The following is a 57,671-nucleotide window of genomic DNA, read 5'->3' as shown; positions in this document are numbered from 1 at the left end:
CGGGACGCCGCGATGCTGAACGTAGAGCCGGTCGCCGTCGCGCAGGAACTTTGCGCTGTCGGTCACACCGTTGTGGCGGAAGCGAATGGCGTCGGCATCAAGCTGGTCGATTTCGAACCTGTCCTGCCGGCCGTCGATAGCGACGGTGTAGCCGCCGTCGCGCTCGCGGGTGACTTCGAGTTCGTGCGTCTGGCCGGCGATCTCGATTTTTGCCGGCAGCGGGAACGTTGCCGACAGGCTCCGGCCGGGGCGCCATGCTGGCGCACGCGGGTTCGTGACGTAGAGCAACAGACCTGCCAACACCGTATCGAATGCGGCGTCCGCCCGCGGCGCCAGCATCTCGTCGCGGTGCGCGCCGATGAAGGCTGTCGTCGCGTCGCCTCGGGCAAAACCGGGATGACGCAGGCAAGACATCAGGAACGCCTGATTGGTCGTCACGCCAAAAGCAGTGATCTGCTCCAGGCCGACGATCAACCGCCCTCTCGCCTCCTCGCGTGTCGCACCGTGACTGATGACCTTGGCGATCATGGAATCGTAGAATGGCGGGATCTCCGCACCCGATTGCAGCGCGTGCTCGACGCGGATGCTATCAGGCACCTGCCAGCACGCCATGCGGCCGGATTGCGGCATGAAATCCTGCGCGGCATCCTCCGAGCACAGCCGGACCTCGATGGCGTGGCCCGAGAAGCGTATGTCCTGCTGCTTCATCGGCAACGGCTCGCCGCGCGCGATGCGCAATTGCAGCTCGACGAGATCGAGCCCGGTGATCGCCTCGGTCACGGGATGCTCGACCTGGAGTCGCGTGTTCATCTCCATAAAATAGAACTCGCTGCTCTCATCGAGGAGGAATTCCAGCGTGCCGGCACCCTCGTAACGCAACGCCTTGACGGCGGCGACCGCGACCTCGCCCATTTTCGCGCGCAGATGCGGCGTCACCGCGGGCGATGGCGCCTCCTCGATCAGCTTCTGGTGCCGCCGCTGCACCGAGCAATCGCGCTCGCCGAGATGGATGGCGTTGCCGTGGCTGTCGCCGAACACCTGGATCTCGATGTGCCGGGGATTCTGGACGGCGCGCTCAAGAATGACGGTGGGATCGCCAAAAGCCGCCTTCGCCTCCGACCGCGCGCTGCGCAGCGCATCCGGAAACGACGCTGCATTCGTCACGAGCCGCATGCCACGGCCACCGCCGCCAGCGACCGCCTTGATCATCACGGGAAAGCCGATCTTCGTGGCTTCCCCGAGCATCACCTCGTCGCTCTGGTCAGCACCCTGATAGCCAGGCACGACAGGGATGCCGGCCTTCTTCATGATCGCCTTGGCGCCGGCCTTGTTGCCCATCGCCTCGATCGCCTGTGGCGACGGTCCGATGAAGACCAGACCCGAGTCTTTGCAGGCTTGCGCGAAATCCTCGTTCTCGGCGAGGAAGCCATAGCCGGGATGGACGGCATCCGCGCCGCTGGCCTTTGCCGCGGCGATGATCACGGGGATGTTGAGATAGGATTGCGCCGGCAAGGCTTCGCCGATGCGCACGGCCTGGTCGGCCTGTCTCACATGCAGCGCATCGCGATCGGCATCCGAATAGACCGCAACGACGCCGAGGCCGAGATTGCGCGCACTCCGCATCACACGCAGCACGATCTCGCCGCGATTGGCAATCAGGACCTTGAAGAACGGCCGGTGCTGCACTGATCCGTTCCTCATGGGCGGGCCACCGAGAATTGCATGCACTGGGGCGTGCGCGCGTCGCCCTCGCGGCAGATCGCGAGCACCTCGGATAGCACCGCACGGGTATCGCGCGGATCGATCACGCCGTCGTCGAGCACGCGCGCGCTGGTCGAGAACACGTCCATCTGGCCGTCGAACACGCCGACGATCTGCGCCTTCATGGCCTCCAGCTTGTCCTTCTCGATCGGCTTCCCGCGACGCGCCGCGGCAGCTTCGGTCACGATTGCCATGGTTTCAGCGGCCTGCTCGCCGCCCATCACAGCGGTCTTGGCGTTGGGCCAGGAGAAACAGAAGCGCGGATGGAAGCCGCGGCCGCACATGCCGTAATTGCCCGCGCCGAAGGAGGCGCCGCAATAGATCGTGATCTGCGGCACCGTCGCCGACGTCACCGCCTGGATCATCTTGGAGCCGTGCTTGATCATGCCGGCCTCTTCGTAGGATTTGCCGACCATGTAGCCGGTGGTGTTGTTCAGATACAGCAGCGGCGTGCGGGTCTGGCAGCAGGCCTGGATGAAATGCGTCGCCTTGTTGGCACCCGCAGGATCGAGAGGTCCGTTGTTGGTGACGATGCCGATGGCGTGGCCTTCGATGCGGGCATGGCCGCAGACGGTGGCGGGGCCGTAATTCGGCGCCATCTCGGTGAAGTCGGAATCGTCGACGATGCGCGCGATCACCTGCTTCATGTCGACGGTGCGCTTGTGGTCCATCGGCATGATGCCCAGGAGCTCGTCCTGGTCGTAGCGCGGCAGCTTGAATTGCGCCGCCGCTCGGCCCGGCCGCTCCCACTCCAGCGCCGCCATGATCTCGCGTGCGATGCGGAGCGCGTCGCGATCGTCCTCGGCGAGGTAGTCGCCGAGGCCGGAGACCTGCGTGTGCATCTCGGCGCCGCCGAGCTCTTCCTCGGTCGCGATCTCGCCGGTCGCAGCCTTCAGCAGCGGCGGCCCTGCAAGGAACGCGCGCGTGCGGCCGCGCACCATGACGATATAGTCGGACAGGCCGGTCTGGTAGGCGCCGCCCGCGGTGGACGAGCCGTGGGTCACTGTGACGACGGGCAGCCCTGCCGCCGAGAGCCGCGCGAGATTGCGAAAGATGTTGCCACCGCGGACAAAGTCCTCGACGCGGTAGCGCAGCAGATTGGCCCCGGCGCTTTCGACGAGCTGGACGTAGGGCAGCTTGTTCTCCAGCGCGAGCTCCTGCACCCGCAACGTCTTGTCCAGGCCATAGGGCTGCAGCGCACCGGCATCGATGCCGGCATCATTGGCGCTGACCATGCAGCGGATGCCGGAGACAAAGCCGATGCCGGCGATGACGCCGCCACCGGGCACGCTCTTGCTCGGATCCGGCACGTCGAACATGTAGCCCGCGAGCGTCGACAGCTCGATGAAGGGCGCACCGGGATCGAGCACCAGCGCGACTCGCTCGCGCGGCAGCAATTGCCCGCGCTTGTGAAAGCGGTCTTTTGCCGCCGCCGAGGCCGCACGCGTGCGCTCTTCCAGCGCGCGCATGCGGTCGATCAGCGCGAGCATGCCGTCGCGGTTGGCGTGGTAGGCCGCGCTGCCGGGGGAAATGGTGTTTTCGAGAATGGACATTAATTCTCCTGCCCGTCATTCCGGAGCGTGCGCAGCACGAGCCCGGAATCTATACTCGATCGTGGTTATAGATTCCGGGCCTGGCCCTTCGGGCCATCCCGGAATGACGGAGTGTGACTACCGATTGGTCCCAAAGATCTTCCGCGCTTCCGCCGGAGACGCGATCGCGCGGCCCGCGCGACGGGCGCAGGCGGCGATGGCTTCGATCAACTGACCGTTCGACGTCACCTTCTTGCCATCGGCTAGATAGAAGGCGTCCTCGAGACCGGTTCGGAGATGACCGCCGAGCTCGGCGCAGCGCTGGTGCAGCGGCCAGATTTCTTCGCGGCCGATCGCCGTGACCTGAAAATGCGCCTCGGGGCGCTTCAGCTTGATCAGGATCGGCAGCAGCTCGGGATCGGACGGCATGCCGGAGGCAACGCCCATCACGAAGTTATATTCGAGCGGGCCCTTGTACATGCCGACCTGGTTGTACATGCCGACACAGCGGACGATGCCAACGTCGAAACATTCGAACTCGGGGATGGTGCCGACCGCGTTCATGACGTCGAGATAGTCCTTCACTTTCTCGACCGCGTTGTCGAACATCATCGGCGGCCAGGCCCAGCTGTTGTCGGCCTTCACCTTCAGATAATTCAGCGAGCCAGCGTTGCAGGCCGCGATCTCCGGTTTTGTTTCGCGGATGCAGTCGAGCGCGCCGCTGTAGTTCGGCCCTGATACCCCCGAGGTGTGGTTGATGATGACGCCAGAGCAGGCCTCGCGGATCGCCTGCTGGATCTCCTTGCTGACGCTCACGTCCCAGGACGGCAGATGCCCCTTGTTCGGCGCCTGCTGGCGCAGATGGATGTGCATGATGCTGGCGCCGGCATCGAACGCAGCCTTGGCCTCGCGCGCCATCTGCTCGGGCGTCACAGGCACGTTGTGCTGCTTCGGATCGGTGAGCACGCCATTCAGCGCGCAGGTGATGACGGCCTTGTCGCTCATGCCTTGTCGCCCATAACCTGGATGTCTCGCACGTTGAGAATTCAACGCTTGCGATCATGTGACGCGCGGCATGTGGCTTCTTGCGCGGAGAAGCTGGAAAAACGCGAGAAATCGTAGGGTGGGCAAAGGCGCTCTTGCGCCGTGCCCACCAGCTCTCCAAGCTTGGCGGAAATGGTGGGCACGCTTCGCTTTGCCCACCCTACGAACGACGATCTCAGCTCGCCTCCGCGAGCCTCACCGTCTCGGTGCTGCGGTAGATCGCAAGGTCGCGCGAGCCGACGAAGATCGCGCGCGGCTTCAATCCGTAGAAGCGGCGGATCGAATGGCTGAAATGGGTGCTGTCGGGATAGCCGATGTCCTGCGCGAGATGGGCGAGGTTGAGGTCCTGGTTGGCGAAGTGCAGCAGATGCCGCGCACGCTTCCAGGCGCGGAAGGAGCGGAAGGAGATGCCGGTCTCTTCCTTGAACAGATGCAGGAAACGCGAGGCCGAGAGCCCCGCTTCGGCCGCGCAAGTATCTGCCGTCACGGGCTCGCCGGAGAAACGCCCGATGCGGGCGACCGCGCGCATGACTCGCAGGTCGAGCACGCGGCGCGGCAGCGCTTCACCAAAACACATCTCGTCGAATTCGGCAGTGGTGATGTCGCCATAGCGGCGCTGCCGCAGCAGAGCGTAGGCCGCGAGGATCTTGCGGGCATAAACGGCCCGGTCGGGTCCAATCAGCCGCTCGGCCAGGGCCTCGATCGCGCCGTCGGGCATGCTTTCCGGCTCAAGCGTCACGCTGATTGCAGTGCGGTAGTCGCTGGCGATGGAATGCCGCTGGTTCGGCAGGGTGACGAACAGCTCGCCGGTGGCGAGGGCGTCGTCGATCGTCAGATGCAAATTGCCCTTCACTGCGACATAGATGTGGCAGCAGCCGGGGGTCCGCTTGCGCGGACGGCCGAGCAGGCCGGCATAGAAGACCCGTTCCGGCGTGATCAGCATCAGATGGTCGGATTCGCGACCCTTATCTTCCATTGGGATCCTCCTCGCGCGGCTCTCTGGCCGCTGCGGACGGAGGTCACCTTAGCGGAAATTTGGGCGCTGTCACGGCGGGATAGCGCTGTCATTGGCCACAGGCTCGTCATTCCGGGGCGCCTGAAGGGCGAACCCGGAACGACGCAAAACAACTTACGCCCTCGCCCTCGGCACGACGTTCTGCTCGATGCCGGCCTTCTGCTCCGCAGCAACCGCGCGCCTGAATCCATCGCGTTGCTGCAAGCGGGCCCAATAGGCCGCGACATTTGGTCCAAAGTCCTTGGCAAGCCCGATATTGTCGGCGAGCCGGAGCGCGTAGCCGATCACGATGTCGGCCGCGGTGAAGCGGCCGGCGCACAAGGTTTCGGCATTCGCGGTCGCTGCCTCGACCGCGCGCAGCCGGCCCAGGAACCATTTTGCGTAATCGCCAGCCACTTGAGGATTACGTCGCTCCTCCGGCTCGAGCTGGGTGTATCGGAGCACCAGCGTTTGCGGGAAGGTTAACGTGGCGTCGCTGAAATACATCCAGTTCAAGAACGCGCCATAGGCGGGATCCTCGAGACCGACCATCAGCGGCGTCGGCCCGTGTTTGACGCCGAGATAGTGGCAGATGCCGGAGGACTCGGTCATCCGCGTCTCCCCGTCGATCAGGAAGGGGATCGTGCCGAGCGGATTGATGCCGAGATAGTCCTTGGCAAACACCCGCGGCGGAAACTGCAGCATCTTCAATTCGTAACGAAGCCCCATCTCCTCCAACATCCAGAGCGGGCGGAAGGAGCGCGCGGCGTCGCAGTGATAGAGCGTGATCATCAGGCGTCTCCTTTACTGCCGGGCAGCGTGCCCATCATCTTGCACAGGACCATCAGCATGACCTCATCAGCGCCGCCACCGATCGAGGTCAGGCGACTGTCGCGATAGGCGCGGCTGACTGGCGTCTCGTTGGTAAAGCCCATTCCGCCCCAATATTGCAAGCAGGCGTCGGTGAGCTCGCGGCCGAGCCGGCCTGCCTTCAGCTTGGCCATGGTGGCAAGTTTCGTCACGTCCTCGCCCGCCACCAGCGCCTCGGCGGCGCGATAGATCAGCGCGCGCAGCAGCTCGATCTCCGTCTGCATCTCCGCGAGCTTGAAGTGCACGATTTGGTTGTCGAGGATCGACTTCCCGAACGCCTTGCGGTTGCGGGTGTATTCGATGGTCTCGTTGATGATGTATTCATTTGCCTTCAGACAAGCAGCCGCGCCCCACAGCCGCTCCTCCTGGAACTGGATCATCTGGTAGGTGAAGCCCTTGCCCTCCTCGCCGATCCGGTTGCGTTTGGACACGCGGACATTGTCGAAGAAGATTTGCGCGGTGTCGGACGAGCGCATGCCCATTTTGTCGAGTTTTCGTGCGACAGTGACACCCTTGGCCTTCATGGGCACGCAGATCAGCGTCTTGTTGCGGTGAACGGGCCCGTCGCCGGTGTTGGCGAGCAGGCAGATCCAGTCGGCCTGGGTGCCATTGGTGATCCACATCTTGCCGCCATCGATGACGTAGTCGTCGCCGTCCGAGCGCGCGGCGGTCTTGATCGAGGCGACGTCCGACCCCGCGCCCGGCTCGGAGACGCCGATACAGGCGACATAGTCGCCCGAGATCGAGGGCGCCAGAAATTCGCGCCGCACCTCGTCCGAGCCGAACCGCGCCAGCGCCGGCGTCGCCATGTCGGTCTGGACCCCGATCGCCATCGGCACGCCGCCGCAACTAATGGCGCCGAGCTCCTCCGCCATCATCAGCGCGTACAAATAGTCGAGGCCCGAGCCGCCGAATTGGACCGGCTTGTTGAGCCCGAGGAAGCCGAGATTTCCCATCTTCTTGAACAGCTCATGCGCCGGGAAGATGTCGGCCTTCTCCCATTCATCGACATGCGGATTGATCTCGTTGGCGATGAATTTTTGCAAGCTCCGGCGGATATCGTCGTGGTCGGCGGTAAACAGCATGCTCTCTCTAGAACTCCATCCTCTCGTCATTCCGGGGCATCGCGAAGCGATGAGCCCGGAATCCATTTCTCCACGGCATATGCGGTCTAATGGATTCCGGGCTCGCTCCGCTTCGCTTCGCGCCCCGGAATGACAGAAAATCACAACCCCATCTGCCTCGACGCAAGATCCTTCATGATCTCCTCGGTGCCGCCGCCGATGGCGTTGACCTTGACCTCGCGGTAGATGCGCTCGGCCTTGATGCCGCGCATGAAGCCGGCGCCGCCGAAAATCTGCACGGCTTCCGAGGCGCAGAACGCCATGGTCTGCGTCGCCTGGTTCTTCATCATGCAAATTTCGGCAACCGGACTCTCGCCCTGTTCGAGACGCCAGGCCAGCATCTCCAGCATCGCCTGGGACGCCGCGACCTTCTGCGCCATGTCGACGATCTTGTGTCGGATCACCTGATGCTGGGCGAGCGGCTTGCCAAAAGTCTTGCGCTCCTTGGCATAGACAACCGCCTCGTCGAGGCAGACCCGCGCGAATGCGATACAGCCCGCCGCCATGCCCATGCGCTCGCTGTTGAAGTTCTGCATGATGATCTTGAAGCCTTGGCCTTCTTCGCCGATCAGATTTCCGGCCGGCACGCGGCACTCGTCGAAGTGCAGCGTGGCGGTGTCGGAGGCCCACCAGCCCATCTTCTTCAGTTTTGTCCGCGAAAGGCCGGGCGTATCGCCCTCGATCAGGAGCAGGCTGACGCCGCCAGCACCCTCGCCGCCCGTGCGCACCGCAACGGTCAGATAATCGGCGCGCATGCCGGAGGTGATGAAGGTCTTTTCGCCGCTCACGACGTAGTGATCGCCGTCGCGCCGCGCCCTTGTGCGCAGGTTCGCGACATCGGAGCCGCCGCCCGGCTCGGTGATCGCGAGCGCTGAGATCTTTTCGCCGGCGAGCACCTGCGGCAGCACCCGCGCTTTGACCTGAGGACGTGCCGCCCGCGCGATCGGCGGCGAGCCGATGGTGTGGCTCATCAGGCTGGCGCTGACACCGCCGGCGCCGGCCCGCGCCAACTCCTGGCTGGCGACGATCTTCATGAACTGGTCGGCGGCGATCCCGCCATATTCCTCGGGGAATCCGAGCCCCAACAGCCCAATCTCGGCCGCCTTGCGATAGAGCACGCGGGGAAATTCGCCAGCCTCGTCCCATTCATGGGCAAAAGGCGTGATCTCCTTCTCGACGAAGCGGCGCATCACCTCGCGGAAGGTGTCATGCTCGGCGCTATAGAACGGGCTCTTCATCGCGCTCTCGCCTCACGGACGGATTCGTCCCGTCAACCATGGCCGGAACCTTGGCGGCTCACTTGCGCGGAGTGGCTGCCCGGGGAAGCCACTCCGCACGGGCCGTGACCTAGCAACTCAACGCAAGACGGTTTTCGCTCCTCGCGGGCCAACTCCGGGTTAAAAAAGACGTGGCGCACAAACTCCGGCTGGCCCCAGGGCCATGCCGGGCATGGTGCAGGGACGTAGGCGGCACAAGACCGCCGAGGGAGGGATTTTTGGCCGTTCGTTACTACGACTGGATCGTCCATCATGGCCGCCGCACGCCGAACAAGGTCGCGGTCATCGACCTCGCGAGCGAGCGCCGTTTCACCTATTCGCAGCTCGACGCCCGCGTCTCGCGCCTGGCCGGGTTTCTCCGTGACATTCTCAAGGTTTCGCGTGGCGACCGCGTCGCGGTGCTGGCGCTGAACACGACCGATACGCTGGAGCTGCAATTCGCCTGCGGGCGGCTCGGCGCGATCTTCGTGCCGCTGAACACCCGCCTCACCGCTCCAGAACTCCAGTTCATCACCGGCGATTGCACGCCGAAGGTGATGATCTATGACACCGATCTGGCCGAGACCGCGCTTAGCGTGGCAAAACTCTGCAATGTCGCGACCAGCCTGCGGCTTGGCCCCGACGGGACCTACGAGGCCGGCATCGCCGCTGCCAGGCCGCTCGACCGCGCCGAAGAAGTCACGCTCGATGATGTCTCGACCATCATGTACACGTCGGGCACCACGGGCCATCCAAAGGGCGCGACCATCACCCATGGCATGACCTTCTGGAATTGCGTCAATCTCGGCGGCCCGGCCTGTATCGGGCCGTCTTCGGTGCTGCTGACCGTGCTGCCGCTGTTCCACACCGGCGGACTGAATTGCTACACAAACCCGGTGCTGCATGCCGGCGGCACCGTGATGATCATGCGCGCCTTCGATCCTGGCACCGCGCTCGGCCTGATCAACGATCCCGCGCAGGGCATCAATGTCTTCTTCGGCGTACCCGCGATCTACCAATTCATGGCACAGCATCCGGCCTTCGCGACGACCGATCTCGGCCGGCTGATCGTCGGCGGTGTCGGCGGCGCACCAATGCCGGTGCCGCTGCTGAAAGTATGGGAGGCGCGCGGCGTCGCGCTCCAGCAGGGTTACGGCATGACCGAGACCTCGCCCGCCGTGCTGGTGCTGGATCGCGAGGACGCGGCGCGCAAGGCGGGGTCGGCCGGCAAGCCGGTGCTGCACACGGAAGTCCGCATCGTGCGTCCCGACGGCCGCGACGCCGATGTCGGCGAGCTCGGTGAGCTCTGGGTCAAGGGACCGAACGTCACGCCGGGCTACTGGAACAGGCCGGAAGCAAACAAATCCGCCTTTACCAACGGCTGGCTGCACACCGGAGATGCCACGCGCGTCGACGAAGAAGGCTTCTACTATATCGTCGACCGCTGGAAGGACATGTACATCTCCGGTGGCGAGAACGTCTATCCAGCCGAGGTCGAGAACGTCCTGCACCAAATCGCGGGAATCGCAGAGGCCGCCGTGATCGGCATTCCCGATCCGCAATGGGGCGAGGTGGGCCTCGCCATCGTTGCGGTCAAGCCCGGCCAGCGGCTGACCGAGGCGGATGTCTTTGCACACTGCGCGGCGAATCTCGCGCGCTTCAAATGTCCGCGCCAGGTGCGCTTCGTCGATGGGTTACCGCGCAACGCCACCGGCAAGATCCACAAGCCGACCTTGCGCAAGCAATTCTCGGTGGCTTCGGAAGTCGACAAGAACGTCGCCAGGGCCTGATCAATGCGCCCCTCTCGCGGGCGCTTCTCTTTTTCGACGTGCCTGCTCCAACCCGGAAGAAACCCCAAGGGAATTTAAGGAATTTTCATGAACAAGAAGCTCTCCCTGCTTGCCGCAGCAACGGCGCTGGCGTTGTTCACCGCCCAGGCCGCCCAAGCGCAGAAGGCGTACGACACCGGCGTCACCGACACCGAGATCAAGATCGGCAATGTCGAAGCCTATTCCGGTCCCGCTTCCGCCTACGGCATCATCGGCAAGACCGAGGAAGCCTATTTCAAGATGATCAACGACCAGGGCGGCATCAACGGCCGCAAGATCAACTGGATCTCCTATGATGACGGTTACTCGCCGCCGAAGACCGTGGAGCAGGTCCGCAAGCTGATCGAGAGCGACGAGGTCTTCCTGGTCTTCAACGCGCTGGGCACGCCGACCCAGACCGCAGTTCAGAAGTATCACAATGCCAAGAAGGTGCCGCAGCTCTTCCTCGCCACCGGCGCCAGCAAGTGGAACGACCCGAAGAACTTTCCCTGGACCATGGGCTTCCAGCCCAGTTATCGGGTCGAGGCACAGATCTTCGCCAAGTACATTCTGAAGGAGAAGCCGGACGCGAAGGTCGCGATCTTCTATGCCAACGACGACTTCGGCAAAGACTACCTCGCCGGCATCAAGGACGTATTCGGCGACAAGGCGGCGAAGTTGATTGTGGCCGAAGAGAGCTACGAGACGTCGGAGCCGTCGATCGATGCTCACATCGTCAAGCTCAAGGGCACCGGCGCCGATGTCTTCGTGAACATCGCGACCCCGAAGTTCGCGGCACAGGCGATCAAGAAGATCGCGGAGCTGGAGTGGAAGCCGTTGCACCTCATGACTGATGTCTCGGTCTCCATCGGCGCGGTGATGAAGCCGGCCGGCCTGGAGGCCTCCGAAGGCGTGCTGTCGGCCGGCTATCTGAAGGATGCGTCGGATCCGCAATGGAAGGACGACGAGGGCATGAAGAAGTTCATGGCCTTCATCGACAAGTACATGCCCGGTGCGAACATTTCGGACGCCAATCTGGTTTACGCCTATGCCGCTGCCCAGACCATGGTGCAGGTGCTGAAGCAGGCGGGCGACAATCTGACCCGGGAGAATGTGATGAAGCAGGCCGCGAGCCTCAAAGACTTCGTCCCCGACACGCTGATCCCGGGGATCAAGATCAACACCTCTGCTGCGGACTTCGCGCCGATCGAGCAGCTCAAGATGTGGCGGTTCAAGAAGGGCCAGTGGGAGCTGTTCGGCGATATCATCAGCGCCGAAACGGGCGGCTAGTTCGACCGAAAGTACCAGCCCGAAAATGCGAATGGCGGCCGAAGGGCCGCTATTCTCTTTCGGCGAGCGACGATGCTCTTCCGGCGCTTTCAGCCTCCGGAATGTCCTGTCCGAGGTCGATCGCCACGATGGACAGGCCGAGGCGACGCGAATCGCGGACACCCCTGAGCACCGGGCATGACCACGCAAGAGTGGCAATGCCGGATGGCGGCAGATCGAGGCTCAGCGTGTAGCTGTCGCCACCGGTCACGATCGCTTCCGGACTGACGGGCGCGCCGTCGAGATAGAAATGCGCGCCGATCCTGTCGCAGCCTCCGCCTGCGACAGGCGGCTGTGGCAGATCGGCACGGACCGGCAGGAAAACCCGGCCCAATCCGGATGATTATCGATCGCGAGGATGCAGAGCTCGATCACACCAGGCTCGGGCCTGCAATGCGACTCCGAAGAACAGATGTTGCCGCGGGCCTTGGTCGCGCCGAATGCGCAGAGCCCGATGTCGTGCTCGGAATCGGTGAATTCGAGGCGCGCCCTCTGGGCCATCGCGCCTTGAAGTCGAGCCGCACATCATCGTCATCCGCCAGCAGCAGCGGCTCCGATCGTTCGCACTTTCGCCAAAAGTCTGGTGATGCTAGCCTTGCCGCGAAGCCACACCATTCCGCCACGCGGCATGGAGCCCGCACGATCAGCCCCGCCAGAAGCCGGCGCATGACAGCGCGCTGCAACAAGAACAAAAGATGAGGAAGCACCATGGAAGCCCAAGTGCCAGCAGCGTTCATATCCGCTGCGTCCGTTTCTCCGCGCCCATGGTCTCCATCGCCCGACGCCAGTGACGTCGTCAAAGGCATCCACGCCTTACTGCACCCGCACAACATCGTGCTGGTGGGCGCGACCGACAAGCCCGGCAACTATGCCGAGCGCATCTGGAACAATCTGGTCAAGTACGGCTACGAGGGCGGGCTCTATCCGGTCAACGCCAAGCGCGAGACGATCTGGGGCGTCCCCTGCTACAAGGATTTTGCGAACCTGCCGGAAAAGCCTGATCATGTGCTGGTGCTGGTGCCGGCGCGCTTTGCCGTGCAGGTGATCCGCGACGCCGCCGCAGCCGGCGCGCGGTCGGCCACCATCGTCACCTCCGGCTTCAGCGAGTTGCAGGATGATGAGAGCCAGAAGCTCGCCGCCGAACTGCAAGCGGCCGTGCGCGAGACGGGCCTCGCCGTCACCGGCCCGAACTGCCTCGGCAATTTGAGCGCCGGCGAGAAGCTCTTCACCAACATCGACGACCGCATCGTCACCATGGAACAGGGCGCGGTGGCGATCGCCGGGCAATCCGGCGCCATCGTCATGGCGATCCGCCAGGCGCTGGAGGATCGCGGCGTTGGTGTAGGCTACATGGTGACGACCGGAAACGAGGCCGGGCTCGAGACGCCAGACCTGATGCGCTATTTCGCCGAGGATCCGAGCATCGAGGTGATCGTGGTCTATCTCGAAGGCGTCCGCAACACCAGGGCGTTCCGCGACGCCTGCAAGGCCGCGCGCGCCGCGAGCAAGCCGGTGATCGCGCTCAAGCTCGGATCGTCGGAAGGCGGCCGCGCGGCGGCGATGGCACACACCGGCGCGCTCGCTGGCTCGATCGAGACGTTCGACGCCATCGCAACACGCGAAGGCGTGATCCGGGTGGGCGGCCTCGACGAGCTGATCGAGACCACCGAATGCTTTGTTCACTCTGCCGTACCCAAAGGCGGCCGGCTCGCCGCGGTCACGCTGTCCGGCGGCAAGCGTGGCATGCTGATCGATGCCTTCTATGCCGAAGGCCTGAATTTTGCGCCGCTGAGCCCGCATGTCAGCTCGGAGCTGGCAAAGATGCTCGGGCCGGGCTCGATCGTCGGCAATCCGCTCGACGCCGGCTTTGCCGCAGTGGTCGACCCCTCCGTCTACATGAGTTCGATCAAGCTGATGATCGACGATCCCGATATCGACATCGTCATCATCGATTCCGAACTACCGAAGGCCCCGCACGAACAGCGTGAGCGCAATCTGCGCATCGTCGACGAGATGGCCAGTCGGGCCTCGAAGCCGGTAATCTACATCAGCGCGATGTCGATCGGCTTCACCGAATTCACCAAGAGCTTGCGCAAATCGCTGCCGCATCTCGCGGTCATGCAGGGCATGGACCGTGCGGTGACTGCGATCAAATCCCTGCTCGACTATGCCAAACTGCGCAAGGAAGTGCCCGACATCGTCTCGAGCTCCAAGCCTGCCGCGCGCGCCATGCTGGAGAAGGCGCTGACATCGGCAACCGGCGCCGCGCTCGACGAGGTCGCCTCGAAGAAGCTGCTGAAAGCCTATGGCATCCCGATCTCGAAGGAGGCGATCGCACAGACGGCAGCCGAGGCCGTGAAGATCGCCAAGCAGATCGGCTTTCCGGTCGTGGCAAAAATCGTCAGCGCCGAAATCCTGCACAAATCCGATATTGGCGGCGTGGTGCTGAACCTCAATAGCGCGGCCGAGGTGAAGAAGGCATTCACTGACATCACGGCGCGGGTGAGCAGGTTGAAGGGAAAGCCGAAGCTCGACGGCATCCTGATCGCGCAGCAGGTCAAGGCCGATCTCGAGCTCGTGGTCGGCGCCTCGCTCGATGCCGAGATGGGTCCGGTCGTGCTGTTCGGCACCGGCGGCATCGACATCGAGCTGATGAAGGACGTGGCGCTCGCCGGCGCGCCGCTGGACGAGGCCGAAGCGCGGCTCCTGATCGGCCGCACCAAGGCCGGTATCAAGATGCGCGGCTATCGCGGCAAGCCGGCCTTGCACGAGGCCTCCGCGGTGAAAGCGCTGGTCGGCCTATCCAACCTGATCGCAGATGCCGGCGACCGGATCGCCTCGATCGACGTCAACCCGTTCCTGATCAACACCAAGGCGGGCGTCGCCGTCGACGCCCTGATCGTGTTGAACAATGCTGCAGCAAAGCGCGCGGCCGGGCATTGATATCGCACAGGGCGGATTGGCGGGTTACGCTTCGCTAACCCGCCCTATTTAACATTGCGGTCATAGCCTGATCCGGGCTCCTTCCAACCACCCCGCTTTGGCCGTAAAATCGTCCCGCATGGCACGCGCGAGCAACCTGGTAATCGGAACGGCGACGCTGGCGGTCATCGCCGTGGCGTTCGGCGGCGTGCTCGGCGTGCAGAAATGGCGCACCGCCCAGAGCCGCAGCCAGTTGCGCGTGGTGTTCGAGGGCGGCTCCGCCAGCGGACTGCGCCGCGGCGGGCCGGTCAATTTCGACGGTGTTCCCGCGGGCCAGATCCTGTCGATCAAGCTGGACAATCCGCGCAAGATCGTGGCGCTGGTGATGCTCGACAACACCGCGCCGATCCGCAAGGACACGGTTGCGGGCATCGAGTTCCAGGGCCTCACCGGCGTCGCCGCGATCTCGCTGATCGGGGGCGCGCCCTCCGCCCCGCCGGTGCCGCTGGACTCGGACGGCGTCCCCGTGCTGACCGCGGATCTCAGCGACGCCGAATCCATCGTCGATACCCTGCATAGTGTCGACCGCACGATCGTGAGCAACGCTCCCGCGATCAGGGAGGGCCTGCGCACGTTCGAGGACCACACCGCCGACCTGCGCAGCAAGGGCGGCGAAATCGACTCTATCATGGCCAAGGTCGACAGCGCCTTTGCGGGATTCGACAAGGCAGTCACCAAGATCGAAGGCGTGGTGCCCGGCTTCGCCGATGGCAAGGCGGACGAACTGTTCGAGAAGATCAAGGGACTGCACGATCTTGCCGATACCATGAAGAAGAAGTCGGCGAGCTACGTCGAGGATATCCGTCGCTCACTGCTCGACGTCAGCGAGGCCGCCAACAAGATGAGCGGGGCGCCCGCCGTCCCCGCATCCCCGCGCCCGCCGCGCAAGCCTCCGCAGAAGAAGCAGTAAAGCTTACCACGCGTACCGTACGACGCCCTCGCCCGCGTAGGAACGGGTCACGTTCGAGAACTCGCCCTCGAAGGTCGCCGGCGCAGACCAGCCGTTCATCCAGTTCATCTGCACCGCCGCCGTGGTCAGCGCGGAATCGCGCGCCTGCGCGGCGCCGTTGACGACAAAGGCCGATCCCGGCAGCGTCTGAAACGCCGCGCCGAGGCTGCGGTCCGCATTGTAATCATGCGCCCAGGCGACGCGGCCGCGCAGGGTCATCATCAGGCCGCCGGCCGCGGCAAACGACTTGTCCGCGCGCTCCTATCGCGCGCATGCGGTCAGAACGTCCACCCATGTACGGCCGTTCACATCAAGGGCTGATCATCCAATGCGCACGCCGTGCCCTCCGCCTCTCGACGTGGCGCGGGCAATGGCTCAGTAGTTGCTCGGAGACGCCCCATTCGGGATGCCGTCGATCGGGCACTCGTCGGTGCCCGGCGTCGAGCGGGTCATCGCCTCGACCATGTCTCGCGTGCCTTCCGGATCGGCAATCCAGTTCTTGTAGAAATCATACGGACACGCCGCGACGCCGCGCGGGCTCTCACCGGAATTGATCATGCCGGTGTAGCCGCGGTGGACCAGCTTGTAGAGATGGTTCTGCGACTGGCCATTGCGGCGCGCATCGCGGATCAGATGTTTCGAGAGCTGGGCGTATTGGATGCCGTAGTCCTCCTCGCCGCATTCGCCGAGCGTACGTCCATCGAAGCCGATGATCGCCGAATGACCGAAATAGGAATAGACGCCATCGAAGCCGGCGGCATTGGCGACCGCGACATAGACATTGTTGGCCCACGCCATCGCCTTGGAAATCAGGATCTGCTGTTCCTTGGCCGGATACATGTAGCCCTGGCAACGCACGATCAGCTCGGCGCCCTTCATGGCGCAGTCACGCCAGATCTCCGGAAAATTGCCGTCGTCGCAGATGATCAGGCTGACCTTCATCCCTTTCGGGCCTTCGGAGACATAGGTGCAGTTGCCGGGATACCAGCCTTCGATCGGCACCCACGGCATGATCTTGCGGTACTTCTGGACGATCTCGCCCTTATCGTTCATCAGGATCAGGGTGTTGTAGGGCGCCTTGTGCGGATGCTCCTCGTGGCGCTCCCCGGTCAGCGAGAACACGCCCCAGACTTTCGCCTTGCGGCAGGCCTCGGCAAAAATCGCGGTCTCTTCACCGGGCACCGCCGAGGCGGTCTCGTACATCTCCTTGGGGTCGTACATGATGCCCTGGGTGGAGTATTCCGGGAAGATCACCAGATCCATGCCGGGCAAACCGGTCTTCATGCCCACCAGCATGTCGGCGATCTTGCGGGCGTTGTCGAGCACCTCGGCCTTGGTGTGCAGGCGAGGCATCTTGTAGTTGACCACTGCGACGCCGACGGTGTCGTTGCTGCTGGAAATGTCACCGTGAAGCATTGGAATTGCTCCTCCACTTTGTTTGAGATTGCCGCGTGAATTAGTGACTGATCATCCAGGGCCGCGCCGTCGGAAAGCCCTTGGCGCCGCTCCTGGTCTTGGTCACCAGCCGCGCCGGCTTTTTCTTGTCCGGCGTGTTCTTGCCCGTGGAGCAGCAGCCGCAGCCGGGGCCGTGCGAGGCCTTGTATTGCGCGAGCGTCTGCGGCGCGTGCGAGCTGCGCTCATTGACGGCGTGCGCCTTGCGTTTTTCGGCCGGCGTGCAGAAGAAGTTCGGCGCGGTCAGGATGACGCGCGGCGCCATCGTCTCGCAATGCGGGCAGGCCTGCGGATCGTCGCATTCGGCCATCGGGCGCATATCCTTGAAAGGCCCGCAATCGTCACAGAGATATTCATAGACCGGCATTGCATCATCCCTACGCTGTTGCCTGTATGAGAAGCCATTCCGCGGCGGATGCGGGGCGGCAAATACGCTGCCGTCCCGCATCCCGTCGCGCAGGGATCATTTGTCCGGTGAGATCGGCATCTGGATGTCGCCCTTGATGTGCTTGATCGGTCCCGCCGACGACGGCATCACGTCGAAGTCGAAGATCTCCGTCGGCAGCCATAACGTGGCGCAGGCGTTGGGCACGTCGACCACGCCGGAGATGTGGCCCTGAACCGGTGCGGTGCCAAGGATCGAGTAGGCCTGCGCGCCGGAGTAGCCGAACTTCTTCAGATACTCGATCGCATTCAGGCAGGCCTGGCGGTAGGCGATAGTGACGTCGAGATAGTGCTGCTTGCCGGCTTCGTCGACCGAAATGCCCTCGAAGATCAGATAGTCCTTGTAGTTCGGCGTGATCGGCGACGGCCTGAAGATCGGATTCTTGATGCCGTATTTCGCCATGCCGTCCTTGATCACCTCGACCTTCAGATGCAGCCAGCCGGCCATCTCGATGGCGCCGCAGAAGGTGATCTCGCCATCGCCCTGGCTGAAGTGCAGATCACCCATCGAGAGACCGGCGCCGGGCACGTAGACCGGAAAGTAGATCTTCGATCCGCGCGAAAGATCCTTGATGTCGCAATTGCCGCCATGCTCGCGCGGCGGCACCGTGCGCGCGCCTTCCGCGCCGATCTTGGCCTTGACGTCGCCCTTGGCGCGGCCGCCATGAGCGGTCGGCGCGAATGGCGGGTTGGCAAGGCCGGGCACACGGGTCGGGTTGGTCGCGATCAGCTCGGCCTCGCGCTTGTTCCAGGTGTCCAGCATCTTCGGATCGGGCAGACAGCCGATCAGGCCGGGATGGATCAGGCCCGCGAAGTTGACGCCGGGAATGTGGCGCGACGAGGTGTAGAGGCCCTTGATGTCCCAGATCGATTTCTGCGCCAGCGGGAAATGGTCGGTGAGGAAGCCGCCGCCATTCTGCTTGGAGAAGAAGCCGTTGAAGCCCCAGAGGCTCTCCTTGAGCGGGCCGACGTCGAGCAGATCGACGACGAGGAGATCGCCGGGCTCGGCGCCCTTGACGCCGATCGGGCCCGAGAGGAAGTGCACGATCGACAGATCGATATCCCGCACGTCGTCGGCCGAGTCGTTGTTCTTGATGAAGCCGCCGGTCCAGTCATAGGTCTCGATGATGAAGTCGTCGCCGGGGTTGACCCAGGCCACGATCGGGATGTCGGGGTGCCAGCGGTTATGCACCATGTCATTATCGTAAGCCGACTTGGTGAGATCGACCTTGATCAGTGTCTCTGGCATCGAGATGCTCCCCTTTTATACGGTTGGTTAGACAGACAGATATTTCGAGACCTGCGTGGCATCGACGGCGTCGCGCGGATCGTCGCGCACAATCTCGCCGTTCTCGATCACCAGCACGCGGTCGGCGATGTCGAGCGCGAAGCTCAGGACCTGCTCGGACACGACGATCGACAGCCCCCGCTCATCGCGGATGCGCTTCAGCGTGCGCGCCATGTCCTTGATGATCGACGGCTGGATGCCTTCGGTCGGCTCGTCCAGCAGCAGCACTTTGGGCTTGGTCGCGAGCGCGCGGGCGATCGCGAGCTGTTGCTGCTGGCCGCCGGAGAGATTACCGCCGCGACGGCCCTTCATCTCCAGCAGCACCGGAAACAGTTCGTAGATGTCGCCGGGCACCTCCGACCCGCCGGAGACGACGAGACCTGTTTCGATGTTCTCCTTCACCGTCATGGTCGAGAAGATCATGCGGCCCTGCGGCACATAGGCGAGGCCCTTGGCGACGCGCTCGTAGCTCGGCAGGCTGCCGAGCTCGGCGCCGTCCATGATCACCGAGCCGCTCTTCGCGGGCAGGATGCCCATCAGCGATTTCATCAGCGTGGTCTTGCCCATGCCGTTGCGGCCCATGATCGCCACGATTTCGTTGGGCGCGACGTTGACGTTGAGCCCGTGCAGCACCTCGCTCTGGCCGTAGGCGACGTGAAGATCTGAGATAGCGAGCATGCGAGGCTCCTACGACTTGGTGTTCTTCACCTCTCCCCGTCGGGGAGAGGTCGCGCCGAAGGCGCGGGTGAGGGGGATCGGGTCCCACGAGAGAGCGGAGCCCCTCACCCGAATTGCTTCGCAATTCGATCTCTCCCTATGGGAGAGGTGAACGGAGCCCGTAGCACTCGTTTGACTCACGTTGGCCATTCGTCAGTGACCCAAATAGACTTCGACGACCTTGAGGTCGTTCTTCACCTTCTCCATGGTCCCTTCCGAGAGGATCTGGCCCTGGTGAAGCACGGTGACCTTGTGCGCGATGTCCTCGACGAACTTCATGTCGTGCTCGATCACCAGCACAGAGCGGTTCTTGATGATGCGGTTGAGCAGCTCGGCGGTCTTGGCACGCTCGGACACGCTCATGCCGGCGACGGGCTCGTCCAGCATCAACAAATCCGGATCCTGGATCAGCAGCATGCCTATCTCGAGCCACTGCTTCTGGCCGTGGCTGAGCAGATCGGCGTTCACGTTCAGCCGGTCCTTCAGGAAGATCATTTCGGCGACTTCATGCACCCGGTCGCGCACCGCGGCGTCGCGGGTGAAGGTCAGCGCACCGAACACCGAGCGTCCGCGCGGATACGAGATCTCCAGATTCTCGAACACCGTGAGATCGTCGTAGATCGAGGGGTTCTGGAATTTACGACCGACCCCCGTCTTGACGATCTCGTTTTCTCTCATCCGCGTCAGCTCCTTGCCGCGGAATTGGATCGAGCCGGACGTTGCTTTGGTCTTGCCGCAGATCAGGTCGAGCACGGTGGTCTTGCCGGCGCCGTTAGGACCGATGATGACGCGGATTTCGTTCTCGTCCACGTAGAACGAGAGATCGTTGACCGCCTTGAACCCGTCGAACGACACGGTCAGCGCTTCGACGGCGAGCAGGAATTCCTTGGGCTGGTGACCTACGAGCATGATGATCTCCTCACTCCGCCGGGGCGCCGTCGGTGACCGATTTGTCGGTCCAGCCTTCGGGTTTCGGTTTGCGCGACGAGATCAGGCGATCGATGTGCGGCTGCACATAATCGCCCCAGATCCCGGCAAGGCCGTTCGGGAAGGCGAGAACCACGGCGATGAACAACCCGCCCAATCCGAACAGCCACAATTCGGGAAAGGTCTCCGACAGGCTGGTCTTGGCGAAATTGACCAGCAGCGTGCCGTAGACCGCGCCGAGGATCGACAACCGGCCGCCGACCGCGGTGTAGATCACCATCTCGATCGACGGCACGATGCCGACGAAGGACGGCGACATGAAGCCGACATTGAGCGCGAACATGGCACCGCCGATCGCGGCGAACACGGCAGCGACGCAGAAGGCGAAGATCTTGAAGTTCGCGACGCTGTAGCCGGAGAAGCGGACGCGGTCCTCCTTCTCACGCATCGCAACCAGGATGCGTCCGAGCTTGGAGTGTCGGACGAACTGCGCGATCATGATGCAGACGAACAGGCACCCGACCTCGAAGAAGTACAGCACGACCTTGGCGTGGTCGGGACGGATGTCCCATCCTTTCAGCGTGCGCAAATCGGTCATGCCGTTGATGCCGCCGGTGTAGCCCTGCTGGCCCACGATCAGGATCGTCAGGATGGCCGCGACCGCCTGGGTGATGATGGCGAAATAAGTGCCGCCGACCCGGCGCTTGAACATCGCAGTGCCGATGATGAGGGCAAAGATGCCGGGCACGAGAATGATGGCGGCGATTGTGAAGGTCAGGCTGCTGAAAGGCTTCCAGAACAATGGCAGCGCGGTGATCTGATTCCAGTCCATGAAATCGGGAATGCCGGGTGTCGACTGGATCTTGGTGTTCTCCACGCTCGAGGCCTCGAGCTTGAGGAACATCGCCATGCAGTATCCGCCGAGTCCGAAGAAAACGCCCTGGCCGAGGCTAAGAATGCCGCCATAGCCCCAGCAGACCACCAGCCCCAGCGCGACGAAGGCGTAGGTCAGATATTTTGCGACCAGGTTGAGCCTGAAGACATCGAGCGTGAGCGGCAGGATCACCATCAGGAAAACCGCGAGCACCAGAATTCCGATGAACTCCGATCGATTGAAGAAACGATTGTCGGTCATTGCATCAGCCCCAGTTTCTCACTTGCGGACCTTGAGGGCGAACAGCCCTTGCGGCCGCAGCATCAGGATTCCGACAACGGCGAGCAGCGTCAGCACCTTCGCCATCGAGCCCGACATGAAGAACTCGAGGGTGGATTGCGTCTGCGAGATCGAGAAGGCCGAGGCGATGGTGCCAAGCAGGCTCGCGGCGCCGCCGAACACGACCACCAGGAACGTGTCGACGATGTAGAGCTGCCCGGAAGTTGGCCCGGTGGAGCCGATCATGGTGAAGGCGCTGCCGGCGATGCCGGCGATGCCGCAGCCGAGGCCGTAGGTATAGCGGTCGACCTTTTCGGTGTTGATGCCGACCGCGCCGGCCATGACGCGGTTCTGCACGACCGCACGGACCTGGCGACCCCAGCGCGACTTGTACATGACGTAAGCGACACAGACGGTGATCAGGAGGGTGAGGCACATCACGAAGACGCCGTTGATCGGCACCTCGATGCTGTCGGTCACGTGCAAGGAGCCAAGCATCCATTGCGGCAACTCGACGCCGACCTCGCGCGCGCCGAACACGGAGCGATAGGCCTGCTGCAGCATCAGGCTGAGACCCCAGGTCGCAAGCAGCGTATCGAGCGGGCGCTTGTAGAGATGCCGTATCAGCACCCACTCCACCAACATTCCAAGCGCGCCGGATGCGACGAAGGCCAGGATCATCGCGAGGAAGAAGTAGCCGCTGAACAGGCTCGGCAAATAGGACTGGAAGATATTCGAGGTCATCCAGGTGACGTAGGCGCCGAGGATCATGAACTCGCCATGGGCCATGTTGATGACGCCCATCTGGCCGAAGATGATGGCAAGCCCGAGCGCCATCAGGACATAGACCGAGAACAGGATCAGTCCCGCAAAACCCTGCATGACGAAAATGGAGCCAAGATCACCAAGCGAGTAGTCGCCGAACATCGATGTCCTCCGTCGGGGATAAGGTCCCGCGTCGCGAGCAGGTTCGCGACGCGGGGGTCTTGGGCTGGACTTGCAATCCACGCCAGGGAGCGGTTTTGGCTTGAAGGGAAACGGCGGCGAACGCCGCGTCTTACTGGTAGCCCTTGGGGAACGGATCCGGCTCGACGAGATCGGCAGTCTCGTAGATCAGCTCGAACTGGCCATCGAGCTTGGCGCGTCCCACCCGGGTCTTCGACCAGAGGTGATGGTTTTCGTGGATGCGCACATAGCCTTCCGGCGCGTTCTTGAACTCGACGCCCGGCGAAGCCGCGGCGATCTTGTCGACGTCGAAGGAGCCCGCCTTCTCCACCGTCAACTTCCACAGCCACGGGCCGAGATAGGCAGCCTGGGTAACGTCTCCGATGACAGTCTTCTCGCCCCACATCGTTTTGAACGCCGGAACGAAGGTCTTGTTGTTCGGATTGTCGAGCGACTGGAAGTACTTCATGCAGGCATAGGCGCCCGCGATGTTCTCGCCGCCGATGCCGTCGATCTCGTCTTCGGTCACCGAGATCGTCAGCAGCGCCTGCTTGGAGAGGTCGATGCCGGCGGCCTTGAGCTGCTTGTAGAATGCGACGTTCGAGCCGCCGACGACGTCGGTGAAGATCACGTCGGGCTTGGTCAACTTGATCTTGTTGATCACCGAGTTGAACTGGGTGTTGCCGAGCGGATAGTACTCCTCGCCGACGACCTTGCCCTTCAGCACGTTCTCGACGTGTTTGCGCGCGATCTTGTTCGAGGTGCGCGGCCAGATGTAGTCGGAGCCGATGAAGAAGAACGACTTGGCGCCCTTTTCCTTGGCGATCCAGTTCAGGCCGGCGAGAATCTGCTGGGTCGCCTCCTGGCCGGTGTAAATCACGTTCTTGGACTGCTCGAGGCCTTCGTAGAAGGTCGGGTAATAGAGCATGCCGTTATACTGCTCCATGACCGGCAGCACGGCCTTGCGGGATGCCGACGTCCAGCAGCCCATGATCGCCGCGACCTTGTCGTTGACGAGCAGCTTCTTGGCCTTTTCCGCAAAGGTGGGCCAATCGCTGGCGCCGTCTTCCTGGATGAACTTGATCTTGCGCCCGAGCACGCCGCCCATGGCGTTGATCTGCTCGATGGCTAGCTTTTCGGCTTCGATCGAGCCGGTCTCGGAGATGGCCATGGTGCCGGTAGCCGAGTGCAGGATGCCGACCGTCACCTCGGTGTCGGTGATCGCCAGGCCGGTCGTGTTGACCGCCGAGGTCGCCGGGGTCTGCGCAAAAGACGCCCGCGGCAGCATCGTGATAACAGGCACGGCGGCCATTCCCATCAATAGTTTGCGCCGGAGCGGCGACAACAGGCCCTTGTTGGCTTTGTCTGACATGAGCACCCCACTTTTTGTTCGAGGACACGCGATTGGTGCCGTGAGGATGGCTCGAATTTGTGCAACGCAAGCATACGCAAGATCGCGTATACTGCACCGCAAAATGCCGACGTAGGCTTTTGGTATGGGATTTGCGAGGGCTCCGGGTCGGTATCGGGAGTGGAGTTAAGTGGCAGGGCGGCAGCGAATAGACCGCGTCAGGCGTCAGTACAACCAATGGGTCGCCAACCAGACGCTGGAAGACTACGCGCTGCGCTTCACTGCCAAGAGCGCGCGCCGCTGGTCTGCCGCCCGCGTCGCCAACACTGCACTCGGCGCCATCTCCTTTCTGGCGCTGGAAGCGATCGGCGGCACCATCACGCTGAACTACGGCGTTACCAACGCCAGCGCCGCGATCCTGGTCGTCTCCATCATCAACTTCTTCTGCGGCGTACCGATTGCCTATCACGCAGCCAAATGCGGCATCGACATTGACCTGCTCACCCGCGGCGCCGGCTTCGGCTATATCGGTTCGACCGTCACCTCACTGATCTACGCCTCCTTCACCTTCATCTTCTTCGCCATCGAGGCGGTGATCCTGGCGACGGCGCTGGAGATGTGTTTCGGCATTCCGCGCCCGATCGGCTATCTCATCAGCGCGGTGGCGATCATCCCGCTCGTCACCTATGGCATCACGCTGATCAGCCGCTTCCAGCTCTGGACGCAGCCGATCTGGATCATCCTGCACATCCTGCCCTTTGCCGCGATCGCCTGGGCCAACCCTTACTCGTTCACGGAGTGGCGCAAGTTTGCCGGCGAGCATGGCGACCCCGGCGGGCATTTCGATCTGTTGCTGTTCGGCGTCGCATCCTCCGTGGTGTTCTCGCTGGTGGCGCAGATCGGCGAGCAGGTCGACTTCCTCAGGTTTCTGCCGCGCGACCGCCGCACCTCGCGAACGTCGTGGTGGATCGCTCTGCTGATCGCGGGCCCCGGCTGGATCATCTTCGGCGCACTGAAATTGTTGCTGGGCTCCTTTCTCGCGTTCTTTGCGTTGAACCACGGCCTCTCCGGCGAGTTGGCTGCCGAGCCCGCGCACATGTATCTCGAGGCGTTTCGCTACGTGCTGTCGCAGCCTGACATGGCGCTGGCGCTCACCGGTGCGTTCGTGATCCTGTCGCAGCTCAAGATCAACGTCACCAACGCATATGCAGGCTCGATCGCCTGGTCGAACTTCTTCTCGCGTCTGACGCACAGCCATCCCGGCCGGGTGGTCTGGCTGGTGTTCAACGTGATGGTGGCTCTGCTCTTGATGGAGATCGGCGTCTACAAGGCCCTGGAGCAGACGCTGGCGCTCTACTCCAATGTCGCGATCGCCTGGGTCGGCGCACTGGTGTCCGATCTCGTGGTCAACAAGCCGCTCGGCCTGCGCCCGCCGCAGATGGAGTTCAAGCGCGCCCATCTCTACGATATCAATCCGGTCGGCGTCGGCGCCATGACGATTGCGACCATCGTCTCGATCGCTGCATTCTACGGCCTATTCGGCCCGACCATGAAGGCGCTCGCGGCCTTCGTCGCGCTGACGGTCGCCTTCGTCACCGCGCCTGTCATTGCCTGGCTCACCGGCGGAAATTTCTACATCGCACGCAAACCGAAGCGGAGCTGGGCCAATATCGAGGCGATCCAGTGCTGTATCTGCGAGCACAATTTCGAGCCGGAGGACATGACGTCCTGCCCCGCCTATGCCGGCCCGATCTGCTCGCTGTGCTGCTCGCTCGATGCGCGCTGCCACGACCTCTGCAAGCCGCATGCACGGGCGCAGGTGCAGTTCGCCAACGCGCTCGGCAGGATTTTGCCGCAGCCGATCTATCAGCGGATCAACTCGCAGTTCGGTCACTATATCGGCGTGTTCGTGATCTCCGCCGGCCTCGTCGCACTGGTGCTGGGACTGATCTATCTCCAGACCTCGGCGAGCGTCCCTGGCGAGAACAGGCTCGTCTCCGACGTGCTTTGGAACGTGTTCTTCTCGCTCAGCATCATCATCGGCGTGGTGGCCTGGCTGTTCGTGCTGGCGCAGCAGAGCCGGCGGGCGGCGGAGGCCGAGACACGGCGGCAGACTGCACTTCTGATCCAGGAGATCGACGCGCACAAGCGCACCGACGCCGAGCTCCAGCGCGCCAAGGAGGTCGCCGAATCCGCCAACCTCGCCAAGAGCCGCTACGTGGTGGGCCTGAGCCACGAGCTGCGCTCACCGCTGAATGCCATCAGCGGCTATGCCCAGCTGCTGGAGCAGGACGCGACGCTCAACACCAAGCCGCGCGACCAGGTCCGCGTGGTCCGCCGCAGCGCCGATCACCTCTCCGGCCTGATCGACGGCATCCTTGATATCTCCAAGATCGAGGCGGGACGGCTGTATCTCTCGCGTGACGAGGTGCGCTTGAGCGAATTCCTCGACCAGCTCGTCGGCATGTTCCGTCTCCAGGCCGCCGCCAAGGGCATCGACTTCGTGTTCAGGCGGCCCGCGCATTTGCCGGTCGTGGTCTATGCCGACGAGAAGCGGCTGCGCCAGGTACTGATCAATCTGCTCTCCAACGCGATCAAGTTCACCCAGACCGGCAGCGTTCAGTTCGTCGTCCACTATCGCAGCCCCGTTGCCGAGTTCGAGGTGATCGACACCGGCCCCGGCATCCAGGGTGACGACCTCGAACGCATCTTTGCGCCGTTCGAGCGCGGCGCGCTCGGCGTCTCGCAGCCGCAGACCGGAACCGGGCTGGGCCTGACCATCAGCCGGCTGCTCGCCGGCGTCATGGGCGGCGACATCAAAGTCTTGAGCACGGTCGGCGCCGGCAGCACCTTCAAGGTCAAGATCCTGCTGTCGGAAGTCACCAATCCGCAGCGCATCGCGCCGGTGGAGGCGCCGGTCTCCGGCTATCACGGCGCCCGCAAGACCATCCTCATTACCGACGACGACCCCGTGCATCGCGACCTCCTGCGCGAGGTGCTGACGCCGCTCGGCTTCATCCTGCTCAGCGCTCCCGACGGGCCGGGCTGCCTGGCGCTGGCGCAGCACTGCCGGCCCGATCTGTTCCTGCTCGACATCTCCATGCCGGGCATGGACGGTTGGGCGGTCGCGCAGACGCTGCGCGCGAACGGCCATCATCAGGCGCGCATCCTGATGGTGTCGGCCAGCGCGCTCGAAGCTCACGGCACGCCGCTGGCGCAGCCCTTCCACGACGGCTATCTGATGAAGCCGATCGACATTCCGCGGCTCCTCGAAAGCATCCGCCAGCTCCTCAGGATCGAATGGCAGTATGGCTCGGACGAGATCATCGTGCCGCTGTGGCAGCCGGAGAGCGGCTCGCGGCCGCCGGTGCGGCACATCGAGGCGCTGATCGGGCTCGGTCAGATCGGCTACGTCAGGGGCATTCAATTGAAGTTGGACGAGATCGGCAGCGAGCATCCCGAACATGCCGACTTCGTCGCGCAGATGCGAGCGCTGGTCGACCGTTTCGATCTCGACCAGTACATGGCCACATTGAAAGCGTTGTATGCGCATGAGCATTGAGTCGAAAAAGCGCGACGTCGCGCTCGTTGTCGACGATTCGCCGGAGACGCTGCGGCTGCTCACCGACGCACTCGATGGCGCCGGGATGACGGTGATGGTGGCGCTCGACGGCGCGGCCGCGATGCGCATCGTCGACCAGATCACGCCCGATATCGTGTTGCTGGACGCCGTGATGCCCGGCATGGACGGATTCGAGACCTGCCGCCGGCTCAAGCGCGATGCGGGCGTTGCCAACGTGCCCGTGATCTTCATGACGGGTCTTGCCGAGACCGAGCACATCGTGCGCGGGCTGGAGGCCGGCGGCGTCGACTACGTGACAAAACCGATTGTGATCGAGGAGATGCTGGCGCGCATCCGTGTCCATCTCGGCAATGCCCGCCTGACCCAGAGCGCGCGCGCCGCGCTCGACGTCTCCGGCCGCTTCCTGTTCTCGGTCAACCGCCTGGGCAAGGTTCTCTGGGCGACGCCGCAGGCGCAGAAGCTACTGTCAGACCATCACAGCGAGCAGGTCGACGACGACTTCGTCCTTCCGCCATCACTGCTGCAATGGCTGGAGCAGGCGAAGGGCAAGGGCAGCTCGAAGTCTCAGCCCGGCTCCTTGCCCGACAATCCGCAACTCCGGTTCTATTACATGGGCGAAACCGCGCCGAACGAGTTCCTGCTGCGGCTCTCCAAGGAATCCGGCACCACGCTGCCGCCCGAATTCATCAGCGAACTCGGCCTCACCACCCGCGAAGGCGAGGTGCTGGCCTGGCTCAGCAAGGGCAAGACCAACCGCGACATCGCGCAGATCTTGGGCTTGAGCCCGCGCACGGTCGACAAGCATCTGGAGCAGATCTATTCCAAGCTCGGCGTGGAGAACCGGACCGCGGCGGCGGCAATCGCGACGAATACGACAAGGCGGAATTCGTAACCGTACTGCGAATGAGTTGAGACGCCACTCACCCAACAAACAGCGTCGTCCCGGACAAGCGAAGCGAAGCGGAGCGCTGATCCGGGACCCATAGCCACATGAAGGCGTTTGGCGACGACTTATAGTGGCGGGACTGCCACCACCCGATAGATTCCGCGGTATGGGTCCCGGATCTGCGCTTACGCTTGTCCGGGACGACACTGGAGTGTGCGGCAATCGTTGCCACACCTCGGCACCAACGGCTCACCCATATACAAACGCCCCATCATCCAGATCCGTCTTCGGAATCTCGTCCTTCTCGGTCCAGTAATCCTGGCTGTGCTGCCATTCCGGCTTGTCGCCGCGCTTGGGGAGCAGGTCCATGTCGCGCATGATGTAGCCGGGGTTGAAGTTTTCCGGATCGATCCAGGGCAGGATCGGCATGTTGTGGTCTTCGGCCCGCAGCTTGACCTCGACCTTCTTCTTGCCCATGGCCTTCATGTGGCCTAGCAGACGGCAGACGAAGTCGGCGACGAGGTCGACGCGCAGCGTCCAGCTCGCACGAAAATAGCCGAACACCCAGACCATGTTCGGCACGCCCGTGAACATCATGCCGCGATACGTGACGGTGTCGCCGAACGCGAGCGGCTTGCCGTCGATCGCGAAGGCGATGTCGCCGAGCGCGGCGAGGTTGAAGCCGGTCGCGGTGACGACGAGGTCAGCTTCGAGCAGCTTGCCGGACTTGAGCTGGATGCCATTCTCGACGAAACTCTCGATCTCGTCCGTGACGACGGAGGCGTTGCCGCTGGCGATGCCTTTGAACAGATCGGCATCGGGCACGAAAGCAATGCGCTGCCGCCACGGCCGGTAGCTCGGCGTAAAATGCGTCGCCACGTCGTAGTCCGGTCCGAGGACCGCGCTGATCTGCCCGATCAGCTCTTTCTTGACCTGCTCGGGTTTGCTTACGCAGAGCTTGGTGAACGCATCCTGCTCGAACAGTATCTTGCGGCGAACGATCTCGTGAATCCACTCCTCGTCAACCTGAAGCCTGCGCAGCTCCTCTGCGATCTCGATGGCATTGCGGCCGAGGCGGAAATAGGTCGGCGAGCGCTGCAGCATGGTGACATGCGCGCATTTGTCGGCGATGTTCGGCACCAGTGTCGCCGCCGTCGCGCCGGAGCCGATCACGACCACCTTCTTGCCCGCGAGCTCAATATCATCCGGCCAGGTCTGCGGATGGACGATGCGGCCCTTGAAACGGTCCGTGCCTTTCCATTCCGGCGTGTAGCCTTCCGAATGACGATAATAGCCCTGACACATCCAGAGGAAGTTCGCGGTGAAGATCTTTGGCTCGCCGGTGTCGGTCGTCACCGCCTCGATGGTCCAGAGATTCTGCTCGCTCGACCAGCTCGCGGAATTGATCTTGTGCTTGTAGCGGATATGCCGGGCGATATCGTTGTCGTCGATGACCTCGTTCATGTAGGCGAGGATTTCTTCGGCGGTCGCTATAGGCGGGCCAACCCACGGCTTGAAGCTGTAGCCAAAGGTGTGGAGGTCACTGTCCGAGCGGATGCCGGGATAGCGATGCGTAGTCCAGGTGCCACCGAACGTCGCCTGCGTTTCCAGAATGACGTAGCTCGTGCCCGGAAGCTGCTTTGTGACGTGATAGGCGCTGCCGATGCCGGAGATGCCGGCACCGACGATCAGCACGTCGAAATGTTCAGAGGCCTGCTTGGCCGTGGCGTGACTGCGAACAGCGACATTCATTGTTGCTTCTATGCCTTGCTTGTTTTGGTGGCCGCCCTTTAACCGGGCGGCGCGTTTCCTCCGCGACGGGCATGGTTGCCTATCGCGCTTCCATTTCAAAATGACATAGATCAAATCGTGGTCAAATCACAGCGCCGCACCCCAGCTCCGCGCGGTCTGCAATATCCAGTCGCGGTAGAGCGTGAGCGGCGTGACGCCGGTCAATCCGCCGCAGCCGGCGCCGCCGTTCGGCCCCGTGGACCAGCTGATGACGCCGACAAGCACCGGACCGTTCGGTTTGTCCTCGAACACTGGGCCGCCGGAATCGCCGGTGCAGGCGCCAATTCCGTCGCGAACACCGTTGGTTACGGGATCGACCAGCCGGATCTGAAGCGTGCCGGGCTGGCCCGTGGCAACGAGGCCGGCAACGCGCGTCGCGCCGCCGCTCTTGCCGTCACCGCGTACGGTGACGCCGATACCGGCGATGACGAAGCGGCTGCCGACCTGGATTGGAATATTCGGCGCACCGACCGGCATCGCCGATTTTCCCTTCAGTGGAATTTCCAGTTGCAGCAATGCCACGTCCGCAGTGGCGCGGTGCGCCTGCATTGCCTGCATGTTGAAGTTGGGATGGATCGCGACTGTCCGTACATTCAGCAATTGCGGCTGACCGTCAGCGCTGCGATCGACGATCTTGTAGTCGGCCCCGGGCTGCACGCAATGGGCAACGGTGAGCACGAGCTTTGGCGCGATCAAGCTGCCGGTGCAGAAATTGCCGCGCGAGCCGACGATGGTGACGACCGCGCGCGCAACACCCTCGGCCTGCGGCGTGCCGCCGCCGACGATGGCGTGCGCGGGCGTGGCGAACAGCAGCGCGGCTGTGACGAGAGTTACGAGCTTTTTCATGGGAACACGCTTTGGCGTCAGCATCAGTGACGACGGGGATTGCTTCAGACTGGCCCTTGCCGATAGCGCATGCTAGCGCTCTTGGAAAGGAATTGACGAGGGCGAAATCTTGACGATCGAGGCTGTGATCTTTGATTTTGGCGGCGTGCTGACGAGCTCGCCGTTCGAGGCGTTCGCGCGGTTCGAGTCCGAGCGCAACCTGCCGATCGAGATCATCCGGCGCACCAACGCCGCCAATCATCTGGAAAACGCCTGGGCCAAGTTCGAGCGCGCCGAGGTCGATATTGACGCCTTCGACAAGCTTTTCGCGGAGGAATCGCGTGCGCTCGGCGCGGAGGTGCGCGGCCGCGACGTGCTGCCGCTGCTCCAGGGCGATCTGCGTCCCGAGATGGTCGAAGCCCTGAAGCGCATCAAGGCGCAATTCAAGACCGGCTGCATCACAAACAATCTGCCGGCCAATGCGATCGGCAGCCTGACAGGGCGCACGCTCTATGTCGCCGAGGTGATGGCCCTGTTCGACCACGTCATCGAGTCCGCCAAGATCGGCCTGCGCAAACCCGACCCGCGCATCTACAAGATGATGGTCGAGACGCTCAAGGTCGATCCGAAGAGGTGCATCTATCTCGATGATCTCGGCGTCAACCTCAAACCCGCGCGCGAGATGGGCATGACCACGATCAAGGTTGCAAGTGGCGCCCAGGCCATCGCCGAGCTCGAGGCGGCGACGGGGCTGAAGCTCGGTTAGCCAGTCCATCCTTCGTCATTGCGGGCGCGGAACGGTCTCGCCTGGCGAACTGACTACTCCGCCGCGGCGGCGATCCGTTCGGGGAACGCTTCGGCGAGCGAAGCACGATCCGGCTTCAGCACGCCCCGCTCGGTGATGAGGCCGGTGACGAGCCGCGCCGGCGTCACGTCGAACGCGTAGTTCGCGACCGGCGAGCCCTCCGGCACGATCCGCACCGTCTCCAGCCTTCCATCCGCGGTGCGGCCGGTCATGTCGGTAACTTCCGTGCCGCTGCGCTGCTCGATCGGAATGTCGCGGATGCCGTCATCAACGGCGAAATCGATCGTCGGCGACGGCAGCGCGACATAGAACGGCACGCCATTGTCGTGCGCGGCAAGCGCCTTCAAATAAGTGCCGATCTTGTTGCAGACGTCGCCATTTGCCGCGACGCGATCGGTGCCGACGATGGCGAGATCGACCATGCCGTGCTGCATCAGATGTCCGCCGGTGTTGTCGGCAATCACGGTGTGCGGCACGCCGTGATGACCGAGTTCCCAGGCGGTGAGCGAGGCGCCCTGGTTGCGCGGACGCGTCTCATCGACCCAGACATGGATCTTGATGCCGCGCTCATGCGCGAGATAGATCGGCGCCGTTGCGGTGCCCCAGTCGACGGTCGCGAGCCAACCGGCATTGCAATGGGTCAGCAAATTGACCGTCTCGCCTGGCCGCTTCGCCGCAATCGCCTCGATCAGCTTCAGGCCGTTGCCGGCAATGCCGCGGTTGATCTCGATGTCCTGCTCGGCGATCTCGTCAGCGCGTACGTAGGCCGCCTCCGCCCTTTCAACGGGATCGACCGGCGCGAGCGCCTTGCGCATCTCGCCCAGCGCCCATTTCAGATTGATCGCCGTCGGCCGCGCCACGACCAGCGTCTCGTAGGCATGCTTCAGGCCAGCGTCCGAGGAGTCCTCGCGCATGGCGAGCGCCATGCCGTAGGCCGCTGTTGCGCCGATCAGCGGGGCGCCACGCACCAACATGTCGCGGATCGCAACCGCTGCGTCTTCGCATGACGTCATACGCGCGACGACGAACTCATGCGGCAGCCTGCGCTGGTCGATCGCGCCGACCGACCAGCCATCGCGTTCACGCCAAATGCTGCGGAAATGCTTGCCGTCAACCTTCATGGCATTCTGCCTTTCGTCTCACGCCCGCAGGATGCGCCCGGCCACCGCATCGAGCTTCTTCAAAAGCTCGGGATCGCGCGCCTCGGGCGCCGTGATCAGCGCGGTGTCGAGCGCGCGGTCCGAACCGATCGGGCACGGCTCGTGCTCGCGCGGAAAGTCCTTCCCCAGACGTGCCACCAGCGCCTTCGCCTTGTCGGCGTTCGACGTCAGCACGCGGATGATGTCCTGTACGGTGACGGCATCGTGATCGGGATGCCAGCAATCGAAATCGGTCACCATCGCGACGGTGGCGTAACAGATCTCGGCCTCACGTGCGAGCTTCGCCTCGGGCATGTTGGTCATGCCAATGACAGAGTAGCCCAGCGTCTTATAGGTCATGCTCTCCGCATAGGTGGAGAATTGCGGTCCCTCCATGCAGACATATGTGCCGCCGCGCGCGACGGCGATACCTTCGGCTTCGGCGGCGGCCGCGAGATGGATGCGCAGCCGCGGCGAAACCGGGTGCGCCATCGACACATGCGCGACGCAGCCCCTGCCGAAGAACGAGCTCTCGCGCTTGTGGGTGCGATCGACGAACTGGTCGACGAGAACGAAGGTGCCGGGCGGCAGTTCCTCTTTGAACGAGCCGCAGGCCGAAAGCGAGATCAGGTCGGTGACGCCGACCCGCTTCAGAACATCAATGTTGGCGCGATAATTGATGTCGGAGGGCGACAACCGGTGACCCTTGTCGTGCCGCGGCAGGAACACGATCGGCAGGCCGGCAATAGAGCCGCGTCGCAGAGGGGCCGACGGCTCGCCCCAGGGGCTCTCGATCACCTCTTCGCGCGCGCCCTCAAGACCCGGCAGATCATAGATGCCGGAGCCGCCGATGATGCCCAATACCGCCTGCGTCATGCCTGCTCCACCCCCGTTTCGCGCCATCGCGATCCCGTGAGGAAGCTATGCCAGCTTTGCGGCGGTTTTGGAACGGGGGTGCTGAGGGCTTGCCGCCAGGAAGGAGACCTGTGCCTGACTTAAGCCGCGGTCGCCAGCTGCAACTGGACTGCGACCATGCGTTCCAGCGTCTCGACGGACTGGAAGTTCTCCGGCGTGATCTCGGACTGCGGGATGGTGAAGTCGAACTCGGCTTCGACGCCGAGCATCAGATTGACCATGTCCATCGAGGTCAGGCCGGCGTCGACGAGCCTGGCCGACGGCGTGACGTCGGCAGCAAGCGAATTCTGAACGAGGATGCCCTTCACCAGCTTGATGATGCGATCGCGCACGTCGGTATCGAAGGCCTGCATCGGTAAATTCCCATCTGTCTATAAGCGGTCGGGCCGGCTGCCGGCCACGATGGGCGCGACGGGCCGATCCCACAATGGGCGCCACCATTACTTCGCGTTTCTTAGTAAACGATGACTCAGATGTCCGGGATTTTGACTCCTTCCAGATCCCTAAACGCGATCGCGGAAATTCGGGCGATGCAAACAACCTGACCTTAACTGTTCGTTCGGAATTGGGGTTTGTTTACCCTCTATTTCATCGACGAATTTGAATTAAATCCGTAGCCTCGTCTCACAAGCAAAGATGGTCGGAGGATCGCTTGCACGGCATCGCGAATGATGCCGGCGATCCTGAACGGCAAACCGGAGGCGGACGAGTATGAACGTGCGTGAAGCAGTCCTCACTGTCGACGAAGCGCAAACGAGATTTCTCGAACAGGGCCCCTCCCTCATCGAGCGCGCCGCCCGGACGGCCGCGGCGGCGACGGCCGACGCGGACGGGGTCGATCGCGACGCCCACTTCCCCCACAAGGCTTTCGAGGTCGCGCGTGAGCAGAAACTGCTCGGCGTCATGATCCCGGTCGAGTACGGCGGCCTCGGTGCCTCGATCTACGACGTCACCGATATCTGCTACACGCTCGGACGCGCCTGTGCCTCGACCGCGATGGTCTATGCGATGCACCAGACCAAGGTCGCCTGTGTCGTCAGGCACGGCCACGGCATCCCCTGGATGGAAACCATGATGCGCCGGGTCGCCCGCGACCAATGGCTGCTCGCCTCTTCCACCACCGAAGGCCAGAACGGCGGCAACATTCGCGCCAGTGCCGCGGCGGTCGACCTCGCCGGCGACACCGTCTCGCTCGTGCGCGACGCCACCGTGATCTCTTACGGCGCGGAGGCCGACGGCCTCGTCACTATCGCCCGCCGCGCCACCGATGCTTCTGCGTCCGACCAGGTGCTGCTGGCGCTCGCTAGGGACGATTATTCGCTGAAGCGGACGCTGGGCTGGGAAACACTCGGCATGCGCGGCACCTGCTCGACCGGTTTCGAGCTGAAGGTCGACTGCCCCGCTGATCGCGTCTTCCCGGAATCCTACGACAAGATCCACGCCCAGACCATGACGCCGTTCGCGCATCTGTGCTGGTCATCGGCCTGGGCTGGTATCGCTGCAGCCGCCGTCACCCGTGCGCAGGCCTTCGTCCGCAAGGCGGCCCGCACCTCAGGCGGCCAGATGCCGCCGGCCGCCGCGCATTTCACCGCCGCCAAGATGTCGCTGGCCCAGCTGCGCGCGCTGATATCAGCCAATGTCGATGCGTTCGCCTGCGTCGAGCATGACGAGCGCGCGCTGAGCTCGCTCGACTTCCAGTCATCGATCACGCTGTTGAAGGTGCAGGCGTCCGAGCTTGCGGTCGAGACAGTGATGCATGCGATGCGAACGGCGGGCCTTTCCGGCTACCGCAACGACGGCGAGTTCACCATGGGCCGCCACCTGCGCGACGTGCTGTCGTCGCCGATCATGATCAACAACGACCGCATCCTGGCCAACGCCGCGACTTCGACGCTGATGAGCGGCGTGCCGGCAAGTCTTCGGGACTAAAAGTCTTCGGGACCGAAAACATTTAGGGACTGACGTGTCTTAGAACTCACGAACCTTCTCGACCAACAAGAATAATTTCAGATAGCAGGAAGTCGAACATGAACATTGCTGTTCTCCCCGATTCGCCCGAGACCGCGCCGCAAGCCATCGATCCGCTCGATCATCTCGCCGACAAGCTGTTCCACCCCATGGGCGCGGACGGCGTCTACGCCCGCACCGCGCTCTATGAAGGCGTCGTCGAGCGGCTGACCGCGCTGATCACCCGGCATCGCGAGGCGGGCACCGAAGTGATGCGCTTCCCGCCGGTGATGAGCCGCACCCAGCTTGAGAAGTCCGGCTACCTCAAGAGTTTTCCGAACCTGCTCGGCTGCGTCTGCGGCCTGCACGGCACCGAACGCGAGATCAACGCCGCGGTGAGCCGCTTCGATGCCGGCGGCGACTGGACCTCGTCACTCTCGCCCGCCGACCTCGTGCTGTCCCCGGCGGCCTGCTACCCGGTCTATCCGATCGCGGCGAGCCGCGGCCAGTTGCCGAAGGGCGGCCTGCGCTTCGACGTCGCCGCCGACTGCTTCCGCCGCGAGCCGTCGAAGCATCTCGACCGGCTGCAATCGTTCCGGATGCGCGAATATGTCTGCATCGGCAGCCCCGACGACGTCGCCGATTTCCGCGAGCGCTGGATGGTGCGCGCGCAAGCGATTGCCCGCGACCTCGGCCTGACCTTCCGCGTCGACTATGCGAGCGATCCCTTCTTCGGCCGCATCGGCCAGATGAAGGCGGTGAGCCAGAAGCAGCAGGAGCTCAAGTTCGAGCTGCTGATCCCGCTCCGCTCGGAGGATCAGCCGACCGCCTGCATGAGCTTCAACTACCACCGCGAGCATTTCGGCACGACCTGGGGCATCCAGGATACCAATGACGAACCGGCCCACACTGGCTGCGTTGCCTTCGGCATGGACCGCCTGGCCGTCGCCATGTTCCACACCCACGGCGCTGATCTTTCCGCCTGGCCCGCCAGGGTGCGGGAGATCATGGGCATGCAGCCGTTAGCCACGGCCGATGCCCACGGCGAAGGCTGGCGCTAACAGAACGAGGCCTCCCATTTCCACGGGAAAGACCAGCGTGATCCACACCAAGGTCCGATGCCGCGAGATCACCGAGGCCGACGTCGATGCGGTCGCGGACCTGCTGACGCGCGGCTTCGTCGGCCGCTCGCGCAATTACTGGATTCAGGGCCTGCGCCGGCAGGCCTTCCGGCCCGTGCCGGAGGGCTATCCGCGCTTCGGCTACATGCTCGACAATGACGGCACACCGGTCGGCGTGCTGCTGCTGATCTACACGGCGCGGAAGAACGGCGAAGAGACCGCCATCCAGTGCAATTTGTCGAGCTGGTATGTCGATCCGGCCTACCGCAACTACGCCCCGCTGCTGACCAAGATCGCGCAGCGGCACAAGGATGTCACCTATCTCAACATCAGCCCGGCGCCATGGACCTGGCCCATCATCGAGACGCAGGGCTTTCGCGCCTATTGCCGTGGAATCTTCTTCTCAGTGCCTGCGCTGGCGCGTACCCCGCGCTGGAGCAAGATCGAGGTCATCTCGCAGCACGCCAAGACCATCGATGGGCTCTCCGATGCCGAGACCGAGCTGCTGACGCGGCATGCCCGCTACAATTGTCTCAGCCTCGTCTGCCGCACGCCGGAGGGAACGTTCCCTTTTATCCTGCAACCGGTGCGCATCCGCCGCGGCTTCATCGCACCGCCCGCGATGAAACTGATCTATTGCCGCAGCGCCGCCGAATACGCGGCCTGCGCTGGCCGCATCGGCCGGCTGCTGCTGCGGCTCGGCAAGATCTCGGTGGCGATCGATTCCAACGGCCCGATTCCCGGCCTCGCCGGCATCTACACCGAGCGGCGCGGCCGTAAATATTTCAAGGGCCCGCACCGGCCGCAGCTCGGCGACCTCACCGACACCGAGCTCGTGCTGTACGGGCCCTAGGGGATCGATCCCGTTCTCGCCTCCCCCGGCCTTTGCTATAGCCCGCATGAGCGTAGCGACATGCGGGAACTGCTGCCCCGGATATCGTGTTGCTCATCCGGCCACGCGCCTACCGCATTGCCGGATGGCCGTTTGCGCGTTCACTCTCCATCGCTGGTCACCCTCCGTAAACTACCACGCTTAAGGGAATTTTCCCGCCTCTTCGCTACCCTCGGCAGCTGAATTACTTTGCATTAAGTCTATTGCCCGCCGAGACCCTGTCGAACCCATGACGTCGCTCCCCGACAACGAACCTGGTGCACGCCGCGTACAGGGCCCGCAGGCCCTGGTCTCGCTGAGCCAGCTCGCGCTCGACCACATGGAGCAGGGCGTCTGCGTCTACGACGCGGCCAACCGGATCGTGCTGGTCAATCAGCGCTATTTGTCGCTGTTCACCATGTCGGCCGAGATCGTGCGGGTCGGCACGAGCTATCGCGACGTGCTCGCACACAGCGCAGAGCTCGGCAACTTCCCGGCGGGCGAGCTCGATGCGCTCTATACCAGGCGCATGAAGCAGATTGCGGGCGGCCAGCCATTCCGGACCGAGCAGCATCTGGCGAGCGGCCTCGTCATGGCGCTCGAGCTGAAGCCGCTTCCCGGCGGCGGCTGGATGACGATCTGCGACGACGTCAGCCGCCTCGCCCGGCTCGAGGCGGAATTGCGCGTGCAGACGGAACGCAGCCAGCACGCGCTCGCCAACATGTCGCACGGGCTGATCATGTACGATGCCGACAGCCGCGTCGTCGTCTGCAACGAGCGCTTCCTGAACCTCTACGACCTCGATTCCGAAATCGTGAAGCCGGGCATCTCGCATTGCGCTGTGATCGAACACTGGATGTCGCGCGGCAACCTGCCGGGCATGTCGGCCGACGAGTTCCATGACACCAGGCTGGAGGATGTTCGCACCAGAAAGCCGAAAACCCTGCTGGTGATGCGCTATGACGGACGGATGGTGCAGGCGGTCTCCCGCTTCCTGCCCGACGGCGGCTGGGTGACGGTCCATGAGGACGTCACTGAGCGGCTGCAGTACGAGGAAACGCTGAGGCAGCAGAACTTCATCCTCGATGCAGCGCTGGAAAACATGGCGCACGGGCTCGCCTTCTACGACAGCGACATGCGCTTGCGCGTCTGCAACACCACCTACCGCAAGATCTACCGGCTGTCACCGCAGGAGACTCGGCCCGGCATGCATCTTTCCGAGCTGATCGAGCGGTCGATGGTGAACGGGGCGTTCGCTTCCGAATACAGTCCGCAACAGCTGCTGGAAGCCGCCAGCGCGAGGATCGCGAACCGCGATTCTTCGCCGATGCGCCGGCGCATGTCGGACGACACGGTGATCTCGGTGCGCTACTGCGCGCTGCCCGAGGGCGGCTTTGTCGCCACCTACGAGGACATCACCGAGCGCGAACGCGCCGTCGAGGAGCTGAGCGAGCAGTATCGTCGCTTCGACGCGGCGCTGAACAACATGAGCCAGGGCCTGTGCATGCTCGATTCGAGCCTGCGCGTGATCGTCTGCAACCGGCGCTATATCGAGATGTACGGGCTGTCGCCTGAGGTCGTGAAGCCCGGCGTCTCGATGCGCGATATCATGGAGCACAGTTGCGAGCTCGGCATCCATCCGAACACGACCGGTGCCAGGCTCTATGCCGACTATGTCGAGAGGCTGCGCGAAGGCGAGCACACGCTCCACCACCATCTCACCGACGGCCGCATCATCAAGCTCAATCACAAGCGGATGGAGCATGGCGGCTGGGTCGTCACCTACGAGGACGTCACCGAGCGCCACAGAGCCCAGGCCCGCGTGGCGCACATGGCGCAGCACGATTCACTCACCGACCTGCCCAACCGCACGCTATTCCGCGAGAAAATGAGCGAGGGACTGAACCAAGTTGCGATCGCTGGCGGTGCGATGGCCGTGCTGTGCTTCGACCTCGATAATTTCAAGACCGTCAACGACCGCCTCGGCCACGCCGCCGGCGACCGGCTTCTGCGCTGGGTTGCGGCACGGCTGAAGGAGAATGTCGGCGAGCATGACACCGTCGCCCGCCTCGGCGGCGACGAGTTCGCCGTTCTCCAGCGCGGGCCGCAGCCGCAATCGGCGGAACGACTCGCCCGCCGCCTGGTCGAAATCATCGGCCACCCGCCGCCGCTGGAAAGCCAGTCAGTCCATGTCGGCGTCTCCGTCGGCGTCGCGATCGCGCCCGATCACGGGCTCGATGCCGATGAGCTGATGAAATGCGCCGACCTCGCACTGTACCAGGCCAAGGCCAAGGGGCGCGGCGCCTATCAGCTGTTCGAGCCCGAGATGGAGGAAGAGGCACGCCGCCGGCACGCGCTGGAGCACGTTCTGCGCGGCGCGCTGGAAGCCAACGAATTCCACCTGGTGTTCCAGCCGCAGGTGCGGCTCGATTCGTCCGAGCTCACCGGCTTCGAGGCGCTGCTGCGCTGGAAACACCCGTCGCGCGGCCTCGTTTCGCCAGCCGAATTCATTCCGATCGCTGAAGAGAACGGCCTGATCGTTCCGATCGGCGAATGGGTGCTGCGCACGGCCTGTGCGACCGCGGCGTCCTGGCCCGATGTCACGGTCGCGGTCAATTTGTCGCCGGTGCAGTTTCGCTCGCGCGGATTGGTCGCCATGGTCACGAGCGCACTTGCGGACGCCGGCCTGCCGCCACGCCGGCTCGAGCTCGAGGTTACCGAGACGGCGCTGCTCGACGACAGCGAGGCCACGATCGAGATCCTGCACCAGCTCCGCGCGCTCGGCGTGCGCGTCAGCCTCGACGATTTCGGCGTCGGCTATTCCTCGCTGAGCTATTTGCGCAAGTTTCCGTTCGACCGCATCAAGATCGATCGCTCCTTCGTCGGCACGCTCGGCGAAAGCCCGGAGAGCGTCGCCATCGTCCGCACCATCGCCAGCCTCGGCTCCGTGCTCGGCGTCGAGACCACGGCCGAGGGCGTCGAGACCATCGAGCAGCTCGATTTCGTCCGCGAATGCGGCTGCACCGCAGTGCAGGGCTATTATTTCGGCAGGCCGTGCCCGGCAGCCGAGGTCGGACGCACGATTGAGACGCTGAACGCAGTCCGCCGCGTGGCGTAGAGACTCCGCCCGCGCCAAATTCCGTGTCTCGGCATGCCTCCAAACGACCAAATGTCGCACGTGCCGTTTCCGGCCGAATTGGCGCCTCGTCCCCTACGTTCGGTCCGCGCGAAGGCGCTTTTCTTCTCTCGTGATTTCGGGGACAATCCCGTCATAACAACGAGAAGCGGCGGCCCAACGAGGCCGCTGCGAGGGAGGAATTTCGATGCCGCGATGCGGGCTGAAGACGATCGCCTTTGCCGCCATGCATGCAGTCATGGGCGCGCTGCTCTCGACCGCTGCCGATGCACAGGACTATCCCAGCAAACCGATCACACTGATCGTGCCATGGCCGGCTGGCGGATCGACCGACATCTCGATGCGCGCGATCGCCGACAGCGCCTCGAAAGTCCTGGGCCAGCCGATTGTGATCGACAACAAGGCGGGCGGTGGCGGCACGGTCGGACCTGCGACCATGGCAGCGGCCGCGAAGCCGGACGGCTACACCATCGCGCAGATTCCGATCACCGTCTTCCGCCTGCCCCTGATGCAGGAAGTGTCCTGGGATCCGGCGAAGGACTTCACTTATATCATTCACCTCACCGGCTATACGTTCGGCGTGACCACCAGCGCGGAATCGCAGTTCAAGTCCTGGAAGGATGTGGTCGACTTCGCGAAGGCCAATCCGGGCAAGGTGACCTACGCCACGCCGGGCACCGGCACCTCGCTTCATATCGGCATGGAGCAGATCGCGGCGATGTCCGGCGTCAAGCTCACGCAGGTGCCGTTCAAGGGCGGCGCCGAGACCAATGCCGCGGTGCTCGGCCAGCACACGATGCTGCAAGCCGACTCCACCGGCTGGCGGCCGCTGGTCGACGCCGGCAAGCTGCGATTGCTGATGGTGTGGACCGGCGCACGGTCGCCCAACTATCCCGACGCACCGACCTTGAAGGAGCTCGGCTATCCCATGGTCTACGATTCTCCGTTCGGCGTGGCCGGTCCGAAGGGCATGGACCCCAGGATCGTCGCCAAGCTGCATGACGCCTTCAAGAAGGCGGTCGAGGACCCCGCGGTGATCACGACCCTCGCCAAATACGACATGGTGCCGAACTACAAGAACACCGAGGACTACAAGAAATTCGTCGTCGAGGTCACGGAGTCGGAGCGCAAGGTCATCGACACGCTCGGGCTTGCGAAGAAATAGAATAGCGAAGAACAACTTGAGCTACCCCAAATTCGACGTCATCCTGAGGTGCGAGCCGCTCTTGCGGCTCGCCTCGAAGGATGGATCGGGGCACCGCCGCCCTTCGAGGGCCGCTGAAGAAGCGGCCACCTCAGGGTGACGGTGGTCGAGAGGTGTATCAGATGAGCAACCAAACCAACGTCAAACTCCGCCTTGCCAACTCCGAACTCTGGGGCGGGCTGATCGGGCTGGCGCTCGGCGGCTTCGTGATCTGGCAGGGGCTGAAGCTCAAGCTCGGCACCATCAACGATCCCGGCTCCGGCTACGTGCTGTTCTACACGGGCATCCTGATGTGCGTGTTTGCAACAAGCATCATCGTCTCGGCAATTACTGAGGGCGGGCCGACGCTGGCCTCGCGCTGGGAGAATGTGCGATGGAGCAAGCCGCTCCTGCTGATCGCCTGTCTCACGGCATTCTCCTTCGCGCTTGAGCCGCTCGGCTTCCTGCTGTCGTCGATCCCGCTGATGCTTGTGCTGCTGCGCGTGATCGACCCCGTGCGCTGGACGCTGGCGATCCCGATCGCGGTGCTGGTGCCGGCCGGCATGTGGTGGGTGCTCAAGAGCCTCTTGTTGATCCAACTGCCTTCGGGCCTGTTCGGGGTCGGTTGACCGCATGGATACGCTTGCCAACGTCGCGCACGGGTTCGGCGTCGCGCTGCTACCGATCAACCTGCTCTACTGCTTCATCGGCGTCTTCATCGGCACGCTGGTCGGCGTGCTTCCCGGCATCGGGCCGATCTCGGCGATGTCGTTGCTGCTGCCCGTGACGCTGTCGGGCACGCCGGAGTCCGGCATCATCATGATGGCCGGCATCTACTACGGCTCGATGTATGGCGGCTCGACCACCTCGATCCTGGTCAACATCCCCGGCGAAGCCGCCTCCGTCGTCACCTGCATCGACGGCCACCAGATGGCGAAACAGGGTCGCGCGGGCCCCGCGCTCGGAATCTCCGCCTTCGGCTCCTTCATCGCCGGCACGTTTGCTTTGGTTGCGCTGATGCTGGTGGCGCCAAGACTTGCCGGCATCGCGATCGCGTTCGGCCCGGCCGAATATTTCAGCCTGATGGTGCTCGGCCTCGTGGTGCTCACCTTCCTTACCCAGGGCTCGATGCCGAAGGCGCTTTTGATGGCGTGCATCGGCGTCGTGCTCGGATTGGTCGGACTCGACAGCATCACGGCGCAGCCGCGGCTGACATTCGGCCGCATGGAGCTGATCGACGGCATCGGTCTCGTGCCCGTTGTGATGGGTCTGTTCGGCGTCGCCGAGGTGCTGCTCAATACCGAGCAGGCGATCAAGCGCGACATCATCAACGCCAAGATCACGCAGCTGTTGCCCAACAAGGCCGATTGGCAGGCGAGCGCCGGCCCGGTGGCGCGCGGCACGCTGCTCGGCTTCCTGCTCGGCATTCTGCCGGGCGGCGGCGCGGTGGTGGCCTCGTTCGCGTCCTATGCGCTGGAGAAGCGCCTGTCGAAAACGCCGGAGCGTTTTGGCCATGGCGCGATCGAGGGGGTCGCGGGCCCCGAGTCCGCCAACAATGCGGCGGCCGGCGGCGCCTTCATTCCGCTGATGACGCTGGGCATCCCGCCGAACGTGGTGATGGCGCTGCTGCTCGGCGCCTTCGTCATCCACGGCCTCCAGCCCGGGCCGCTGCTGATCACGCAAAATCCCGGCCTGTTCTGGGGCATCGTCGCCAGCATGTATATCGGCAACGTCATGCTTCTTATTCTCAACCTGCCGATGATCGGCATGTGGGTGCAGCTGCTGAAGCTGCCTTACAACATCCTGTTCCCCCTGATCATCCTGTTCACGATCCTGGGCGTCTACTGCTCGAGCAACAATGTGTTCGACGTCTATGTGATGATCGCGTTCGGCATCATCGGCTATTTCATGCGCAAGCTCGGCTATGAGCCGGCGCCGCTGGTACTGGCGTTCGTGCTTGGGCCGATGATGGAAAACAATCTGCGCAAATCGCTGATCCTGTCGCAGGGCGACCTCTGGACCTTTGTGCAGCGGCCGATCTCGGCGACGTGTCTTGCGCTGGCGATGGTGCTGCTGATCGCGCCCCTGTTGCCCGCGTTGCGCAAGAAGCGCGAGCTGGTCGCGCTGGATGAAGGGGCGTGAGGAGGCTTCGTAGGGTGGGCAAAGGCGCCCATGCGCCGTGCCCACTATCTCTCCAAAACTGTCTGACGCGAACGGTGGGCACGCTTCGCTTGCCCAGCCTACGATGTCTCAACCCGCCACAGGCAGCACGTTGTCCGGCGGCGCGCCCCACGGGCGCTCGGCTGCGGCGAGCCCTATCAGGCGTCCCTGGATGTAGTCGCAGCCCCAGTCGCGCAGCATGTTTGCGGCCTCTTCGTCCTGCACCCATTCGGCGACCGTCTTGATGTCGAGGCGGCGGGCAAGATCAATCAGGGTCTGCACGAAGGCGCGGTCGTCGGCGGAACGAGTGATGTTCTGGACGAAGGCGCCGTCGATTTTGACGATGTCGACGCCGAGCTTGCGCAGGTTGCGGAACGAGGTGTAGCCGGCGCCGAAATCGTCGATGGCGATGCGGCTGCCGAAATTCTTGAGCCGGGTGACGAAGCCGCGCACGTCGTCGATGTCCTGGATCGCGACCGTCTCCGTGATCTCGACGATAAGCCGCTCTGCAACGCCGGGATGGGCCAGCATCAGCGACTCGATGCCCGCCCACCAGTCCGGATCCATCGTGGTATCCGGCGAGATGTTGAGGCTGAGGCAGATGTCTGGCGCGGCCGCGAGCTCGGCGACCACGAGCTCGAGCACGCGGTGATCGACCAGGCGGATCAGGCCGAGCCGTTCGGCGACCGGAACGATATCGGGCGCGAGCAGCACCTGGCCGTCACCCTGGTCCATTCGCACCAGGCATTCGTGGAACGCGCGTTCGCGCGAGACGGCCGAGACCACTGGCTCGTAGGCGAGCTTGATGCGGCGTTCGTTCAGCGCGGTGACGATCTCGTCGGTGACACGGATGTTGACGCGGCGCTGTGCGTCACGCGCGGCATCCGGGCGCCACGCCGCGAACGAACCGACGCGGCGCTGTTTTGCGGCGTCCAGCGTCTCATGGGCGCGATTGACGGCCTCGTCGGTGTTGCGGACATAGCGCGGCACGCTGACCGCGCCGATCGAAGCCGTGACCGAGACCGGGCCGGATTTTGTCGGCACCACCTCGTCGCGGATGCCGGCGAGGAAGCGCTCGGCGGCGACGTTCATGTCGTCGACGGTACAGTTCTTCAGGATCAGGCCGAACTTGTTGCCCGAGAAACGGCCGAGCACGTCGCCGCCGCGCAATCGCGCGCGGATGCGCTTTGCGATTTCGAGGATCACGGCGTCGGCAACGTCGAAGCCGAAAGCGTCATTGACGCGGGCGAGATGATCGATGCTGACCAGCATGAAGGCTGCGGTCGAGCGGAAGCGGGTCGTCTCCTCGATCGCCTCGGCCAGCGCCGCGATCAGGTGGGAACGATTGAGCTCGCCGGTCAGGGGATCGAGCCGAGCCAGCTTCGTCAATTCCTCGTCGCGGGCGTGGCGCTCATTGTTGATGCGGACGGAGCCGATCGCGCGCACCGGGCGGCCGTCAGGGCCGGCGAACCAGCGGCCGGTCTCCTCGATCCAGACCACGGGATCGGCGGCGCTCGTGCGCACACCGTATTCGACCCGGTAGGGCGTCCCGTCGGCGCCGTGCACCGCGGAGGTCTGCGCCAGCGCCGCCGTCCGCAGCGTCTGCGCGGGCTCGATCAGCTTGGCGAATTCGGCGCCGGTCGCGAGCCGTTCGGCCGGGATGTCGGGAAAGACGCTGGCAACCTGCTCACCCCACACGATGGCGTCGCTGGCGATGTCCCAGGCGAACACGGCCTGGCCGAGGGCGGCCAGAATGTCGGAGGCTTGCGGCAATGCAGGGGTCAAAATCGCCTCGTTTCGGGACGGCAGGGAGTCCTACGCCGGCACAGAATACGGCCAGATTCGCCCCCGACCCTAGGCAAAGTTCATAAACAATTCGGAAACCATGTTTCGCAGGCCCACGGAACCAAACCGGCCCGGCCGGCATAGGCCTTGCGAGTACATGACACGCACCGGCGCCAGCGTCTCGAAACGCGACAGGCCTCGCCGGATTAACGGTGATTGCGATGTTAAGTACTGATCGATCGGACGAGGCGGACAACGGCACGGGCACGGCCCTGATGCCGCTACTACCGACGTTGCAGTGGGTCCACAAGGCGCCGCTGCCCCGTCCCGATCCGAGCTTCGTCACCCAACTCATCGCCAATGCCGAGCACCTGCCCCAGGCCAGCCGGCTCCGCCGTGCCTCTTCTGAAGACGCGCAGATAGCCTATGGCGGCAAGCGCCCGCTTCCGAGCGTCACCGCGCGCACGCGGCAGGTGGCTTGAGGCCGATCAGCGCGGCGCGTCGGGAGACGACGGCGTGCCGTTGCCCGGCTGCAAATGCGGTGATGGGATTTCCGGCGAGGGCGTGCTCTGCACCGGCTTGGGCGCGGGGGGATCCTTCAGCACGGATTCGGCGACCGACTGCGCCGAAGGTGCGGGCGCGGGCGGCACCGCCGGCGCGGACACCGGCTCGAACTTGGGTTCGGACACCGCATCGTCTGCCGGCGCTCCGGCCTGGCGCTTGGCCTTGCGCGGCGCCGGTACTGTCGTCTCCGCGACATAGGTGACGCGACGGCGCGTGCGCTGGGCGATGCCGCCGAGGAAATCGGCCATCGCGAGCAGCACCAGCAGGAAATAGGTGGAGTTGCCGAATTTGGGCCACATCACGAATTCGGCCGCAGCCGCGCCGAACACGATCAGCGACAGCAAATGATCCATCAGGAATTTCGAGCCGGGCCGCGCGCCCTTGACCACTTCGAGCAGCAGCAGCACGACGCCGAGCGCGAGCATGACGTCGGCAAGCGTGACCGGCCAAGTCTCGCCTGACACCATCGGCACGTTGAACAGCACGTCCGTGAAGGACACGCTCGGCATCAGGAAGGCGATGATGTTGTAGACCGCAAGCGGAATCAGGAGCAGCGGGAAACCGACCATCGGCGAAATGCCTTCTCGATCAAGATGTCCAGGCAGGACAATGCGGCGGCGAAGCATTTGCTCCGCCGCCGTCACCGTCATATCTCATGGGTTGGCCGAAATCAGGCAGGCGCAATCATCCTGCCTGGAGAAAGGTCCTGGCTTCAGGACTCTTTCTTCTTCAGGACCTGACGGCCCTTGTACATGCCGGTCTTGAGGTCGAGATGGTGCGGACGACGGAGCTCGCCGGAATCCTTGTCTTCCACATAGGTCGGCTTCTTGATGGCGTCTGCCGAGCGGCGCATGCCACGACGCGACGGCGAGGTTTTTCTTCTCGGAACGGCCATTTCAGTATCCTCTAGGGATTGGTGTTATCAGGGCATCGTCCGGGAGGGGACGGCTCAGCACCCGCAAACCGAGGCGAGCTGAATGCCGATCAAGGCCGGGCTTATAGAGGAAGGCTGGCCGTAAATCTAGGCTTTTGGACCGGAAAATGCACCCGAAACGGCCCGAAATCAGCGATTATCCCGCCAGCAGGTCGAAAGCGAGTTCGCCTGAGCCCTCGCCACATAGGTCCCCGCCAGCCGCCGGACGCCAGGCCCGGGGGTCCGGGCGCTGCGTTTGACCGGATTCGGCAGGATCGAGGCCAGAAGTGCCGCCTCGCGGGGGGAGAGGCTAGCGGCCGATTTGCCGAAGGCATAGGCGCTGGCCGCCTCCACCCCAAACTGGCCCTGCGGTCCCAGCTCGGCGATGTTGAGGTAAATCTCGAGGATCCGCGCCTTGGGCAGGACCAAATCGATCCACAGCGCCAGCGGGAATTCCAGCGCCTTGCGGACGAAATCCCGCCCCTGCCAGAGGAACAGGTTTTTGGCAACTTGCTGGGTAATGGTGGAGGCACCACGGAAAGGCGTGCCGTCCTCCTGCGCGTCGTCGATCGCCTCCCGCAGCGCGCCCCAGTCGATGCCATGATGCTTGCAGAAATGCGCATCCTCGGCCGCCACCACCGCGCGCGGCAGTGAGGGCGACATCGCGGCCAGATCGATCCACTCCCGATGCATCGGCGCGCCCCGGAGCGACCGCCACGCCATCAGCGTCGAAACGGGGTGGCCGGTGCGGTAGAACGGCGCGATCACATAGGGCGCGAGAGCTGCGACCGCGAGCATCACCAGCAGGATCTTAACGGTGCGCAAATCGACCTTTCCGGCGCAAAATGAAACGCGGCTCCAGGCCGGTCCATTAAGTCTGTGATAATTCTGGCCTTTTCCAGCACTTTTTAGGCCTTCCAAACGATTGACTGAGGCGGGCTCATAAAGGATTGTCCGGCCGAATTTTAGTTCTGGAGCCTTTCTTGATGACCGGCACGTCCCCGTCCGATTTCGCCAAACGCCTGGACAAGACCGCTGATGATACCGAGGCCTTGCTCGGTCGGCTGTTGTCGGACGACATCCTGCACGATGAGATCGCCCGGCCCAAGCGACTGATGGACGCAATGCGCTATTCGAGCCTCAATGGCGGCAAACGTCTGCGGCCGTTCCTGGTGGTCGAGAGCGCGGCCGTGTTCGGCGTGCCGCGCGAGGCGGCACTGCTCGCCGGCGCGGCGCTCGAATGCATCCACTGCTACTCGCTGATCCATGACGACCTGCCAGCGATGGACAATTCGGACCTGCGCCGCGGCCGTCCCACCCTGCACAAGAAGACCGATGACGCCACCGCGATCCTCGCCGGCGACGGCCTGTTGACGCTCGCCTTCGACATCATCACCCGCGACGAGATCCACCGCGACGCCAATGTGCGCCTCCTGCTGACGCGCGCGCTGGCGCGCTGCGCCGGCATAGGCGGCATGGTCGGCGGCCAGATCCTCGATCTCGCCGGCGAAGGCCGTTTCGGCGACCGCGAACCGGTCGACGTGGCGCGCCTTCAGCAGATGAAGACCGGCGCGCTGCTGCGCTATGGCTGCATCGCCGGCGCGATCCTCGGACAGGCCACGGCCAAGGAATATCAGGCGCTCGACGATTACGGCCGCGCGCTCGGCGAGGCCTTCCAGATCGCCGACGATTTGCTCGACGTCGAGGGCGATGCGGCCGCCCTCGGCAAGCCGTCGGGCCAGGACGCAGCGATGGGCAAGACCACCTTCGTCACCCAGCTCGGCATCGAAGGCGCCAAGCGGCGCGTGCGCGACCTGCTCGCGCGGGCCGACAGCGCCGTGTCGATCTTCGGCGACCGCGCCGCCGTGCTGCAAGCGGCCGCACGGTTCGTGGCCGAGCGCAAAAATTAGCGCTCATCGATGGCGGGCGTCGACAAAGAAGATCCCGTCCTCGTTCGCTTCCGCCAAATGTCGCGGCCAATCCGCGTGGTTTACGCGCGGCCGCGGACATTCATTTCGCTCGGTTTCGGGATCCTGGTCTGCCTGCTACTGCCCGGCTCCTTGCGGCTGGCGACGCGGCTTGTGCTCGGTTGGGATGCGCTGATCGCGGCCTATCTGGTTCTGGTCTACCTCATGATGCTGAACAACGACCATCAGCATATCCGCCGTAATGCCGCGATGCAGGACGACGGCCGCTTCGTGATCCTGCTGGTGACGGCCATCGGCGCGTTCGCGAGCATCGCGGCGATTGTCGCCGAACTCGGCGCCCACCGCGGCGCCGCGGAGCTGATCATCGCGATCGCCACCATCGCGCTGTCCTGGGCCGCCGTGCACACGACTTTCGCGCTGCATTACGCGCATGATTATTATCGTCACGCCACGCCGGGCGGCCTTCAGTTTCCCAGCGGCGACAAGGAAGGCCACGCCGACTATTGGGACTTCGTCTATTTCTCGTTCGTGATCGGGATGACCGCGCAGGTCTCCGACGTCGGCATCTCCGACAAGATCATCCGCCGCACCGCGACAGCGCACGGCATCGTGTCATTCATCTACAACACCGCGCTGCTGGCGCTGACAGTGAACATCGCGGCGAGCGCGATCTCGACGTAACGCCGTCCCGGCCTTCCGGGACGATGTCAGGAATGGTGCGAGATCCCTAGTTGCACACCTCGGCATTGGCGACGTTGCCGGCGCCGCCGCCGCCACGATATTCGAGATGGCAGCCGCGGCTGACCGCATGGCAGCCGCCGCCATTGCAGAAAACCTGCCCGCCGCCTGATGCACGACCTGCACCGGCGGCAGCAGCGGTGTCGCGCTCGAGCTTGGCGTCAACAGGGATCAGATAATTCGAGCCTTCGACCTCGATGCCGTGGCCGGCATAGTAGACCACGGCGATGTCGGCATCGCGGGTTGCATCGGCGAATTCGCGCAGCACGCGCCGCGTGTCCAGCGCCGACAGATCGTGCCGGGAATCGACGATGTCGAAGCCGGCCTCCTTCAGCGTCCTGGCCATCGCCGAGCCGTCGTTGACGGGATTGGTGAGCGACGGCGCGTGCTGCCATTGCGCGTGCGGGCCTGGTTTCCCTCAGCCATCCCCGGTGTGCCCCCGATATTGCGGCAGATTGTCCGTGATCTCATGCCAGGGCGCCTTCGAGCCCACGAAAATGTGGGCGCTCGGCCGGATCGAGGGCGCATCGACCAGGGGTTCCCATGGCGACATGGACCCATTTTCCCTCGCGGACCCGGGAATAAAGCAGCGAGCCGCAGCGAGCCGCAGCGGGCGCAGTGGGCGTCATGGGCGGTGTCGCCGCCGAAGACGATGCGCTGGCCTTCACCATGGACGATGCGCAGCTTATCCTGCACGATCCCGGCGAACGGCTTGAACGCAGAGCCGGTGGTGCGGCGGCAGTTCGAACAGTGGCAATTCATCGCATAAGAGAACTCGTCCGCAACCTCGTAGCGCACGGCACGGCAGTAGCATTCGCCGGCGATGATACGAGCGTTCGAATTTTCTGATCCGGTCATTCCAACGTCCTCGCGCAATTGGGGCAGACACCCATAGCGCATTTTGGTGTGTACGACTAAGTTCGCCCCAAGCCATCATTCAAAGGGATGACCCATGAACCAGAACCGTTCCAGCGTCGAAGCCGTCGTGCAATCCTATTTCGACGGACTCTACGAGGGCGACGCCGAAAAGCTCGGCGCGATCTTCCATCCCTCCGCCGATTTGCGCTGGGTCGAAAAGGGCGAGCTTCAAGTGCTGACCGTGCCCGACTGGCTCGATCGCGTGCGCAAGCGCGCCTCCGCCAAGGCGGAAGGCAAGCCGCGCGAGGATTTCATCGTCACCATCGACAGCTCGGACGACAACACCGCCTTCATCAAGGTCAGGTGCCAGTTGCCGCCGCGCTTTTTCACCGACTATCTGGTGGCGATGAAGCTCGCCGGCGGCTGGCAGATCGTGTCGAAATCATATCGGTATGACCTCAGGGAGTGAGGCGCAGGTGCGCCCCTCTCCCCGTTCTTACGGGGAGAGGGTTGGGGTGAGGGGCTGCTTCCGCAATCACTGTAAGAGACGGACTCGCGGAGAGTCCCCCTCACCCGTCTCGCCTCTGCGATGCGATACGGCCTCTCCCCGCAAGCGGGGAGAGGCGAAGAAAGGAAATCCCCATGTCGCTCGACCGCCGTTCGCTGCTCGCCTCGCTGTGCTGGATGGCCGCTGCTCCGGCGCTTGCCGCAGACGCGCCGCCGGAGCTCGAAGCCTATGAGCGCGAGAGCGGTGGGCGGATCGGGGTCTATGCCGAGAACCTCGCGACCGGCGCAAGGCTCGCCTGGCGCGCCGACGAGCGCTTCGTCATGTGCTCGACGTTCAAGGCTTCGCTCGCGGCTTGCGTGCTGGCGCGAGTCGATCGCGGCGAGGACCAGCTTGCGGCCGTGATCCCCTACGGCAAGGCCGACTTGCTGGACCACGCGCCGGTCGCCAAGCAAAATCTCGCCGCCGGCGCGATGTCGGTCACCGAGATGTGCAAGGCGATCGTCGAGCTCAGCGACAACAGCTGCGCCAATTTGCTGCTGGCGCGGATCGGCGGCCCCGCCGCGCTTACGGCATTCTGGCGGTCGCTCGGCGATACCACCTCGCGGCTCGACCACAACGAGCCCGAGCTCAACCGCTCACCGCTCGGCGATCCCCATGACACCACGACGCCGGCGGCGATGGCAGGTAATCTGCGCCGGCTGGTCACGGGTGATGCACTGTCGCAAAAATCGCGCGAGCAGCTCACCGACTGGATGGTGGGCTGCAAGACCGGCGCCAACCGGCTGCGCGGCGGCCTGCCGGCAGGCTGGAAGATCGGCGACAAGACCGGCAACAACGGCAAGGATGCATCGGGTGATATCGCGGTCGCCTGGCCGAAGCCCGACCCGCCGATCCTGATCGCGGCCTATACCCAGGGCGGCACGCCCAACGCCGCGCAGATCGAAGCCGTATTCGCGCGCATCGGACGCATGGTGGCCGAGCGGCTGGTATGAGCCGCACGCATTGACCTGGCGGCGGCTTCCGGGTGAAGACAGATCATCATGGAAGCGAAGTTTCAGATTTTTCTCATCCTGCTTGCCGTGCTGGCGGGTGTGGCGCTGGCCGCACGCCGCTTCAACGTGGCACCCGCTATTCTCCTGATGCTGGCCGGCGTCGGCCTCGCCTTCGTGCCGGGCATGCCGCCGGTGGAACTGCCGCCGGAACTGGTGCTTTTGATGGTGCTGCCGCCGCTGATCTACTCGGCGAGCGTCGCCATGAGCTGGCGCGAGTTCAGGAAGAACCTCCGCCCCATCGTGCTGCTCGCGGTCGGCGCGGTGGTTTTCACTGCGGCGATGGTGGCGGCCGCCACGCACTACCTGATCGGTCTGCCCTGGACCATCGGCTTCCTGTTGGGAGCCATCGTCGCGCCGCCCGACGTGGTGGCGCCGCTCGCGATCGCGCGACGGCTGCATATGCCGCGCCGGATCCTGGTCGTGCTCGAGGGCGAAGGGCTCGCCAACGATGCCACCGCGCTGACCCTCTACCGCTTCGCGCTGGCCGCGATCATGGTCGGGCATTTCTCGCTGCCATTGGCGGCCGGCGAGTTCGCCCTCATCGTCGCCAGTGAGATCGCCTTCGGCATCGGCGTCGGCTGGCTCTCGCTGCGCTTCCGCAAATGGTCCAGAGACCCGCAGGTCGAGCTGACACTGTCGCTGATCACGCCTTACGTCTCCTACTGGGTGCCCGAGCACGTCGGTGGCTCCGGCGTGATCGCGACAGTGGCCTGCGGGCTCTATGTGAGCTGGAACGGGCCGCTGCTGATCTCCGCGTCGACGCGCCTGCAGGGCATCTTCTTCTGGGATCTCGTGATCTACTTGATCGAAGGCCTGCTGTTCCTGCTCACCGGCTTCCAGATGCGCGCGCTCTACGAGAAGTCGAAGGCGTTCCCGCTCGACGACATCATGATCGCAACCGCCGTCGTCGTGGCGATCGTCGTGATTGCACGCTTTGCCTGGCTCTTTCCCGCGACCTATCTGCCGCGGGTATTGAGCAGGAGTCTGCGGGAGCGCGATCCGTCACCACCCTGGCAGTGGGCGTTCACGCTGGCCTTCACCGGTGTGCGCGGCGCGGTGTCGCTCGCAGCCGCACTGGCGCTGCCATTCACGTTGCCGAACGGCGAGGCCTTTCCGTTTCGCGACCTGATCCTGTTCGTGGCCTTCGGCGTCATTTTCATCACGTTGATCGGCGTCGGATTGGCACTGCCGGCGGTGGTGCGCTGGCTCGGCATCGCCGAGGCCGGCCGCCACGAATATGTCAGCGAGCACGAGGCCGAGATCACGGCGCGCCGCCAGGCGCTCGAGGCGGCATTGAAGTGGCTCGACGCGCTGACCGAGGAGAACGAAGTATCGGACGAGGTGATGCGGCTCCTGCGCGCCCGCCACGACATCCGCGTCAACCAGCTCCCGGACTCGCTCGATCCCACCCATCACGACGTCTCCGCGGCCGGTACCGCGCTGACCCGCGACCTGATCGCCGCCGAGCGCAAGTTCATCCACAACCTCCTGCGGGAGGGCCAGATCACCGACGAAACGCGGCGCCGGATCGAACGCGACCTGGACCTGGAAGAGGCGAGCCTGGCGAACCGAGAATATCGCGGGGCGCCGCTGTAGCTTCTCGTCATTGCGAGTGTAGCGAAGCAATCCCGAATCTTTCCGCAGGGACAATCTGGATTGTTTCGCTGCGCTCGCAATGACGGCCGTTACCGCCGCTCGCAAAACTCCTTCATCGCCACCGCCACGGCTCCCGCAATCAGTTCCTGCCGCTCCGGCGCGTTCATCGCCATTTCCTCGTCGCGGTTGATGATCGAGCCGGCTTCGAGCAGCACTGCCGCGCTTCTCGTTCGCGACAGCACGACGAGCCCGTCATAGCGATAGACGCCGACATCCCTGTCGAGCAACTGGCGCCGGTAGCGGCCCATCACCGGCAGGCTGTATTGGCTGGCATAGTGCAGGCCCAGCTCCTTCAACTGCCTGCCGATCATCCGGGCCAGCATCAGGCTGGTGGCGAAGCGCGGATTTTGCTGCGACACGAACAGCGAGTGGCCCGAAAACCGGTCGCTGAAATGGCTCTTCGCGCCGTCGAATTCCCAGGTCTCGAGCAGCTTGTCCGGCACCGAATCGTGATGGATCGACAGAAAGAGATCGGCCCGGCCGTCATTCGCGGTACCGACGCGCTTGAAGAGGCTTGGCCGCGCCTTGCCGTCCGTGACGAGCAGGCGGGTGGCGGCAAAGCCTTCGGACCTGAGCTTCGCCGTGATGAGGCTTGCAAGCCGGAAATTGAAGCCGAATTCCGGATCATTGCGCGCACTCAACGCGCCGTAGGAATCCGGGGTATGCCCGGCATCCACGACGATCCGGAATTTCGGCATCTCACATTTGGCCGGCGACTGCAGCGGCTTGGGATTCGCAGTCTTTCGCGCGACAGCAGGTGCCAGCGACGATAACAGGATCGACGCGACGAGCGTCAAGACGAGACTTACGATGATGCCCCGCGACTGCCCCAAATCCTACTCCGCTGCCGCAATCCGCGGCCGGCCGACGAAGCCGGCGACATCGCCGAAGCGTTCCAGCATCACCGCGGGCAAATCCTTGGCCTTGCTGGTGACACAGGCGCCGGAGCGCACCGCGTAACGATCCTGATGCGCGGCCTGCGGCGGCGGCTCGCCCTGCTGGAGTGCGCGCGCAAGGTCCATCACGGTTTTGCGGAAATGCATGATGCCGAGATCGGTGGGGCCGAGATGCTCGCGGGTGCGGTCGGCGATCGGCCCCTGGCTGTCCTGCACGGCGGCGTCCTGCTCGGAGACGCCCTTGATGCCGGTGTAGCTCCTGGTCTTCTGGAGCTTGCGATCGATCAAATAGTCGTTGCCCTTGTGGCGCAGCGGCACGTAATTGTCGCCCACCTCCGCGATCACGCCATTGCCGCGGTCAAAGGCGTCGCGCTCGGCTTGCGTCAGCGGCCGCTCGGGATTCCAGGCATAGGTGTAAATCCAGCAATTGGTGTCGGTAACAGGCACGAAAGTCTGGCCAAAGATGTTTTCGCCCGGCATCGCGCTCGGCGCGTAGGCATGGAACGGCATCAGGAATTGCGCGATGCGCCAATAAATGTTGTCGCCGCCGGTGAGCCTGCCGCCGGCGATGGTGAGGCCGGCGTCGTGCGGGGCGATCTTGATCACGGGCCGCGGGTCCTCGGCGATCCAGCGCATGTGGTCGCTCGACATCCGCGCGATCGGATTCACAAAGTGCTTCCTGATGTCCAAAATCTCGTTCTCCTCCTTGTCGAAGGAGAGATGCGCGAAAGTGAAATGCGCCGTATCGATCGAGCCTTCCAGTGCCTGCACCCAGTTGCAGTCCTGCCATTTCTTGCTGACGTAGCGGTGCGAGGCCGGCAGCAGCGCCATTTCGAGATCGGGCAGCTCGGGCATGGCCTCAAGCGGGCCCATATAGGCCCAGATCATCTCGCCCCATTCGCGCACCGGATAGGATTTGATGCGGATGAGGTCTTTTGCGTTGAGATCGGGATAGGAGGTCGGCATGTCGACGCACCTTCCGTCGGTGTCGAACTTCCAGCCATGATAGACACACCGGATGCCGCATTCCTCATTGCGTCCGAGCCAGAGATTGGCGCCGCGATGTGGGCAGTATTGATCGATGATTCCGACGATCCCGCGCGTGTCGCGGAACGCAAGCAGCTCTTCGCCGAGCACGACGATCTTTTTTGGCTCACCGTCGGGCTCGGGAAGCTCTTCGGAGAGAGCCACGGGAATCCAGAACCGGCGCAACAGCTCGCCCATGCCCGTTCCGGGGCCGGACTCGGTCAGGAATTTGTTGTCGTCGGCGCGGAGCATGGAGAATTCTCCCGACGGTCTTTGTTTACGGCAAGATTGGCGCGGGCGCGGGAAGACGTCAACGCAGAACGCGGTCCGTAGTGCGTCGGGCGGGTTAGCGAAGCGTAGGCCGCGGGTTGTCGCGCCGCGGCCGGAGATGGCGGATTGCGCTTCGCTAATCCGCCCTACGCTCCTGTTAAACCGGCCGCTTCCCCTTCACCGTCACGCGCGTCCCTGAGCGCGTATGCGGCCAGTAATCCCACATCGCGCGGTGCTGGGTGCAGCGGTTGTCCCAGAACGCGATGGCGTTCTCGGTCCAGCGGAAGCGGCACTGGAACAGCGGGTTCTCGGCTTGCTGGTAGAGATAGGCGAGCATCGCGTCGCTCTCGTCGCGCGGGATGCCGTTGATGTGGCGGGTGAAGCCGCGGTTGACGTAGAGCGCCTTCTTGCCCGTGACCGGATGGGTGCGCAGCACGGGATGCTCGGCGTTCGGATAGGAGGGACGGTCCGCGACGCCGTAATTGGCGTAGAGGCCGCGATAGATCGGCTCGCCGTCATGCAGCGCCGTCAATCCGTCGAGATAGGCCTTCATACGGTCCGACAGCGCCTCATAAGCCGCATACATGCTGGCGAACAGCGTGTCGCCGCCGCGCGGCGGGCACTGCTTGATGTAGAGGATCGATCCCATCGGCGGCTCGAGATCGCAGGATACGTCGGAATGCCAGCCCTCGCCATTGGCGCGTGGCGAGTTCGCATCCGCATAAATCTTCATCAGCGCCGGGTCTTCGTCCTCGTGCGGCGCGGCGGGATGGAAATGCAGCTCGCCGAATTTGCGGCCGAAGGCGAGATGCTGTTTTGGCGTGATGTGTTGATCGCGGAAGAAGATCACGAGGTTTTCGGCCAGCGCGCGGTGGATCTCGTCCATCTGCCGGTTGGAGCGAGCATCGTCCGAGACGAGCTCACCGATATCGACGCCGGAGATTTCCGCGCCGATGATCGGCGTCAGCTTTTCGACCCCGATGGTCTCATAAGGCGCGCCGTCTTCGGCCGTGTGGCGATAACGCGGACCCTGCTTGTCGGCGAGTGAGCTCATGGGTATTGCTCCCAATCATTGTTGATTGGAGGCATCGTAGATGGGGTAACGGGCCCCGGGCAGCCTTCCAGCCAAGCCGCGCTAGCTACGGCGCTATTTGTGGCGCGCGTCGCGCGGCTTGGTTGGAAGGCAAGC

Annotated in this window: 48 protein-coding genes and 3 pseudogenes (1 of these 51 running past the window's edge); 20 read left to right on the top strand and 31 right to left on the bottom strand. The window is 63.9% G+C overall.

Annotated elements, in window-relative coordinates; translation table 11 throughout:
* The 7 genes from IVA80_RS36385 to IVA80_RS36355 form a co-directional block, all read right to left on the bottom strand.
* A protein-coding gene (locus IVA80_RS36385) for an acetyl-CoA carboxylase biotin carboxylase subunit (RefSeq protein ID WP_247439929.1) crosses the window boundary here: on the bottom strand, positions 1 to 1,701 show its 5' portion. It extends 273 nt beyond the left edge of the window; 1,701 of the gene's 1,974 nt are visible here — the first part of the coding sequence; it begins with the start codon at positions 1,699 to 1,701; its stop codon lies beyond the left edge, outside the window.
* A complete protein-coding gene (locus tag IVA80_RS36380) occupies positions 1,698 to 3,314 on the bottom strand; it encodes a carboxyl transferase domain-containing protein (RefSeq protein WP_247439928.1) in 1,617 nt (538 codons plus the stop codon). The genes IVA80_RS36385 and IVA80_RS36380 overlap by 4 nt, the downstream gene beginning before the upstream one ends.
* 117 nt (positions 3,315 to 3,431) lie before the next feature.
* Positions 3,432 to 4,298: a 3-keto-5-aminohexanoate cleavage protein gene (locus IVA80_RS36375; RefSeq protein WP_247439927.1), complete on the bottom strand. Its 867-nt coding sequence runs from the start codon at positions 4,296 to 4,298 to the stop codon at positions 3,432 to 3,434.
* Positions 4,299 to 4,512: 214 nt separating this feature from the next.
* Positions 4,513 to 5,313 carry an AraC family transcriptional regulator gene (locus IVA80_RS36370; RefSeq protein ID WP_247439926.1) on the bottom strand — a complete coding sequence of 267 codons (801 nt, stop codon included), beginning with the start codon at positions 5,311 to 5,313 and terminating at the stop codon, positions 4,513 to 4,515.
* A 153-nt stretch (positions 5,314 to 5,466) separates the two neighbouring features.
* Complete coding sequence (locus tag IVA80_RS36365; protein WP_247439925.1) at positions 5,467 to 6,123, bottom strand: glutathione S-transferase family protein; 657 nt, start codon at positions 6,121 to 6,123, stop codon at positions 5,467 to 5,469.
* Positions 6,123 to 7,286 carry an acyl-CoA dehydrogenase family protein gene (locus tag IVA80_RS36360; RefSeq protein WP_247439924.1) on the bottom strand — a complete coding sequence of 388 codons (1,164 nt, stop codon included), beginning with the start codon at positions 7,284 to 7,286 and terminating at the stop codon, positions 6,123 to 6,125. The genes IVA80_RS36365 and IVA80_RS36360 overlap by 1 nt, the downstream gene beginning before the upstream one ends.
* 140 nt (positions 7,287 to 7,426) lie before the next feature.
* On the bottom strand, positions 7,427 to 8,563 hold the full coding sequence (locus tag IVA80_RS36355) for an acyl-CoA dehydrogenase family protein (RefSeq protein ID WP_247439923.1): 1,137 nt from the start codon (positions 8,561 to 8,563) through the stop codon (positions 7,427 to 7,429).
* 257 nt (positions 8,564 to 8,820) lie between these two features.
* Here IVA80_RS36355 and IVA80_RS36350 point away from each other — a divergent pair, with 257 nt between their 5' ends.
* Positions 8,821 to 10,371 carry a long-chain fatty acid--CoA ligase gene (locus IVA80_RS36350; protein WP_247439922.1) on the top strand — a complete coding sequence of 517 codons (1,551 nt, stop codon included), beginning with the start codon at positions 8,821 to 8,823 and terminating at the stop codon, positions 10,369 to 10,371.
* Positions 10,372 to 10,458: 87 nt separating this feature from the next.
* Positions 10,459 to 11,679 carry an ABC transporter substrate-binding protein gene (locus IVA80_RS36345; protein ID WP_247439921.1) on the top strand — a complete coding sequence of 407 codons (1,221 nt, stop codon included), beginning with the start codon at positions 10,459 to 10,461 and terminating at the stop codon, positions 11,677 to 11,679.
* 49 nt (positions 11,680 to 11,728) lie between these two features.
* Here the strand turns inward: IVA80_RS36345 and IVA80_RS36340 are convergent, their stop codons facing one another.
* Entirely contained in the window at positions 11,729 to 12,052 is a 324-nt protein-coding gene (locus IVA80_RS36340; protein WP_247439920.1) for a hypothetical protein, read from the bottom strand.
* Positions 12,053 to 12,426: 374 nt separating this feature from the next.
* Between IVA80_RS36340 and IVA80_RS36335 the strand changes: the two genes are divergently transcribed.
* Both IVA80_RS36335 and IVA80_RS36330 read left to right on the top strand, forming a co-directional pair.
* Positions 12,427 to 14,661 (top strand): acetate--CoA ligase family protein, encoded by a 2,235-nt coding sequence (locus IVA80_RS36335; RefSeq protein WP_247439919.1) that lies wholly within the window; start codon positions 12,427 to 12,429, stop codon positions 14,659 to 14,661.
* A gap of 118 nt (positions 14,662 to 14,779) precedes the next feature.
* The gene (locus IVA80_RS36330) at positions 14,780 to 15,610 is read left to right on the top strand and encodes an MlaD family protein (protein WP_247439918.1); all 831 of its coding nucleotides are present in this window, start codon (positions 14,780 to 14,782) and stop codon (positions 15,608 to 15,610) included.
* A 3-nt stretch (positions 15,611 to 15,613) separates the two neighbouring features.
* Here IVA80_RS36330 and IVA80_RS36325 read toward each other — a convergent pair.
* The 9 genes and pseudogenes from IVA80_RS36325 to urtA all read right to left on the bottom strand — a co-directional run.
* Positions 15,614 to 15,907: pseudogene (locus tag IVA80_RS36325) on the bottom strand (autotransporter outer membrane beta-barrel domain-containing protein); the annotation flags it as partial.
* 117 nt (positions 15,908 to 16,024) lie between these two features.
* On the bottom strand, positions 16,025 to 17,065 hold the full coding sequence (locus IVA80_RS36320) for an aliphatic amidase (RefSeq protein WP_247439917.1): 1,041 nt from the start codon (positions 17,063 to 17,065) through the stop codon (positions 16,025 to 16,027).
* 40 nt (positions 17,066 to 17,105) lie between these two features.
* Entirely contained in the window at positions 17,106 to 17,468 is a 363-nt protein-coding gene (locus IVA80_RS36315; protein WP_247439916.1) for a zinc ribbon domain-containing protein, read from the bottom strand.
* Positions 17,469 to 17,564: 96 nt separating this feature from the next.
* Positions 17,565 to 18,794 carry a formamidase gene (fmdA, locus tag IVA80_RS36310; RefSeq protein ID WP_247439915.1) on the bottom strand — a complete coding sequence of 410 codons (1,230 nt, stop codon included), beginning with the start codon at positions 18,792 to 18,794 and terminating at the stop codon, positions 17,565 to 17,567.
* A gap of 27 nt (positions 18,795 to 18,821) precedes the next feature.
* On the bottom strand, positions 18,822 to 19,511 hold the full coding sequence (gene urtE / locus IVA80_RS36305; RefSeq protein ID WP_247439914.1) for an urea ABC transporter ATP-binding subunit UrtE: 690 nt from the start codon (positions 19,509 to 19,511) through the stop codon (positions 18,822 to 18,824).
* A 192-nt stretch (positions 19,512 to 19,703) separates the two neighbouring features.
* Positions 19,704 to 20,459 carry an urea ABC transporter ATP-binding protein UrtD gene (gene urtD, locus IVA80_RS36300; RefSeq protein WP_247439913.1) on the bottom strand — a complete coding sequence of 252 codons (756 nt, stop codon included), beginning with the start codon at positions 20,457 to 20,459 and terminating at the stop codon, positions 19,704 to 19,706.
* A 10-nt stretch (positions 20,460 to 20,469) separates the two neighbouring features.
* Positions 20,470 to 21,612, bottom strand: coding sequence for an urea ABC transporter permease subunit UrtC (urtC, locus tag IVA80_RS36295; RefSeq protein ID WP_247439912.1), 1,143 nt, complete (start codon positions 21,610 to 21,612; stop codon positions 20,470 to 20,472).
* Positions 21,613 to 21,630: 18 nt separating this feature from the next.
* Positions 21,631 to 22,557: an urea ABC transporter permease subunit UrtB gene (urtB, locus tag IVA80_RS36290; RefSeq protein ID WP_247439911.1), complete on the bottom strand. Its 927-nt coding sequence runs from the start codon at positions 22,555 to 22,557 to the stop codon at positions 21,631 to 21,633.
* Between the two features lie 130 nt (positions 22,558 to 22,687).
* Positions 22,688 to 23,947, bottom strand: a complete 1,260-nt coding sequence (gene urtA, locus IVA80_RS36285) for an urea ABC transporter substrate-binding protein (RefSeq protein WP_247439910.1) — start codon at positions 23,945 to 23,947, stop codon at positions 22,688 to 22,690.
* 169 nt (positions 23,948 to 24,116) lie between these two features.
* Between urtA and IVA80_RS36280 the strand changes: the two genes are divergently transcribed.
* Positions 24,117 to 27,488 carry an ATP-binding protein gene (locus IVA80_RS36280; RefSeq protein ID WP_247439909.1) on the top strand — a complete coding sequence of 1,124 codons (3,372 nt, stop codon included), beginning with the start codon at positions 24,117 to 24,119 and terminating at the stop codon, positions 27,486 to 27,488.
* On the top strand, positions 27,472 to 28,401 hold the full coding sequence (locus IVA80_RS36275) for a response regulator (RefSeq protein WP_247439908.1): 930 nt from the start codon (positions 27,472 to 27,474) through the stop codon (positions 28,399 to 28,401). The genes IVA80_RS36280 and IVA80_RS36275 overlap by 17 nt, the downstream gene beginning before the upstream one ends.
* 243 nt (positions 28,402 to 28,644) lie before the next feature.
* Here the strand turns inward: IVA80_RS36275 and IVA80_RS36270 are convergent, their stop codons facing one another.
* Together IVA80_RS36270 and IVA80_RS36265 are read right to left on the bottom strand one after the other, a co-directional pair.
* Positions 28,645 to 30,147, bottom strand: a complete 1,503-nt coding sequence (locus IVA80_RS36270) for an NAD(P)/FAD-dependent oxidoreductase (protein ID WP_247439907.1) — start codon at positions 30,145 to 30,147, stop codon at positions 28,645 to 28,647.
* Positions 30,148 to 30,273: 126 nt separating this feature from the next.
* Positions 30,274 to 31,032, bottom strand: a complete 759-nt coding sequence (locus IVA80_RS36265; RefSeq protein WP_247439906.1) for a trypsin-like serine protease — start codon at positions 31,030 to 31,032, stop codon at positions 30,274 to 30,276.
* A gap of 109 nt (positions 31,033 to 31,141) precedes the next feature.
* On the opposite strand from IVA80_RS36265, the gene IVA80_RS36260 reads away from it, so the two are divergent.
* Positions 31,142 to 31,777: an HAD-IA family hydrolase gene (locus IVA80_RS36260; protein WP_247439905.1), complete on the top strand. Its 636-nt coding sequence runs from the start codon at positions 31,142 to 31,144 to the stop codon at positions 31,775 to 31,777.
* A 53-nt stretch (positions 31,778 to 31,830) separates the two neighbouring features.
* Here IVA80_RS36260 and mtnA read toward each other — a convergent pair whose 3' ends face one another.
* The 3 genes from mtnA to IVA80_RS36245 form a co-directional block, all read right to left on the bottom strand.
* Complete coding sequence (gene mtnA / locus IVA80_RS36255; protein ID WP_247439904.1) at positions 31,831 to 32,937, bottom strand: S-methyl-5-thioribose-1-phosphate isomerase; 1,107 nt, start codon at positions 32,935 to 32,937, stop codon at positions 31,831 to 31,833.
* Between the two features lie 18 nt (positions 32,938 to 32,955).
* Positions 32,956 to 33,831, bottom strand: coding sequence for an S-methyl-5'-thioadenosine phosphorylase (locus IVA80_RS36250; RefSeq protein WP_247439903.1), 876 nt, complete (start codon positions 33,829 to 33,831; stop codon positions 32,956 to 32,958).
* 119 nt (positions 33,832 to 33,950) lie between these two features.
* Positions 33,951 to 34,223 (bottom strand): phosphopantetheine-binding protein, encoded by a 273-nt coding sequence (locus IVA80_RS36245; protein ID WP_247439902.1) that lies wholly within the window; start codon positions 34,221 to 34,223, stop codon positions 33,951 to 33,953.
* 358 nt (positions 34,224 to 34,581) lie between these two features.
* Here IVA80_RS36245 and IVA80_RS36240 point away from each other — a divergent pair, with 358 nt between their 5' ends.
* From IVA80_RS36240 to IVA80_RS36210, 7 genes are all read left to right on the top strand, one after another.
* On the top strand, positions 34,582 to 35,799 hold the full coding sequence (locus IVA80_RS36240; protein WP_247439901.1) for an acyl-CoA dehydrogenase family protein: 1,218 nt from the start codon (positions 34,582 to 34,584) through the stop codon (positions 35,797 to 35,799).
* A gap of 98 nt (positions 35,800 to 35,897) precedes the next feature.
* A complete protein-coding gene (locus tag IVA80_RS36235; RefSeq protein ID WP_247439900.1) occupies positions 35,898 to 36,878 on the top strand; it encodes an amino acid--[acyl-carrier-protein] ligase in 981 nt (326 codons plus the stop codon).
* 37 nt (positions 36,879 to 36,915) lie between these two features.
* A complete protein-coding gene (locus tag IVA80_RS36230; protein WP_247439899.1) occupies positions 36,916 to 37,791 on the top strand; it encodes an acyl-CoA acyltransferase in 876 nt (291 codons plus the stop codon).
* Between the two features lie 268 nt (positions 37,792 to 38,059).
* On the top strand, positions 38,060 to 40,927 hold the full coding sequence (locus tag IVA80_RS36225) for a PAS-domain containing protein (RefSeq protein WP_247439898.1): 2,868 nt from the start codon (positions 38,060 to 38,062) through the stop codon (positions 40,925 to 40,927).
* Positions 40,928 to 41,132: 205 nt separating this feature from the next.
* A complete protein-coding gene (locus IVA80_RS36220) occupies positions 41,133 to 42,110 on the top strand; it encodes a tripartite tricarboxylate transporter substrate binding protein (protein ID WP_247439897.1) in 978 nt (325 codons plus the stop codon).
* 161 nt (positions 42,111 to 42,271) lie between these two features.
* The gene (locus tag IVA80_RS36215; protein WP_247439896.1) at positions 42,272 to 42,757 is read left to right on the top strand and encodes a tripartite tricarboxylate transporter TctB family protein; all 486 of its coding nucleotides are present in this window, start codon (positions 42,272 to 42,274) and stop codon (positions 42,755 to 42,757) included.
* Between the two features lie 4 nt (positions 42,758 to 42,761).
* Positions 42,762 to 44,270: a tripartite tricarboxylate transporter permease gene (locus IVA80_RS36210; protein ID WP_247439895.1), complete on the top strand. Its 1,509-nt coding sequence runs from the start codon at positions 42,762 to 42,764 to the stop codon at positions 44,268 to 44,270.
* Positions 44,271 to 44,378: 108 nt separating this feature from the next.
* Here IVA80_RS36210 and IVA80_RS36205 read toward each other — a convergent pair whose 3' ends face one another.
* On the bottom strand, positions 44,379 to 46,073 hold the full coding sequence (locus IVA80_RS36205) for a bifunctional diguanylate cyclase/phosphodiesterase (RefSeq protein WP_247439894.1): 1,695 nt from the start codon (positions 46,071 to 46,073) through the stop codon (positions 44,379 to 44,381).
* 221 nt (positions 46,074 to 46,294) lie between these two features.
* On the opposite strand from IVA80_RS36205, the gene IVA80_RS36200 reads away from it, so the two are divergent.
* Positions 46,295 to 46,555, top strand: coding sequence for a hypothetical protein (locus IVA80_RS36200; protein ID WP_247439893.1), 261 nt, complete (start codon positions 46,295 to 46,297; stop codon positions 46,553 to 46,555).
* 6 nt (positions 46,556 to 46,561) lie between these two features.
* On the opposite strand, the gene IVA80_RS36195 is transcribed toward IVA80_RS36200, so the two are convergent.
* The 3 genes from IVA80_RS36195 to mtgA all read right to left on the bottom strand — a co-directional run bounded on the left by IVA80_RS36195 (position 46,562) and on the right by mtgA (position 48,375).
* On the bottom strand, positions 46,562 to 47,206 hold the full coding sequence (locus tag IVA80_RS36195; RefSeq protein ID WP_247439892.1) for a hypothetical protein: 645 nt from the start codon (positions 47,204 to 47,206) through the stop codon (positions 46,562 to 46,564).
* A gap of 143 nt (positions 47,207 to 47,349) precedes the next feature.
* Positions 47,350 to 47,532 carry a 50S ribosomal protein L32 gene (gene rpmF / locus IVA80_RS36190; protein WP_007598106.1) on the bottom strand — a complete coding sequence of 61 codons (183 nt, stop codon included), beginning with the start codon at positions 47,530 to 47,532 and terminating at the stop codon, positions 47,350 to 47,352.
* A gap of 168 nt (positions 47,533 to 47,700) precedes the next feature.
* On the bottom strand, positions 47,701 to 48,375 hold the full coding sequence (gene mtgA, locus IVA80_RS36185; RefSeq protein ID WP_247439891.1) for a monofunctional biosynthetic peptidoglycan transglycosylase: 675 nt from the start codon (positions 48,373 to 48,375) through the stop codon (positions 47,701 to 47,703).
* 161 nt (positions 48,376 to 48,536) lie between these two features.
* Between mtgA and IVA80_RS36180 the strand changes: the two genes are divergently transcribed.
* Positions 48,537 to 49,460: a polyprenyl synthetase family protein gene (locus tag IVA80_RS36180; RefSeq protein ID WP_247439890.1), complete on the top strand. Its 924-nt coding sequence runs from the start codon at positions 48,537 to 48,539 to the stop codon at positions 49,458 to 49,460.
* A 9-nt stretch (positions 49,461 to 49,469) separates the two neighbouring features.
* Complete coding sequence (locus IVA80_RS36175; protein WP_247439889.1) at positions 49,470 to 50,159, top strand: DUF1345 domain-containing protein; 690 nt, start codon at positions 49,470 to 49,472, stop codon at positions 50,157 to 50,159.
* A 196-nt stretch (positions 50,160 to 50,355) separates the two neighbouring features.
* Here the strand turns inward: IVA80_RS36175 and IVA80_RS36170 are convergent.
* Both IVA80_RS36170 and IVA80_RS36165 read right to left on the bottom strand, forming a co-directional pair.
* Positions 50,356 to 50,619 (bottom strand): annotated as a pseudogene (locus IVA80_RS36170) (caspase family protein); the annotation flags it as partial.
* A 15-nt stretch (positions 50,620 to 50,634) separates the two neighbouring features.
* Positions 50,635 to 51,074 (bottom strand): annotated as a pseudogene (locus IVA80_RS36165) (GFA family protein).
* Between the two features lie 94 nt (positions 51,075 to 51,168).
* Between IVA80_RS36165 and IVA80_RS36160 the strand changes: the two are divergent.
* From IVA80_RS36160 to IVA80_RS36150, 3 genes are all read left to right on the top strand, one after another.
* Positions 51,169 to 51,543 (top strand): nuclear transport factor 2 family protein, encoded by a 375-nt coding sequence (locus tag IVA80_RS36160; RefSeq protein ID WP_247439888.1) that lies wholly within the window; start codon positions 51,169 to 51,171, stop codon positions 51,541 to 51,543.
* Positions 51,544 to 51,716: 173 nt separating this feature from the next.
* Complete coding sequence (bla, locus tag IVA80_RS36155; protein ID WP_247439887.1) at positions 51,717 to 52,574, top strand: class A beta-lactamase; 858 nt, start codon at positions 51,717 to 51,719, stop codon at positions 52,572 to 52,574.
* Positions 52,575 to 52,622: 48 nt separating this feature from the next.
* Positions 52,623 to 54,230, top strand: a complete 1,608-nt coding sequence (locus IVA80_RS36150; protein WP_247439886.1) for a Na+/H+ antiporter — start codon at positions 52,623 to 52,625, stop codon at positions 54,228 to 54,230.
* An 89-nt stretch (positions 54,231 to 54,319) separates the two neighbouring features.
* On the opposite strand, the gene IVA80_RS36145 is transcribed toward IVA80_RS36150, so the two are convergent.
* The 3 genes from IVA80_RS36145 to IVA80_RS36135 form a co-directional block, all read right to left on the bottom strand.
* A complete protein-coding gene (locus IVA80_RS36145) occupies positions 54,320 to 55,123 on the bottom strand; it encodes an N-acetylmuramoyl-L-alanine amidase (protein ID WP_247439885.1) in 804 nt (267 codons plus the stop codon).
* A gap of 3 nt (positions 55,124 to 55,126) precedes the next feature.
* Entirely contained in the window at positions 55,127 to 56,464 is a 1,338-nt protein-coding gene (locus IVA80_RS36140; RefSeq protein ID WP_247439884.1) for a Rieske 2Fe-2S domain-containing protein, read from the bottom strand.
* Between the two features lie 175 nt (positions 56,465 to 56,639).
* A complete protein-coding gene (locus IVA80_RS36135; RefSeq protein ID WP_247439883.1) occupies positions 56,640 to 57,536 on the bottom strand; it encodes a TauD/TfdA family dioxygenase in 897 nt (298 codons plus the stop codon).
* Positions 57,537 to 57,671 lie beyond the last annotated feature (135 nt).

This window comes from Bradyrhizobium sp. 139, from assembly GCF_023074175.1.
Lineage (GTDB): Bacteria > Pseudomonadota > Alphaproteobacteria > Rhizobiales > Xanthobacteraceae > Bradyrhizobium.
This window is presented reverse-complemented; position numbering and strand designations above follow the sequence as displayed.

Bases quoted from the DNA above. Each gene is read 5' to 3' on its own strand.
- IVA80_RS36380 (WP_247439928.1), bottom strand. From the start codon at position 3,314: ATGTCCATTCTCGAAAACACCATTTCCCCCGGCAGCGCGGCCTACCAC.
- IVA80_RS36375 (WP_247439927.1), bottom strand. From the start codon at position 4,298: ATGAGCGACAAGGCCGTCATCACCTGCGCGCTGAATGGCGTGCTCACC.
- IVA80_RS36370 (WP_247439926.1), bottom strand. From the start codon at position 5,313: ATGGAAGATAAGGGTCGCGAATCCGACCATCTGATGCTGATCACGCCG.
- IVA80_RS36365 (WP_247439925.1), bottom strand. From the start codon at position 6,123: ATGATCACGCTCTATCACTGCGACGCCGCGCGCTCCTTCCGCCCGCTC.
- IVA80_RS36360 (WP_247439924.1), bottom strand. From the start codon at position 7,286: ATGCTGTTTACCGCCGACCACGACGATATCCGCCGGAGCTTGCAAAAA.
- IVA80_RS36355 (WP_247439923.1), bottom strand. From the start codon at position 8,563: ATGAAGAGCCCGTTCTATAGCGCCGAGCATGACACCTTCCGCGAGGTG.
- IVA80_RS36345 (WP_247439921.1), top strand. From the start codon at position 10,459: ATGAACAAGAAGCTCTCCCTGCTTGCCGCAGCAACGGCGCTGGCGTTG.
- IVA80_RS36335 (WP_247439919.1), top strand. From the start codon at position 12,427: ATGGAAGCCCAAGTGCCAGCAGCGTTCATATCCGCTGCGTCCGTTTCT.
- IVA80_RS36330 (WP_247439918.1), top strand. From the start codon at position 14,780: ATGGCACGCGCGAGCAACCTGGTAATCGGAACGGCGACGCTGGCGGTC.
- IVA80_RS36320 (WP_247439917.1), bottom strand. From the start codon at position 17,065: ATGCTTCACGGTGACATTTCCAGCAGCAACGACACCGTCGGCGTCGCA.
- IVA80_RS36315 (WP_247439916.1), bottom strand. From the start codon at position 17,468: ATGCCGGTCTATGAATATCTCTGTGACGATTGCGGGCCTTTCAAGGAT.
- fmdA (WP_247439915.1), bottom strand. From the start codon at position 18,794: ATGCCAGAGACACTGATCAAGGTCGATCTCACCAAGTCGGCTTACGAT.
- urtE (WP_247439914.1), bottom strand. From the start codon at position 19,511: ATGCTCGCTATCTCAGATCTTCACGTCGCCTACGGCCAGAGCGAGGTG.
- urtD (WP_247439913.1), bottom strand. From the start codon at position 20,459: ATGCTCGTAGGTCACCAGCCCAAGGAATTCCTGCTCGCCGTCGAAGCG.
- urtC (WP_247439912.1), bottom strand. From the start codon at position 21,612: ATGACCGACAATCGTTTCTTCAATCGATCGGAGTTCATCGGAATTCTG.
- urtB (WP_247439911.1), bottom strand. From the start codon at position 22,557: ATGTTCGGCGACTACTCGCTTGGTGATCTTGGCTCCATTTTCGTCATG.
- urtA (WP_247439910.1), bottom strand. From the start codon at position 23,947: ATGTCAGACAAAGCCAACAAGGGCCTGTTGTCGCCGCTCCGGCGCAAA.
- IVA80_RS36275 (WP_247439908.1), top strand. From the start codon at position 27,472: ATGCGCATGAGCATTGAGTCGAAAAAGCGCGACGTCGCGCTCGTTGTC.
- IVA80_RS36270 (WP_247439907.1), bottom strand. From the start codon at position 30,147: ATGAATGTCGCTGTTCGCAGTCACGCCACGGCCAAGCAGGCCTCTGAA.
- IVA80_RS36265 (WP_247439906.1), bottom strand. From the start codon at position 31,032: ATGAAAAAGCTCGTAACTCTCGTCACAGCCGCGCTGCTGTTCGCCACG.
- mtnA (WP_247439904.1), bottom strand. From the start codon at position 32,937: ATGAAGGTTGACGGCAAGCATTTCCGCAGCATTTGGCGTGAACGCGAT.
- IVA80_RS36250 (WP_247439903.1), bottom strand. From the start codon at position 33,831: ATGACGCAGGCGGTATTGGGCATCATCGGCGGCTCCGGCATCTATGAT.
- IVA80_RS36245 (WP_247439902.1), bottom strand. From the start codon at position 34,223: ATGCAGGCCTTCGATACCGACGTGCGCGATCGCATCATCAAGCTGGTG.
- IVA80_RS36240 (WP_247439901.1), top strand. From the start codon at position 34,582: ATGAACGTGCGTGAAGCAGTCCTCACTGTCGACGAAGCGCAAACGAGA.
- IVA80_RS36235 (WP_247439900.1), top strand. From the start codon at position 35,898: ATGAACATTGCTGTTCTCCCCGATTCGCCCGAGACCGCGCCGCAAGCC.
- IVA80_RS36225 (WP_247439898.1), top strand. From the start codon at position 38,060: ATGACGTCGCTCCCCGACAACGAACCTGGTGCACGCCGCGTACAGGGC.
- IVA80_RS36220 (WP_247439897.1), top strand. From the start codon at position 41,133: ATGCCGCGATGCGGGCTGAAGACGATCGCCTTTGCCGCCATGCATGCA.
- IVA80_RS36215 (WP_247439896.1), top strand. From the start codon at position 42,272: ATGAGCAACCAAACCAACGTCAAACTCCGCCTTGCCAACTCCGAACTC.
- IVA80_RS36210 (WP_247439895.1), top strand. From the start codon at position 42,762: ATGGATACGCTTGCCAACGTCGCGCACGGGTTCGGCGTCGCGCTGCTA.
- IVA80_RS36200 (WP_247439893.1), top strand. From the start codon at position 46,295: ATGTTAAGTACTGATCGATCGGACGAGGCGGACAACGGCACGGGCACG.
- IVA80_RS36195 (WP_247439892.1), bottom strand. From the start codon at position 47,206: ATGGTCGGTTTCCCGCTGCTCCTGATTCCGCTTGCGGTCTACAACATC.
- rpmF (WP_007598106.1), bottom strand. From the start codon at position 47,532: ATGGCCGTTCCGAGAAGAAAAACCTCGCCGTCGCGTCGTGGCATGCGC.
- IVA80_RS36180 (WP_247439890.1), top strand. From the start codon at position 48,537: ATGACCGGCACGTCCCCGTCCGATTTCGCCAAACGCCTGGACAAGACC.
- IVA80_RS36175 (WP_247439889.1), top strand. From the start codon at position 49,470: ATGGCGGGCGTCGACAAAGAAGATCCCGTCCTCGTTCGCTTCCGCCAA.
- IVA80_RS36160 (WP_247439888.1), top strand. From the start codon at position 51,169: ATGAACCAGAACCGTTCCAGCGTCGAAGCCGTCGTGCAATCCTATTTC.
- bla (WP_247439887.1), top strand. From the start codon at position 51,717: ATGTCGCTCGACCGCCGTTCGCTGCTCGCCTCGCTGTGCTGGATGGCC.
- IVA80_RS36150 (WP_247439886.1), top strand. From the start codon at position 52,623: ATGGAAGCGAAGTTTCAGATTTTTCTCATCCTGCTTGCCGTGCTGGCG.
- IVA80_RS36140 (WP_247439884.1), bottom strand. From the start codon at position 56,464: ATGCTCCGCGCCGACGACAACAAATTCCTGACCGAGTCCGGCCCCGGA.
- IVA80_RS36135 (WP_247439883.1), bottom strand. From the start codon at position 57,536: ATGAGCTCACTCGCCGACAAGCAGGGTCCGCGTTATCGCCACACGGCC.